General features: G+C 71.8%; 40 protein-coding genes. 26 read left to right on the top strand and 14 right to left on the bottom strand.

Annotated features, from left to right (window positions below):
* From AB0N76_RS26940 to AB0N76_RS26875, 14 genes are all read left to right on the top strand, one after another.
* Positions 1 to 1959 (top strand): penicillin-binding protein 2 (locus AB0N76_RS26940; RefSeq protein WP_363561214.1); only part of this gene is annotated, 1959 nt, incomplete at its 5' end.
* Between the two features lie 93 nt (positions 1960 to 2052).
* Positions 2053 to 3618, top strand: coding sequence for a UDP-N-acetylmuramoyl-L-alanyl-D-glutamate--2,6-diaminopimelate ligase (locus AB0N76_RS26935; RefSeq protein ID WP_363561212.1), 1566 nt, complete (start codon positions 2053 to 2055; stop codon positions 3616 to 3618).
* Positions 3615 to 5015 (top strand): UDP-N-acetylmuramoyl-tripeptide--D-alanyl-D-alanine ligase, encoded by a 1401-nt coding sequence (gene murF / locus AB0N76_RS26930; RefSeq protein ID WP_363561210.1) that lies wholly within the window; start codon positions 3615 to 3617, stop codon positions 5013 to 5015. Before AB0N76_RS26935 ends, murF begins: the two co-directional genes overlap by 4 nt.
* Positions 5015 to 6076, top strand: a complete 1062-nt coding sequence (mraY, locus tag AB0N76_RS26925; protein ID WP_363561208.1) for a phospho-N-acetylmuramoyl-pentapeptide-transferase — start codon at positions 5015 to 5017, stop codon at positions 6074 to 6076. The genes murF and mraY overlap by 1 nt, the downstream gene beginning before the upstream one ends.
* Entirely contained in the window at positions 6073 to 7521 is a 1449-nt protein-coding gene (murD, locus tag AB0N76_RS26920) for a UDP-N-acetylmuramoyl-L-alanine--D-glutamate ligase (protein ID WP_363561206.1), read from the top strand. The genes mraY and murD overlap by 4 nt, the downstream gene beginning before the upstream one ends.
* 149 nt (positions 7522 to 7670) lie before the next feature.
* Entirely contained in the window at positions 7671 to 8936 is a 1266-nt protein-coding gene (gene ftsW / locus AB0N76_RS26915) for a putative lipid II flippase FtsW (RefSeq protein WP_363561220.1), read from the top strand.
* 6 nt (positions 8937 to 8942) lie between these two features.
* Entirely contained in the window at positions 8943 to 10049 is a 1107-nt protein-coding gene (murG, locus tag AB0N76_RS26910) for an undecaprenyldiphospho-muramoylpentapeptide beta-N-acetylglucosaminyltransferase (protein WP_363561204.1), read from the top strand.
* A complete protein-coding gene (locus AB0N76_RS26905) occupies positions 10042 to 10818 on the top strand; it encodes an FtsQ-type POTRA domain-containing protein (protein WP_363561202.1) in 777 nt (258 codons plus the stop codon). The genes murG and AB0N76_RS26905 overlap by 8 nt, the downstream gene beginning before the upstream one ends.
* 364 nt (positions 10819 to 11182) lie before the next feature.
* Positions 11183 to 12415: a cell division protein FtsZ gene (ftsZ, locus tag AB0N76_RS26900; RefSeq protein ID WP_363561200.1), complete on the top strand. Its 1233-nt coding sequence runs from the start codon at positions 11183 to 11185 to the stop codon at positions 12413 to 12415.
* Entirely contained in the window at positions 12412 to 13143 is a 732-nt protein-coding gene (gene pgeF, locus AB0N76_RS26895) for a peptidoglycan editing factor PgeF (protein WP_363561198.1), read from the top strand. The genes ftsZ and pgeF overlap by 4 nt, the downstream gene beginning before the upstream one ends.
* Positions 13143 to 13931, top strand: a complete 789-nt coding sequence (locus tag AB0N76_RS26890) for a YggS family pyridoxal phosphate-dependent enzyme (RefSeq protein WP_363561196.1) — start codon at positions 13143 to 13145, stop codon at positions 13929 to 13931. The genes pgeF and AB0N76_RS26890 overlap by 1 nt, the downstream gene beginning before the upstream one ends.
* 231 nt (positions 13932 to 14162) lie before the next feature.
* The gene (sepF, locus tag AB0N76_RS26885; protein ID WP_030301230.1) at positions 14163 to 14765 is read left to right on the top strand and encodes a cell division protein SepF; all 603 of its coding nucleotides are present in this window, start codon (positions 14163 to 14165) and stop codon (positions 14763 to 14765) included.
* 92 nt (positions 14766 to 14857) lie between these two features.
* Positions 14858 to 15139, top strand: a complete 282-nt coding sequence (locus AB0N76_RS26880) for a YggT family protein (protein ID WP_363561193.1) — start codon at positions 14858 to 14860, stop codon at positions 15137 to 15139.
* Positions 15140 to 15198: 59 nt separating this feature from the next.
* A complete protein-coding gene (locus AB0N76_RS26875; RefSeq protein WP_363561191.1) occupies positions 15199 to 16578 on the top strand; it encodes a DivIVA domain-containing protein in 1380 nt (459 codons plus the stop codon).
* Positions 16579 to 16830: 252 nt separating this feature from the next.
* On the opposite strand, the gene ileS is transcribed toward AB0N76_RS26875, so the two are convergent.
* Positions 16831 to 19959: an isoleucine--tRNA ligase gene (gene ileS / locus AB0N76_RS26870; protein WP_363561190.1), complete on the bottom strand. Its 3129-nt coding sequence runs from the start codon at positions 19957 to 19959 to the stop codon at positions 16831 to 16833.
* A gap of 624 nt (positions 19960 to 20583) precedes the next feature.
* On the opposite strand from ileS, the gene AB0N76_RS26865 reads away from it, so the two are divergent.
* The 5 genes from AB0N76_RS26865 (at position 20584) to AB0N76_RS26845 (ending at position 26731) form a co-directional block, all read left to right on the top strand.
* Positions 20584 to 21099: a TraR/DksA family transcriptional regulator gene (locus AB0N76_RS26865; protein ID WP_363561188.1), complete on the top strand. Its 516-nt coding sequence runs from the start codon at positions 20584 to 20586 to the stop codon at positions 21097 to 21099.
* A gap of 253 nt (positions 21100 to 21352) precedes the next feature.
* Complete coding sequence (lspA, locus tag AB0N76_RS26860; protein ID WP_363561218.1) at positions 21353 to 21937, top strand: signal peptidase II; 585 nt, start codon at positions 21353 to 21355, stop codon at positions 21935 to 21937.
* Positions 21938 to 22018: 81 nt separating this feature from the next.
* Complete coding sequence (locus tag AB0N76_RS26855; RefSeq protein ID WP_363561186.1) at positions 22019 to 22957, top strand: RluA family pseudouridine synthase; 939 nt, start codon at positions 22019 to 22021, stop codon at positions 22955 to 22957.
* A 106-nt stretch (positions 22958 to 23063) separates the two neighbouring features.
* Positions 23064 to 25862, top strand: a complete 2799-nt coding sequence (locus tag AB0N76_RS26850) for an alpha/beta fold hydrolase (protein ID WP_363561184.1) — start codon at positions 23064 to 23066, stop codon at positions 25860 to 25862.
* The gene (locus AB0N76_RS26845) at positions 25859 to 26731 is read left to right on the top strand and encodes an ABC transporter permease (protein ID WP_363561182.1); all 873 of its coding nucleotides are present in this window, start codon (positions 25859 to 25861) and stop codon (positions 26729 to 26731) included. Before AB0N76_RS26850 ends, AB0N76_RS26845 begins: the two co-directional genes overlap by 4 nt.
* Before the next feature lie 74 nt (positions 26732 to 26805).
* On the opposite strand, the gene AB0N76_RS26840 is transcribed toward AB0N76_RS26845, so the two are convergent.
* Positions 26806 to 28440 (bottom strand): alkaline phosphatase D family protein, encoded by a 1635-nt coding sequence (locus AB0N76_RS26840; protein WP_363561216.1) that lies wholly within the window; start codon positions 28438 to 28440, stop codon positions 26806 to 26808.
* 190 nt (positions 28441 to 28630) lie between these two features.
* Here AB0N76_RS26840 and AB0N76_RS26835 point away from each other — a divergent pair, with 190 nt between their 5' ends.
* Positions 28631 to 29212: a dienelactone hydrolase family protein gene (locus tag AB0N76_RS26835; RefSeq protein ID WP_363561180.1), complete on the top strand. Its 582-nt coding sequence runs from the start codon at positions 28631 to 28633 to the stop codon at positions 29210 to 29212.
* 68 nt (positions 29213 to 29280) lie between these two features.
* On the opposite strand, the gene AB0N76_RS26830 is transcribed toward AB0N76_RS26835, so the two are convergent.
* The 10 genes from AB0N76_RS26830 to AB0N76_RS26785 form a co-directional block, all read right to left on the bottom strand.
* A complete protein-coding gene (locus AB0N76_RS26830) occupies positions 29281 to 29505 on the bottom strand; it encodes a hypothetical protein (protein WP_363561178.1) in 225 nt (74 codons plus the stop codon).
* On the bottom strand, positions 29502 to 30284 hold the full coding sequence (locus AB0N76_RS26825; protein WP_363561176.1) for a MerR family transcriptional regulator: 783 nt from the start codon (positions 30282 to 30284) through the stop codon (positions 29502 to 29504). The genes AB0N76_RS26830 and AB0N76_RS26825 overlap by 4 nt, the downstream gene beginning before the upstream one ends.
* 38 nt (positions 30285 to 30322) lie before the next feature.
* Positions 30323 to 30769: a nitroreductase family deazaflavin-dependent oxidoreductase gene (locus AB0N76_RS26820; protein ID WP_363561174.1), complete on the bottom strand. Its 447-nt coding sequence runs from the start codon at positions 30767 to 30769 to the stop codon at positions 30323 to 30325.
* A gap of 220 nt (positions 30770 to 30989) precedes the next feature.
* Positions 30990 to 32165 (bottom strand): methyltransferase domain-containing protein, encoded by a 1176-nt coding sequence (locus AB0N76_RS26815; RefSeq protein ID WP_363561172.1) that lies wholly within the window; start codon positions 32163 to 32165, stop codon positions 30990 to 30992.
* A complete protein-coding gene (locus AB0N76_RS26810) occupies positions 32162 to 32305 on the bottom strand; it encodes a hypothetical protein (protein ID WP_363561170.1) in 144 nt (47 codons plus the stop codon). Before AB0N76_RS26810 ends, AB0N76_RS26815 begins: the two co-directional genes overlap by 4 nt.
* A 244-nt stretch (positions 32306 to 32549) precedes the next feature.
* A complete protein-coding gene (locus AB0N76_RS26805; protein WP_363561168.1) occupies positions 32550 to 33398 on the bottom strand; it encodes a helix-turn-helix transcriptional regulator in 849 nt (282 codons plus the stop codon).
* A gap of 6 nt (positions 33399 to 33404) precedes the next feature.
* Entirely contained in the window at positions 33405 to 33923 is a 519-nt protein-coding gene (locus tag AB0N76_RS26800) for a DUF6879 family protein (protein ID WP_363561166.1), read from the bottom strand.
* Positions 33904 to 34167, bottom strand: a complete 264-nt coding sequence (locus tag AB0N76_RS26795) for a hypothetical protein (RefSeq protein WP_363561164.1) — start codon at positions 34165 to 34167, stop codon at positions 33904 to 33906. Before AB0N76_RS26795 ends, AB0N76_RS26800 begins: the two co-directional genes overlap by 20 nt.
* Before the next feature lie 164 nt (positions 34168 to 34331).
* The gene (locus AB0N76_RS26790; protein ID WP_363561162.1) at positions 34332 to 34559 is read right to left on the bottom strand and encodes a DUF397 domain-containing protein; all 228 of its coding nucleotides are present in this window, start codon (positions 34557 to 34559) and stop codon (positions 34332 to 34334) included.
* Entirely contained in the window at positions 34556 to 35434 is an 879-nt protein-coding gene (locus tag AB0N76_RS26785; RefSeq protein ID WP_363561160.1) for a helix-turn-helix transcriptional regulator, read from the bottom strand. Before AB0N76_RS26785 ends, AB0N76_RS26790 begins: the two co-directional genes overlap by 4 nt.
* A gap of 89 nt (positions 35435 to 35523) precedes the next feature.
* Here AB0N76_RS26785 and AB0N76_RS26780 point away from each other — a divergent pair, with 89 nt between their 5' ends.
* Together AB0N76_RS26780 and AB0N76_RS26775 are read left to right on the top strand one after the other, a co-directional pair.
* Positions 35524 to 35985 carry an ATP-binding protein gene (locus AB0N76_RS26780; RefSeq protein ID WP_363561158.1) on the top strand — a complete coding sequence of 154 codons (462 nt, stop codon included), beginning with the start codon at positions 35524 to 35526 and terminating at the stop codon, positions 35983 to 35985.
* A 132-nt stretch (positions 35986 to 36117) separates the two neighbouring features.
* The gene (locus AB0N76_RS26775) at positions 36118 to 37215 is read left to right on the top strand and encodes a hypothetical protein (RefSeq protein ID WP_363561156.1); all 1098 of its coding nucleotides are present in this window, start codon (positions 36118 to 36120) and stop codon (positions 37213 to 37215) included.
* Positions 37216 to 37217: 2 nt separating this feature from the next.
* Here the strand turns inward: AB0N76_RS26775 and AB0N76_RS26770 are convergent, their stop codons facing one another.
* A complete protein-coding gene (locus AB0N76_RS26770; protein ID WP_363561154.1) occupies positions 37218 to 38546 on the bottom strand; it encodes a DUF2252 domain-containing protein in 1329 nt (442 codons plus the stop codon).
* Positions 38547 to 38727: 181 nt separating this feature from the next.
* On the opposite strand from AB0N76_RS26770, the gene dnaE reads away from it, so the two are divergent.
* Positions 38728 to 42261, top strand: coding sequence for a DNA polymerase III subunit alpha (gene dnaE / locus AB0N76_RS26765; RefSeq protein ID WP_363561152.1), 3534 nt, complete (start codon positions 38728 to 38730; stop codon positions 42259 to 42261).
* Between the two features lie 150 nt (positions 42262 to 42411).
* Here the strand turns inward: dnaE and AB0N76_RS26760 are convergent, their stop codons facing one another.
* The gene (locus AB0N76_RS26760; RefSeq protein ID WP_363561150.1) at positions 42412 to 43299 is read right to left on the bottom strand and encodes a LysR family transcriptional regulator; all 888 of its coding nucleotides are present in this window, start codon (positions 43297 to 43299) and stop codon (positions 42412 to 42414) included.
* A gap of 72 nt (positions 43300 to 43371) precedes the next feature.
* Here AB0N76_RS26760 and AB0N76_RS26755 point away from each other — a divergent pair, with 72 nt between their 5' ends.
* The 3 genes from AB0N76_RS26755 to AB0N76_RS26745 form a co-directional block, all read left to right on the top strand.
* A complete protein-coding gene (locus tag AB0N76_RS26755) occupies positions 43372 to 44274 on the top strand; it encodes a dihydrodipicolinate synthase family protein (RefSeq protein WP_363561148.1) in 903 nt (300 codons plus the stop codon).
* A 123-nt stretch (positions 44275 to 44397) separates the two neighbouring features.
* Positions 44398 to 45426, top strand: a complete 1029-nt coding sequence (locus AB0N76_RS26750; RefSeq protein WP_363561146.1) for an aspartate-semialdehyde dehydrogenase — start codon at positions 44398 to 44400, stop codon at positions 45424 to 45426.
* A 254-nt stretch (positions 45427 to 45680) separates the two neighbouring features.
* A partial coding sequence (locus AB0N76_RS26745; RefSeq protein ID WP_363561144.1) for an NYN domain-containing protein occupies positions 45681 to 46440 on the top strand: 760 nt, incomplete at its 3' end.

Here is a 46440-nt window from a genome sequence, read left to right as displayed (position 1 = left end):
GCCGGGGGGCCGGCGGGCGGCCCTCGGGGCGGCGCTGCTGCGGGGCGCGCGCGGTGCGGGCGCCGTCCGGCCGCCCGGGGGATCCGGCTGGCCGACCCGCGTCGCCGGCTGCGGGTGATCACCATCGTGCTCTCGGTGGTGTTCTCGATCTTCGCCGGCCGACTGGTCCAGCTCCAGCTGCTGGACTCCGACGCGCTGGCCGCCGACGCCAACACCAACCGCTACCTGAACATCCCGATCACCGCCGAACGCGGCTCGATAACGTCCTCCGACGGGGTCTCGCTGGCCACCACCGTCGACGCCTACGACATCACCGCCGACCCGGCGATGTTCACCCCCGAGGCCACCGGCCTCCCCGACGCCCCCGAGCAGGCCGCCGCCCTGCTGGCGCCGATCCTCGGCCTGCCCAAGGAGCGGCTCGCCGCCGACCTGCACACCCCCAAGACCCGCTACAAGCGGCTCGCCGCCCAGCAGACCCCGGACGTCAAGAACCAGATCAGCGACCTCAAATCCAGCCTGGAGAAGCAGGCCGGCTCGCGCGGCTGCCAGGCCCAGAAGCGGCTGCTCAACAAGCCCGCCGAGGAGGGCGGCCGGACCCGGGTCGACAACGAGTGCGTCAACCCGCTGGCCGGCGTCTTCAACCGGGACACCCAGAAGCGGGTCTACCCCTCTGACGGGCTGGCCGCCAACCTGGTCGGCTTCGTCAACGCCGAGGGCGAGGGCGCCGGCGGGCTGGAGCAGCAGTTCCAGAAGCAGCTGGCCGGCAAGGACGGGCGCAGCAGCTACGCCCAGTCCGGCGGCCGGCTGGTGCCCACCGCCGGCGGCTCGCTGGAGCCCGCCGTGCCCGGCACCGACCTGCGGCTGACCCTCAACCGGGACATCCAGTGGGCCGCCCAGCGGGCGATCACCGACCAGGTCGCCAACGCCGGGGCGGAGAAGGGCTACGTGATCGTCCAGGACGTGAAGAACGGGCAGGTGCTGGCGATGGCCACCTCGCCCGGCTTCAACCCGAACGACCTGAGCACCGCGAAGAACTCGCAGCTCGGCAACGCCGCGCTGCAGGACGCCTACGAGCCCGGCTCCACCGCCAAGCTGATGACCATGGCCGCCGTGCTGGACACCGGCAAGGCCACCTGGGACACCAAGGTGACGGTGCCGTACCCGCTGGTCCGCGGCGACGTGGCGTTCAAGGACGACGTCTGGCACGACACCTGGTACCTGACGCTGGCCGGTGTGCTCGCCAAGTCGTCCAACATCGGCACCATCGAGGCCGCCCAGACCCTCGGCGCCACCCAGCCCGAGGCCAACCAGGTGCTGTACGACTACCTGCGCCGCTTCGGCATCGGCCAGCAGACCGGTCTGGGCTTCCCCGGCGAGACCGCCGGCCTGCTCGACAAGCCGGAGGACTGGAAGGCGTCCAAGCAGTACACCATCCCGTTCGGCCAGGGCCTGTCGGTCAACGCGCTGCAGGCGACCTCGGTGTTCTCCACCATCGCCAACGGCGGGGTCCGGGTGGCGCCGAGCGTCGTCCAGGGCACCACCTCGCCGGACGGCAAGTACACCCCGGCCGCGCCGGGCGCGCAGTCCCGGGTGGTCGGCGAGCAGACCGCCAAGACCCTCACCGAGATGCTGGAGTCGGTCGTCTCCGACGAGCAGGGGACCGGCGGCAAGGCCGCGATCCCCGGCTACCGGGTGGCCGGGAAGACCGGCACCGCCAACCGGGTGGACCCGAAGAACGGCGGCTACCGCGGCTACACCGCCTCCTTCATCGGTTTCGCGCCCGCCGACGCGCCCCGGGTCACCGTCTCCTGCGTGATCCAGGACCCGGTCAACGGCCACTTCGGCGGCCAGCTGTGCGGCCCGGTGTTCAAGCAGGTGATGGAGTTCACCCTCAAGACCCTCCAGGTGCCGCCGAGCGGCAGCGAGGCGCCCAACCTGCCCGTCGAGTGGAAGCCGTGAGCAGAGATGAGCAACGACCGGGCGGGTGCGGCCGCCGGTACGGAAAAGGCCCGGTTTGGCCCTGGGCACCCTTCGGCGGATAGCCTCTCCGCCGTGCCGAAACCCGATCAAATCACCGTGAGCCCGCCCCGCCCCGCGCGGACCGGCGCCCGGCCGCTCGCCGAGCTCGCCCGTCTGCTGGGACTCGACCCCGTCGAGGGGCCCGAGGTCACCGGCGTCACCCACAACGCCCGCGAGGTCCGCCCCGGCGACCTCTACGTGGCGTTCCCGGGCGCCAACCACCACGGCGCGTCCTTCGCCGGCCAGGCCGCCGAGGCCGGCGCCGTCGCGGTGCTCACCGACCCGGCCGGCGCCGAGCTGGCGGCCGGCACCGGCCTGCCGCTGCTGGTCGTCGACCGGCCGCGGGCCCGGATGGGCGAGGTGTCCGCCGCGGTCTACGACCGGCCGTCCGAGCGGCTGCTGATGATCGGGCTGACCGGCACCAACGGCAAGACCACCACCTCCTACCTGGTCGAGGGCGGCCTGCGCGGCGCCGGGCGCCACCCGGGTGTGATCGGCACCGTCGAGATGCGGGTCGGCACCGAGCGGATCAAGAGCGAGCGGACCACCCCCGAGGCCACCGACCTGCACGCGATCCTCGCCGTGATGGGCGAGCGGGGCGCGGACGCGGTGACCATGGAGGTCTCCAGCCACGCGCTGGTCTACGGCCGCACCGACGGCGTGGTCTACGACGTCGCGCTGTTCAACAACCTCACCCCCGAGCACCTCGACTTCCACCCGGACATGGAGGACTACTTCCAGGCGAAGGCCCGGCTCTTCCAGCCCGGCAAGTCCCGCGCCGGGGTGGCCAACCTGGACGACCAGTACGGCCGCCGGCTCGCCGCCGAGGCGAAGATCCCGGTCGTCACCTTCTCCGCCACCGGCGCCCCCGAGGCGGACTGGCGCGCGGTGGACGTCCAGCTCGGCCCGGTCGGCTCGACCTTCCGGGTGCTCGGCCCGGACGGCGCCGAGGCGGACGCCTCCGTCCCGCTGCCCGGTCCGTTCAACGTCGCCAACGCGCTGGCCGCGATCGTCCTGCTCGCCACCGCCGGCCTGCCGCTGGACCGGGCCGTGGCCGGCGTCGCGGCCGTCCCCGGCGTGCCCGGCCGGCTGGAGCGGGTGGACGCCGGACAGCCGTTCGTCGCGGTGGTCGACTACGCGCACAAGCCGGACGCCCTGGAGGCCGTCCTCGGCTCGCTGCGCGAGGTCACCAAGGGCCGGCTGCACGTGGTGATCGGCTGCGGCGGCGACCGCGACCCGCACAAGCGCGCCCCGATGGGCGGCATCGCCGCCCGGCTCGCCGACACCGCCCTGCTGACCAGCGACAACCCGCGCAGCGAGGACCCGCTGGCGATCCTCGCCAGCATGCTGACCGGCGCCGCCGCGGTGCCCGAGGCCGGGCGCGGCGCCGTCCTGGTGGTGCCCGACCGCGCCGAGGCGATCCGCCTGGCGGTCGCCCGCGCCCAGGCCGGCGACACCGTGCTGGTGGCCGGCAAGGGCCACGAGCTCGGCCAGTACGTACGAGACGAGATCCGCCCCTTCGACGACCGGGAGGTGCTGCGCGAATCCATCGTGCGGACCACGGCCGCCCGGGGCACCGGAGGAGTAGAGCAGCCGTGATCGCACTGACCCTCGCCGAGGTGGCCGCCGCAGTCGGGGGCACCCTGGCCGACGCCGACCCCGACGCCCTGGTGACCGCCCCGGTCGAGGTCGACTCCCGCAAGGTCCGCCCGGGCGGCCTGTTCGCGGCCTTCGTCGGCGAGCACGTGGACGGCCACGACTACGCGGCCACCGCGGTCGCGGCCGGCGCCGTCGCGGTGCTGGCCTCCCGCCCGGTCGGCGGGCCCACCGTCCTGGTCGACAGCGTGGTGGACGCGCTCGGCAAGCTGGCCCGCGCCGTCGTCGGCCGGGCCGACGCCACCGTGGTCGCGCTCACCGGCTCGGCCGGCAAGACCAGCACCAAGGACCTGATCGCCCAGCTGCTGCAGCGCCTCGGCGACACCGTCTACCCGCCCGGCTCGCTCAACAACGAGATCGGCCACCCGATGACCGCCCTGCGGGTCGAGGACGCCACCCGGCACCTGGTGCTGGAGATGGGCGCCCGGCACAAGGGCGACATCGAGTACCTCACCTCGATCACCCCGCCCCGGATCGGCCTGGTGCTGAACGTCGGCACCGCGCACGTCGGCGAGTTCGGCTCGCAGGAGGCGATCGCCGAGGCCAAGGGCGAGCTCGTCGAGGCGCTGCCGGCCGACGGCGCGGCGATCCTCAACGCCGACGACCGCCTGGTGCGCGCCATGGCCGCGCGGACCAGGGCGAAGGTCGTGCTGTTCGGGGAGTCCCCGGACGCCGAGGTCCGGGCACAGGATGTTCGCCTGGACTCCACCGGACGTCCATCGTTCACGCTGACCACCCCGGCCGGTTCCGCACGGGTGCAGCTGCGCCTGTACGGTGAGCACCACGTCTCGAACGCCCTCGCCGCCGCCGCGGTGGCGATGGAGCTCGGGATGACCGTCGACGACACCGCCGAAGCGCTGAGCGAGGCGGGTGCGCTGTCCCGCTGGCGCATGGAGGTCGTCGACCGGGCCGATGGTGTCACCGTCGTCAACGACGCCTACAACGCGAACCCCGATTCGATGCGGGCCGCGCTGCGGGCGCTGGTCTCGATGGGGGGACGGGGCCCGGAGCGCCGCCGCACCTGGGCGGTGCTCGGCGAGATGCGGGAGCTCGGCGAGGACAGCCTGGCCGAGCACGACGCCATCGGGCGGCTCGCCGTCCGGCTGGACGTCACCAAGCTGGTGGCGGTCGGCGGACGCGAGGCGGCCTGCATGGAACTGGGCGCGAGGAACGAAGGTTCGTGGGGTGAGGAGTCGGTGCTGGTGTCCGACGCGGACGCGGCGGTCGAACTGCTGCGCAGTCAGCTGCGGCCGGGGGATGTGGTGCTGGTGAAGGCCTCCCGCTCGGTGGGGTTGGAGAAGGTGGCCGAGGCCCTCCTCGCGGACGGTGCGGCCGAGTAATGAAGCAGATCCTCTTCTCCGGCATGATCGGCCTGATCCTGTCGCTGGCCGGTACCCCGGCCCTGATCAAGCTGCTCGCCCGACAGGGCTACGGCCAGTACATCCGGGACGACGGCCCGAAGGCGCACCACAGTAAGAAGGGCACGCCCACCATGGGCGGCATCGCCTTCATCCTGGCGACCCTGATCGCCTACTTCGCGACCAAGGCGATAACGGGCGAGAGCCCGACCGCCTCGGGGCTGCTGGTGCTGTTCCTGACGACCGGTCTGGGCCTGGTCGGCTTCCTCGACGACTACATCAAGGTCGTCAAGCGCCGCTCGCTGGGCCTGCGGGCCAAGGCCAAGCTGGCCGGCCAGTCCATCGTCGGCCTGGCCTTCGCCGTGCTGGCCCTGCAGTTCCCGGACAGCGCGAACCGCCGCCCGGCCTCCGAGCACCTGTCCTTCGTCCGGGACTTCGAGTGGGCGATCGGCCCGGTGCTGTTCGTCATCTTCGCGTACTTCCTGATCGCCGCGACCTCGAACGGCGTGAACCTGACGGACGGTCTGGACGGCCTGGCCACCGGTGCCTCGGTGATGGCGTTCGGCGCCTACACCTTCATCGGCGTCTGGGAGTACGGCCAGAGCTGCGCCTACGTCGCCTCGGCGACCGCCAACTGCTACGACGTCCGCGACCCGCTGGACCTCGCGGTCGTCGCGGCCGCCCTGATGGGCTCCTGCTTCGGCTTCCTCTGGTGGAACACCTCGCCCGCCAAGATCTTCATGGGCGACACCGGCTCGCTGGCCCTCGGTGGCGCGCTGGCCGGTCTGGCGATCTGCTCGCGCACCGAGATCCTGCTGGTCCTGCTCGGCGGCCTGTTCGTGATCATCACCCTGTCGGTGATCATCCAGGTCGGCTCGTTCCGGATGACCGGCAAGCGCGTCTTCAAGATGGCACCGCTGCAGCACCACTTCGAACTCAAGGGCTGGAGCGAGGTCCTGGTCGTGGTCCGGTTCTGGATCATCCAGGGGCTCTGCGTGGCCGTCGGCCTCGGCCTCTTCTACGCGGGATGGGTGACCGGATGACCGGCTCCGAAGCGAACACCCCGGACTGGGCCGGGCTCCCGGTCACCGTCGCCGGGCTCGGCGTGTCCGGGATCAGCGCGGCCCGCGTGCTGCACGGCCTCGGCGCCCGGGTCACCGTCGTCGACGGCGGCTCCGGCGAGGGCCTCAAGGCCCGCGCCGCCGAGCTGGAGGCGCAGGGCGTCACCGTCCGCCTCGGCGACGGCGCGACCCTGCCCGAGGGCACCCGGCTGGTCGTCACCTCGCCCGGCTGGCCGCCGAGCAGCCCGCTGTTCGCCGCCGCCGACGCGGCCGGCGTCCCGGTCTGGGGCGACGTCGAACTGGCCTGGCACCTGCGCAAGCCGCTGCCGGCCACCGGCGAGCCCGCCCCCTGGCTGGCCGTCACCGGCACCAACGGCAAGACCACCACCGTGCAGATGCTCGCCTCGATCCTCACCGCCGCCGGCAAGCGCACCGCCGCCGTCGGCAACGTCGGCGTCTCGGTGCTGGACGCGGTGCTCGCCGAGGAGCCGTACGACGTGCTCGCCGTCGAGCTCTCCAGCTACCAGCTGCACTGGGCGCCCTCGCTGCGCCCGTACTCGGCGGCCGTCCTCAACCTGGCGCCCGACCACCTCGACTGGCACGGCTCGATGGAGGCGTACGCCGCCGACAAGGGCCGGATCTACGAGGGCAACGTCGTCGCCTGCGTGTACAACCTGGCCGACCCGGCCACCGAGGCGCTGGTCCGCGAGGCCGACGTCGAGGAGGGCTGCCGGGCGGTCGGCTTCGGCCTCGGCTCGCCCGGCCCGTCGAACTTCGGCGTGGTCGACGGCCTGCTGGTGGACCGCGCGTTCGTCGCCGACCGGGCGAAGAACGCCGCCGAGCTGGGCTCCGTCGAGGACGTCAACCCGCCGGCCCCGCACAACATCACCAACGCGCTGGCCGCCGCCGCGCTGGCCCGCGCGTACGGCGTGGAGCCGAAGGCCGTCCGGGAGGGCCTGCGCGCCTTCCGGCCGGACGCCCACCGGATCGCCGAGGTCGCGGTGGTCGACGGGGTCACCTACGTGGACGACTCCAAGGCCACCAACACGCACGCCGCGGCGGCCTCGCTGGCCGCGTTCCGGCCGATCGTCTGGATCGCCGGCGGCCTGGCCAAGGGCGCGACCTTCGACGACCTGGTCCAGGGCGCGGCCGAGCGGCTGCGCGGCGTCGTGCTGATCGGCGAGGACCGCGCGCTGGTCCGGGAGGCGCTGCTGCGACACGCGCCGGATGTCCCGGTGATCGAGGCGGCCGAGGGCCAGACTGGCGCGGTGGCGATGACCGAGGTGGTCCGCGCGGCCGCCTCCCTCGCCCGAACGGGTGACACGGTGCTGCTGGCCCCGGCCTGCGCCTCGATGGACATGTTCACCAACTACGGCGAGCGCGGCGACCTCTTCGCGGCCTCCGTCCGGGAGCTGGCGGACAAGTAGCAGGGCCCACGGGCCTGGGAGCAGGGAGAGCGGGACGGGTGGGCGGCGGTCAGGGCAGGGTGGGCGGTTCCAACGCGCCGGCGAAGGGGACGGCCGAACCCCTGCGGGTGATCTCGGCCACCACCACCGCCTACAAGTCGGCCGGTCCGGTGGCCCGGGTGCAGGCCTTCCGGGCCCGCGTCCGGTACGCCCTGGACCGGCCGCTCACGCCCTACCTGCTGGTCGCCGGGACGGCGCTGCTGCTGGTGGCGCTCGGACTGATGATGGTCTTCTCGGCCTCGCAGATCCTGGCGCTGGGGCAGCACCGCTCGACCCAGTTCTACTTCTACAAGCAGCTGCTCGCGGTGCTGCTCGGCGGCGCGCTGCTGATCGGCTTCGCGCTGGTCCCGGTGGCCGTGCTGCGGGTGATCGTCTACCCGGTGATGCTCGCGGTGATCGGCGCCCTGGTGCTGGTCGCCATCCCCGGCGTCGGCATGGAGGTCAACGGCAACCGGAACTGGCTGGATTTCGGCGTGTTCCAGTTCCAGCCGTCCGAGTTCGCCAAGCTCGCCCTGGTGCTCTGGGGCGCCGACCTGCTGGCCCGCAAGCAGAAGAACGGCACCCTGGACCAGTGGAAGCACCTGCTGGTCCCGCTGGTGCCGGGCGCGCTGCTGCTGCTCGCGCTGATCATGCTCGGCGGCGACATGGGCACCGCGATGATCCTGGTCGCGATGCTCTTCGGCCTGCTCTGGATGGTCGGCGCGCCGCTGCGGCTGTTCATCGCCACCCTCGGCGTGGCCGTGGTGGTCTGCACCGCCCTGGTGGTCACCGTCCCGCACCGGGCCGAGCGGCTCTCCTGCATCGGCGTCACCAAGCTCGACCCGGCGGGCGCCTGCTTCCAGGCGCTGCACGGGGTCTACTCGTTCGGCCTCGGCGGTCTGTTCGGCTCCGGGCTCGGCGCCGGCGTGGAGAAGTGGGGCCAGCTCCCGGAGGCGCACACCGACTTCATCTTCGCCACGACCGGTGAGGAACTCGGTCTGGTGGGGACGCTGTCGGTGATCGGTCTCTTCGCGGCACTAGGCTACGCGGGTATCCGTGTGGCCATCGGCACGAAGGATCCCTTCGTCAGGTACGCCGCGGGAGCCGCCACCACCTGGCTCATGGCGCAGGCCGTGATCAACCTGGGGTCGGCGCTGGGACTGCTGCCCATCGCGGGCGTCCCGCTCCCGCTGTTCTCCTACGGCGGTTCCGCCATGCTGTCGGCCATGTCCGCGATCGGGGTGCTGCTCTGCCTGGCACGCAGCAGCTCGGGCGCGAAGGCGGCCCTGGCCGCCCGGAGCAAGAACTCCCGGATCAGGAAGCAGCTGGCCCGGGTGCTGCCACGACGACGAACCACAGCGCGCCCGGCCCCCGTGCCGGCACGCAGGGAGCGGTGAATTTCGGTGCATGTCGTACTCGCCGGCGGGGGGACCGCCGGCCACATCGAGCCGGCCATGGCCCTCGCGGACGCCCTCCGCAGGCATGACCCGTCCATCGGGATCACCGCCCTCGGTACCGAGCGCGGCCTGGAGACCCGGCTGGTGCCCGAGCGCGGCTACCAGCTGGAGCTGATCCCGGCCGTCCCGCTGCCCCGCAAGCCCACCCCCGAGCTGATCACCGTCCCGGGCCGGCTGCGCGGCACGGTCCGGGCCGCCCAGGAGATCATCGAGCGGGTCAACGCGGACGCCGTGGTCGGCTTCGGCGGCTACGTCGCGATGCCCGCCTACCTGGCCGCCAAGCGCGCCGGGGTGCCGATCGTGGTGCACGAGGCCAACGCCCGGCCCGGCCTGGCCAACAAGATCGGCGCCCGGTACAGCGACTTCGTCGCCGTCTCCACGCCGGACAGCAAGCTGCGCGACTCCCGGTACATCGGCATCCCGCTGCGCCGGACCATCGCGACCCTGGACCGGAACGCGGCCCGCCCGGAGGCGCGGCACTACTTCGGCCTCGACCAGCGGCTGCCCACCCTGCTGGTGACCGGCGGCTCGCAGGGCGCCCGCCGGCTCAACGAGACGATCACCGCGATCGCCCCCCGGCTCCAGCAGTACGGGGTGCAGATCCTGCACGCGGTCGGCCCGAAGAACGAGCTGCCCCAGGTGGACGACATCCCCGGGATGCCGCCGTACCGCGCGGTGTCGTACCTGGACCGGATGGATCTCGCGTACGCGGCCGCCGACCTCATGCTCTGCCGGGCCGGTGCCATGACGGTGGCCGAGCTGGCCGCGGTCGGCCTGCCCGCCGCGTTCGTCCCGCTGCCGATCGGCAACGGCGAGCAGCGGCTGAACGCCCAGCCGATGGTCAAGGCCGGCGGCGGCCTGCTGGTCGACGACGCCGAGCTGACCCCGGACTGGGTGCTGCAGAACGTGCTGCCGGTGCTCACCGACCCGCAGAAGCTGTGGGACATGAGCCGGGCCGCCGCCGAGTTCGGCCGCCGGGACGCCGACGAGCTCCTGGTCGGCATGGTCTACGAGGCCATCGAGGCCGCTCGGGGCGGCCGCCGTCGTGGCTGACGCCCGGCTCGCCGATCCCCTCGACGAGGAGTTCGAAGCCGAGGAGCACGCTCCTCGGCTTCGGCTCTCCCGGCGCGGGGTGCTGGTGCTGGGCGTGTTGGTCACCGTGCTGCTCGGCGCGCTGTCCTGGCTGGTCTTCCTCTCCTCGGTGCTGGACGTGCGCAGCGTCGCGGTGCAGGGGGCGCAGGACGAGAAGCTGACGGCCGACGAGGTGCGGGCGGCGATCGGTACGGTCGGGTCGGGCCCGCTGGCCCGGGTGGACCTGGACGAGGCCCGGCAGCGGGTGGAGGCGATCCCCCGGGTGGCCGGGGCCGAGGTCTGGCGGGGGTGGCCGCACACCCTGCGGGTGAAGGTCACCCAGCGCACGGCGGTCGCCGCCGTCAAGGGCGAGGACGGCCGGTTCACCCAGGTCGACGCGGGCGGCGTGAGCTTCGCCACCGAGCCGGCCGCCCCGGCCGGGGTGCCGGTGGTGGAGCTGAGGCTCAGCCAGCAGGCCCGGGACGCCGAGTCGGTGATCGGCCGGGCGCAGCTGGTGCAGGGCGCGGTGGCGGTGGCCGCGGCGCTGCCGGCCGAGGTCCAGCAGCGGGCCGGGGCGGTGCTCGTGCATTCGTACGACGACATCCAGCTACAGCTCAGCGGGGGCGCCACGGTGCGTTGGGGGAGCCCGGAGCAGACGGACCGAAAGGCCCGGGTGCTGGTGGCGCTGCTGAATCAGAAGGGTACGAACTTCGATGTGAGTGCGCCGGAGGCGCCGGCGGTGTCCGGATGATCCGGTAGGTTCTGTACCCGAGGGCGGGCTTGACGCGGTTTCGCGTCGGGCCGACCCTTGGTGGTCACCCCGGTTTCATCAGCCGGACGATGATCACATAGGCTCAAAAGAAAAAGGGAAGCTCGGCGTGTTCGTTGAAACGCGTGGCCGGAGCCACCTAGTGTCCTGTGTCACCAGACTGTGTTCCCTGGTGATGTGACAGAGGCACAGCACTAACCCTAAAGGTCAAGTTTAGGGTTGGGGTCGGCGGTCGGCATTTCGGACATTGCGTCAGAAACCAGGCTCCCTACCCATCGACATCCGTCGGTCCGTCCCATGCCGGGCATCGGGCCGACCCGGAAATTCGAGGCGAGAGGCCTTCGACGTGGCAGCACCGCAGAACTACCTCGCAGTCATCAAGGTCGTCGGTATCGGCGGCGGTGGTGTCAACGCCATCAACCGGATGATCGAGGTCGGTCTCAAGGGCGTCGAGTTCATCGCGATCAACACCGATGCGCAGGCCCTCCTCATGAGCGACGCCGACGTCAAGCTCGATGTGGGCCGTGAACTCACCCGGGGCCTCGGCGCCGGCGCCAACCCCGAGGTCGGCCGCAAGGCCGCCGAGGACCACCGCGAGGAGATCGAGGAGGTCCTCAAGGGGGCCGACATGGTCTTCGTCACCGCCGGCGAGGGCGGCGGCACCGGCACGGGCGGCGCGCCGGTGGTCGCCAACATCGCCCGCTCGCTGGGCGCGCTCACCATCGGCGTGGTCACCCGCCCCTTCACCTTCGAGGGCCGGCGGCGCGCCAACCAGGCCGAGGACGGCATCGCGTCCCTGCGCGAAGAGGTCGACACCCTCATCGTCATCCCGAACGACCGGCTGCTGTCCATCTCGGACCGCCAGGTCAGCGTGCTGGACGCGTTCCGCTCCGCCGACCAGGTGCTGCTCTCCGGTGTCCAGGGCATCACCGATCTGATCACCACCCCGGGTCTGATCAACCTCGACTTCGCCGACGTCAAGTCCGTCATGTCGGACGCCGGCTCGGCGCTCATGGGCATCGGCTCGGCCCGCGGCGAGGACCGCGCCAAGGCCGCCGCGGTGATGGCGATCTCCTCGCCGCTGCTGGAGGCCTCGATCGACGGCGCCCGCGGCGTGCTGCTCTCCATCTCCGGCGGCTCCGACCTCGGCCTGTTCGAGATCAACGAGTCCGCCCAGCTGGTCAGCGAGGCGGCGCACCCCGAGGCCAACATCATCTTCGGTGCCGTCATCGACGACGCCCTCGGCGACGAGGTCCGGGTCACCGTCATCGCGGCCGGCTTCGACGGCGGTCAGCCGCCGGCGATCGTCCGCGACCCGGTGGTCAAGGCCAGCGCCTCCCCGGCCACCCCGCCGGCCTCCTCGGCGAGCACCCCGGAGCGTCCGTCCGGCCGGCCCGCGTACGGCGGCATCGGCTCGGTGACCTCCCGCCCGGACGCCGAGACCACCTCGCCGTCCCGCCCGGCCGAGGCCCCGGCCACCGCGACCGCGGCCCCGGTGCCGCCGCAGGTGCAGCCGGTCCGCCAGCCGTTCGTGGAGAGCCCGGCCGAGGAACTCGACGTCCCGGACTTCCTTAAGTGATCGATCGCTCGGTACGCGATGGTGCTCACTTCGCCTTCACCACCCGGTGGGGCGGGGTGAGCACTTCGCCGTACGGGGAGCTGAACCTCGGCGGCGCGGTCGGGGACGACCCGGCGGCGGTCCGGGAGAACCGGGCGATCGCCGCCCGCACGCTCGGCCTCGACCCGGCCGACGTGGTCTGGATGAACCAGGTGCACGGCGCCGACGTCGCCGTGGTGACCGAGCGCCAGCCCGCCGGGCAGGCCCCGACCGTGGACGCGGTGGTCACCGACCGCCCGCTCGCGCTCGCGGTGCTCACCGCCGACTGCACCCCGGTCCTGCTGGCCGACCCGGTGGCGGGGGTGGTCGGCGCCGCCCACGCGGGCCGGCCCGGCCTCGCGGCCGGGGTGGTCCCGGCGGTGGTCGAGGCGATGGTGCGACTGGGCGCCGAGCCCGGCCGGATCACCGCCGCCACCGGCCCCGCCGTCTGCGGCCGCTGCTACGAGGTGCCCGCGCCGCTGCGCGCCGAGGTCGCCGAGCGGGTGCCCGCCGCCTACGCGCAGACCTCCTGGGGGACCCCCGCCCTGGACGTACCGGAGGGAGTGGCGGCCCAGTTGGCCGCTGTCGGAGTCACCGAGTTGGTGCGATCATCTGTCTGCACCCTCGAATCCGCCGATCACTACTCCTACCGCCGCGAGCAGCGCACGGGCCGGCTCGCGAGCTACGTCTGGTTGGGCTCTGAACTGTGATGACGAACGACATCTACGGACCGTTCCCGGGGAGCGTCCGGTTCCTGGACGGACTGACCGAGGGGCAGCGGGCCCGGTACGAGGAACTGGGCACCAACCTGGAGGTCGTCGAGCGGCGCATCGCCGACGCGTGCGCCGCCGCCGGGCGGGCGCGCGCCGAGGTGAAGCTGGTCGTGGTCACCAAGACCTACCCCGCCGAGGACACCGCGCTGCTGGCCGCGCTGGGCGTGACCGACGTCGCGGAGAACCGCGACCAGGACGCCGCCCCCAAGGCGGAGCAGTGCAGAAACCTTCCGCTGGACTGGCACTTCGTCGGCCAGCTGCAGACCAACAAGGTCCGCTCGGTGGTCCGCTACGCCAACCACGTCCACTCGGTGGACCGGCCGCGGCTGGCCCAGTCGCTCGGCGCGGCGGTGCTCAAGGCCGAACGCCCCGAGCTGGGCTGTCTGGTGCAGGTCGCGCTGGACAAGGAGCACGGCGAGGGCGAGCACCGGGCCGGCGTCGCCCCGGCGGACGTCGCCGCGCTGGCCGACGCCATCGCCGACACGCCCGGGCTGCGCCTGGACGGTGTGATGACGGTCGCTCCGCTCGCCGGGCCGCTGGCCGGCGACCCGGTACGCGCCTTCGATCGGCTGGCGGAAATCGCAACCGCCGTACGGGCGGCCCATCCGGCTGCCACCATGGTCTCCGCAGGGATGAGTGGTGATCTGGAGCAGGCCGTTGCCGCCGGGGCGACACACGTGCGCGTCGGAACGGCGGTACTCGGAGTGCGGTCACCCCTCGGGTAACGTCACCAGGTAGTAGATCAGACTGCAGGACAAAATAGGACAGAAGCTAGCAGCTTATCTGAGCGCTAGCCAACCGTGGATCGCAGCTCCGCGGCCCTCATCCACGATTGCTGATCGGCCGTCGGCCTGACGGCTCGTCGTGGGCGGACCGCGGAAATCCGCAAGGCGGGGCCGTGCGGCCCGGCCGCCGGGACGGAGCGCCGGTCCACCACAAGCGGAGGAGACAGGAGCATGGCCGGCGCAATGCGCAAGATGGCGGTCTACCTCGGCCTCGTGGAGGACGAGACGTACGACGGCCAGGGGTACGACCCCGACGACGACTACGACGCGGACCCCGAGCCGATCCGCACCGGACGGACCGAGGACATCCCGCGCCCGGCCGCCCCGACGCCCGCGCCGGTCTCCTCGATCACGCCGCAGCCGGTGCCGGCCGCGGTCCCGATCCGCCAGGAGACCCCGAGGATGGCCCCAGTGTCGTCCATCACACCCGAACGCCGCCACAACCTGGAGAAGAGCGCCCCGGTGATCATGCCCAAGGTAGTGAACGAACGAGAGCCCTACCGCATCACCACGCTGCACCCGAGGACCTACAACGAGGCCCGTACCATCGGGGAACAGTTCCGTGGCGGGACTCCGGTGATCATGAATCTCACGGAGATGGACGACACCGATGCCAAGCGACTCGTAGACTTCGCCGCTGGACTCGTCTTCGGTCTGCACGGCAGTATCGAGCGCGTGACGCAGAAGGTGTTCCTCCTGTCTCCTGCTAACGTCGATGTCACGGCGGAGGACAAGGCTCGGATCGCCGAGGGTGGGTTCTTCAACCAGAGCTGACCCGGCCACGACTTTACGTGTGGATCTGATCGACAGTGAGTTAGTGACAGGCGAGCGGCCCCAGGGTCGAGAGCAGGGGAGAGGGAAGCGCGATGGAGATCGTGTGGGCAGTGCTCTATTACGCACTGACCGTCTTCCTGGTGTTCCTGCTCGTGCGGTTGGTGATGGACTGGGTGCTCCAGTTCGCGCGTTCGTGGCGGCCCGGCAAGGCCATGGTCCTGGTCCTGGAGGCCACGTACACTGTCACGGATCCGCCGCTCAAGCTTCTGCGGCGGTTCATTCCGCCGTTGCGTCTCGGGGGCGTGGCGCTCGACCTGTCCTTCTTCGTACTGATGATCATTGTGTATGTCCTGATCTCGCTTGTGCGGCCCTAGTCGTAGGTGAGCGATGCGACAGGATGCCGGTGTGCCGACGATCACGTTGAGGTGAAGAGATGCCATTGACCCCCGAGGACGTTCGGAACAAGCAGTTCACGACCGTCCGCCTGCGCGAAGGCTATGACGAGGACGAGGTCGATGCCTTCCTCGACGAGGTCGAGGCGGAGCTGACCCGTCTCCTCCGCGAGAACGAGGACCTGCGCGCCAAGCTGGCCGCCGCGACCCGGGCCGCCGCGCAGAACCAGGCCAACATGCGCAAGGAGCCGCCGCAGGACGCCCGCCCCGGCGCCCCGGTGCCGGCGGCCATATCCGGCCCGCCGGTCCCCGGCCAGCAGGGCGGCCCCGGTGGCCCGCAGCAGCAGATGGGCCCGGGCGGTCCGCAGCAGCTGGGCGGCCCGCAGCAGCAGATGGGCCCCGGTGGTCCGCAGCAGCTCGGTGGCCCGCAGCAGCAGATGGGCAACCAGCCGCTCGGCCTGCCGTCCGGCGCCCCGCAGCTCCCCGCCGTCCAGGGCGGCCCGATGGGCGGCCCCGGCCAGCAGCAGCAGATGGGCCAGACCATGGGCGGCCAGCAGCAGCTGGTCCAGCCGATGGGCGGTCAGATGCTCCAGCCGATGGGCGGCCCCGGCGGCCCGCAGGGCATGGGCAACCCCATGGGCCAGGGCATGGGCCAGCAGCAGATGCAGCAGATGGGCGGCCCCATGGGCGGCCCGCAGCAGCAGATGGGCGGCCCGCTCGGCGCCCCGATGCAGCAGCAGGGTCCCGGTGGCGACAGCGCCGCCCGCGTTCTCGCGCTCGCCCAGCAGACCGCCGACCAGGCGATCTCCGAGGCGCGCTCCGAGGCCAACAAGATCGTCGGCGAGGCGCGCAGCCGGGCCGAGGGTCTGGAGCGGGACGCCCGCGCCAAGGCCGACGCGCTGGAGCGGGACGCCCAGGAGAAGCACCGCGTCGCGATGGGCTCGCTGGAGTCCGCCCGCGCCACGCTGGAGCGCAAGGTCGAGGACCTGCGGGCGTTCGAGCGTGAGTACCGGACGCGCCTGAAGTCCTACCTGGAGACCCAGCTGCGCCAGCTGGAGTCGCAGGCGGACGACTCGCTCGCCCCGCCGCGGATCCCGGCTACCGCGTCGCTGCCGCCGGCCACGTCGTCGATGGCGCCGGCCGGTGCCAGCGCGATGAGCAGCCCGGCGCCGAGCTTCGGCGGCAGCCAGCCGTCGTTCGGCGGGAACCAGCCGGCCTTCGGCGGGCAGAGCTCCTTCGGCGGGAACTCGGGTGCGCCGAGCTTTGGCGGGCCGGCCTCGGGTGGCTCGGGTGCGCCGCAGATGCAGCCGGCCGGGATGACCCAGCCGATGGCGGCGGTCCGTCCGCAGCCGCCGCAGCCGATGCAGCAGGCGCCGGCGCCGATGCGGGGCTTCCTGATCGACGAGGACGGCGACAACTAGCCGTTCGCTGGAAGCGCCCCTGCTTCGACCTTCGGGTCGGGGTGGGGGCGCTTTTTGTTGTGCGGGTGCGGGAGGGGGCCTTCCGCTGCGCGCAGTTCCCCGCGCCCCTGGCGGGGCGCGGGGGTGAGGGAGGGGCAGAGGAAGGGGAAGGGGCGCGCGGGGGTGAGGGAGGGTGAGGGGGAAGGGGAGGCGCGGGGGCGGGGTATGGCGAAGCCGCCGCTACCGGGTGGGTAGCGGCGGCTTCGGGGGTGGTCAGGCCTTGCGGAGCTGGAAGGCGAGGCCGAGGGAGTCGTCGGAGAAGGTGTCGGACTGCCAGTCGGCGGCGCCGGCGGCGAAGTCGGTGGCGAGGACCTCCTCGGCGACCAGGGCACCGTGCTCGGCGATGGCCTCGGCGGTCTCGTCGTTGCTGGCGCGCCAGCGCAGGACGATGCGGTCGGCGACGTCCAGGCCGGAGTTCTTGCGGGCCTCCTGGATCTGGCGGATCGCGTCCCGGGCGACGCCGAGGCGCTTCAGCTCGGGGGTGATCGCCAGGTCGAGGGCGACGGTGGCGCCGGACTCGTTGGCGACGGCCCAGCCCTCGCGCGGGGTCTCGGTGATGATCACCTCGTCGGCGGAGAGCGCGACCGGCTCGCCGTCCAGCTCGACGGAGGTGGTGCCCCCGGCGCGCAGTTCGGCGGCCAGCTTGGCGGCGTCCGCGGCGGCGACCGCCTTGGCGACGTCCTGCACGCCCTTGCCGAAGCGCTTGCCCAGCGCGCGGAAGTTGGCCTTCGCCGTGGTGTCGACCAGCGAGCCGCCGACCTCCGCCAGCGACTCCAGGGTGGAGACGTTGAGCTCCTCGGCGATCTGCGCGCGCAGGTCGGCGGGAAGCTCCTCCCAGCCCTGGGCGGCGACCAGCGCGCGGGACAGCGGCTGGCGGGTCTTCACGCCGGACTCGGCGCGGGTGGCCCGGCCCAGCTCCACCAGGCGGCGGACCAGCGCCATGTGCCGGGAGAGGTCGGCGTCGATCAGCGTCTCGTCCGCCTCCGGCCAGGTGGCCAGGTGGACCGAGGCCGGCGCGTCCGGGACGACCGGGACGACCAGGTCCTGCCAGACCCGCTCGGTGATGAACGGGGTCAGCGGGGCCATCAGCCGGGTGACCGTCTCCAGCGCCTCGTGCAGGGTGGCGAGCGCGGCGGCGTCGCCCTGCCAGAAGCGGCGGCGGCCGCGGCGGACGTACCAGTTGGAGAGGTCGTCGACGAAGCCGGAGAGCAGCTTGCCGGCGCGCTGGGTGTCGTACGCCTCCAGGGCCGCGTCGACCTCGCGGACCAGGGTGTTCAGCTCGGAGAGCACCCAGCGGTCCAGCTGCGGGCGGTCGGCCGGGGCCGGGTCGCTCGCGGACGGGGCCCAGCCGGAGGTGCGGGCGTACAGGGCCTGGAAGGCGACGGTGTTCCAGTAGGTGAGGAGGGTCTTGCGGACCACCTCCTGGATCGTGCCGTGGCCGACCCGGCGGGCCGACCAGGGCGAGCCGCCGGCGGCCATGAACCAGCGGACCGCGTCGGCGCCGTGCTGGTCCATCAGCGGGATCGGCTGCAGGATGTTGCCCAGGTGCTTGGACATCTTGCGGCCGTCCTCGGCCAGGATGTGGCCCAGGCAGACGACGTTCTCGTACGAGCTCTTGTCGAACACCAGGGTGCCGACGGCCATCAGCGTGTAGAACCAGCCGCGGGTCTGGTCGATCGCCTCGGAGATGAACTGCGCCGGGTAGCGCTTCTCGAACAGCTCCTTGTTCTGGTACGGGTAGCCGTACTGGGCGAACGGCATCGAGCCCGAGTCGTACCAGGCGTCGATCACCTCGGGCACCCGGGTCGCGGTGCCGGAGCACTCGCGGCAGGCGAAGGTGACGTCGTCGATGTACGGGCGGTGCGGGTCGAGCCCGCTCTGGTCGGTGCCGGTCAGCTCGGAGAGCTCGGCCAGCGAGCCGACGCAGGTGAGGTGGTTCTCCTCGCAGCGCCAGATCGGCAGCGGGGTGCCCCAGTAGCGGTTGCGGCTGAGCGCCCAGTCGATGTTGTTGCTCAGCCAGTCACCGAAGCGGCCGTGCTTGACGTTCTCCGGGTACCAGTTGGTGGCCTCGTTCTCCCGGACCATGGCGTCCTTGACCGCCGTGGTGCGGATGTACCAGGACGGCTGCGCGTAGTAGAGCAGCGCGGTGTGGCAGCGCCAGCAGTGCGGGTAGCTGTGCTCGTACGGCAGGTGGCGGAAGAGCAGGTCGCGGGCCTGGAGGTCCTTGACCAGGGCCTCGTCGGCCTTCTTGAAGAACTGGCCGCCGACCAGCGGGACCTCGGGGGCGAAGGTGCCGTCGGCGAGCACCGGGTTGACCACCGGCAGGCCGTACTTGCGGCAGGTCGCGAGGTCGTCCGCGCCGAAGGCGGGCGACTGGTGGACGATGCCGGTGCCGTCCTCGGTGGTGACGTACTCGGCGTTCAGGACGTAGTGCGCGTCCTCGATCTCGACCAGGTCGAACGGGCGGCGGTAGGCCCAGCGCTCCATCTCGGCGCCGGTGAAGGACTGCCCGGTGGCCTCCCAGCCCTCGCCGAGCGCCTTGGCGAGCAGCGGCTCGGCGACGACCAGCTGCTCGGTGCCGTCGGTGGCCACCACGTAGGTGACGTCCGGGTGGACGGCGGCGGCGGTGTTGGAGACCAGGGTCCACGGGGTGGTGGTCCAGACCAGCAGGGCGGCCTGGCCGGCCAGCGGGCCGCTGGTCAGCGGGAAGCGGACGAAGACCGAGGGGTCCACGACCGTCTCGTAGCCCTGGGCCAGCTCGTGGTCGGAGAGGCCGGTGCCGCAGCGCGGGCACCAGGGGGCGACCCGGTGGTCCTCGACCAGCAGGCCCTTGTCGAAGATCTGCTTGAGCGACCACCAGACCGACTGCACGTAGGACGGGTCCATGGTGCGGTAGGCCTCGTCGAGGTCGACCCAGTAGCCCATCCGGGTGGTGAGCTCGGTGAACGCGTCGGTGTGGCGGGTCACCGACTCGCGGCACTTGGCGTTGAACTCGGCGATGCCGTACGCCTCGATGTCCTGCTTGCCGGAGAAGCCCAGCTCCTTCTCGACGGCGAGCTCGACCGGGAGGCCGTGACAGTCCCAGCCGGCCTTGCGGGCGACGTGGTAGCCCTTCATCGTCCGGTAGCGGGGGAAGACGTCCTTGAAGACGCGGGCCTCGATGTGGTGGGCCCCGGGCATGCCGTTGGCGGTCGGCGGGCCCTCGTAGAAGACCCACTCGGGGCGGCCCTCGGACTGCTCCAGGCTGCGCCGGAACACCTTGTTGTCCTGCCAGAAGGAGAGGATCTGGTGTTCCAGGGCGGGCAGGTCGACCTGCGCGGGGACGGGGTTGTAGGTACTCATCGCGGGCGTTTACCTCCGACGGATGCGTGGGCTGGATCCGACGGAGGGACGAGACGGCAAGCCGCCCCGCGGTACCACCCTCCTTGGCCGCGGTGCTGCGTGCGGCCCTCTTGTTTGGGCTTGCTGCCGGGTCTACTGGGCGGCGAGGTGTCTCGCGGACCGTTCTTCCGGCGGCTCCGGGGTGATCTTCGCGCCGTGCACACCCCCGGGCTCGCACCGTCCCCGGGTCGCTGGTGGCTGCGTACTGCGGTACTCGTCCCCATCTGCGCCTTGCAGGCCCAGTGTATCGGCCGTCGCAAGTCGGTTTCGGCCGCGTGTGGCGGGGTCGCGCCGGTATGGGGGTTCGGGGCGGTTAGGAGGGGGTTCACGGGGCACAACTCTGGTCGGCGCGTTGGGCGTGGCGCCTGTGACGGCTGCCTGGGTGGGATCATTGTGAGGCGTCGGTATGTCATGTTGTGACCGTTTTTGATCGGGATTATCGTTCCGGCACTGGAGGCCGCCGGGAACCGGCGGCTCGATTCGTTCGTAGATGGGGTCGAAGCCATGGCTGAGAAGGCAACCGGCGCGGGTACCGCCACCAAGCGGACCCGCAAGGCCGTGGCAGGCGATCCAGGGGAGGGGACCGTGACCACTACCGCACGGCGCAAGAACACCACCGACACCGCCCTCGTGGCCCCCGGCCGCACCCGCACTCCGGCCCAGTCCGGGGCCGTCGCGCGCAGCGGCGGCGCCGAGTCGGTCGACCCGGCCACGCTGCCGGTCCGGACCGGCGAGGACCCGTGGACCTCGGAGGAGGTGCACGAGCTGCACGCCGAGCTGATCAGCGACATGGAGCGGCTGCAGAACGAGATCGACGCCGCCGAGGCCGCCATCACCGGTCTGATGCGTGACTCCAACGACGGAGCCGGCGACGACCAGGTGGACGCCGGTACGAAGAACATCTCGCGGGAGAGCGAGCTGGCCCTCGCCAACAACGCCCGCGACAGCCTCGCCCAGGCCGAGCGCGCGCTGGCCCGGCTGGAGGGCGTCGGCTTCGGCGTCTGCGAGTCCTGCGGCCAGGCCATCGGCAAGGCGCGGATGCAGGCCTTCCCGCGGGCGACGCTCTGCGTCCAGTGCAAGGCCAAGCAGGAACGCCGCTGACCGACCGGTCGGGGCGGTCCACCGGGGCGACGCGGGGGGTCGGGCTTGCCGTAGGCTCGACCCCGTAACGTCGCCCGATCTGTCGGAGATCGGGCGTTCCCATCGGCCCATCGGCCCATCGGCCGACCACGTCACGGCAGCGGAGCGGATCATCAGTACGCAAGGTTCCCCCCAGACGCGGGACGAGTCCGTCCCGACGCCCGCCGGCGACGTGGCGCAGCCCGCGCCGGAGACCGTGGCCGAGCCCGCTGCCGTGGCCGAGTCCGCCGCCGTGACCGGTGGGAGTGCCCAGGCGGCCGGGGAGCCGGAGGCGCCGAAGGGGCGCCGCCGGATCGGCGTGCTGCTGGTGGTCGCCCTGCTCGCCTTCCTCGTCGACTTCGGCAGCAAGCTGCTGGTCGTCGCCCGGCTGGAGAACCACGCGGCGATCAAGGTGATCGGCGACGTGGTCACCTTCCAGGTGATCCGCAACTCCGGTGCCGCCTTCGGCATGGGGCAGGCGCTGACCGTCGTCTTCACCATGATCGCCTCGGCCGTCATCGTGGTGATCTGGCGGATCGCCCGCCGGCTGTACAGCCTGCCCTGGGCGATCGCGCTGGGCCTGCTGCTCGGCGGGGCGCTCGGCAACCTCACCGACCGCCTGTTCCGCTCGCCCGGCGTCTTCCGCGGGCACGTGGTGGACTTCATCTCCGTCCAGCACTTCGCGGTCTTCAACCTGGCCGACTCGGCCATCGTCTGCGGCGGCATCCTGGTCGTCCTGCTCTCCTTCCGGGGCAGCAACCCGGACGGCACCGTGCACCAGCAGGTCGAGAAGGGCGCCAAGGGGGAGAAGGCGGAGTAGCGCCCCCGGGGGCTCGCTCCGCGGAGTGCGCGCCGGGCCGGTAGGAGTCGGGCGGGTCGCGCGTCCGGCATACTCGTACGGGTGAGTACCGCAGCGCAGATCCGCAGCCTCCCCGTTCCCGACGGCCTGGAGGGCGAGCGCCTCGACGCCGCCCTCGCCCGGATGTTCGGCTTCAGCCGGACCAAGGCCGCCGAACTGGCCGCCGACGGCAAGGTGACGCTCGACGGCGCCGTGGCCGGCAAGTCGGACCGGGTGACCGCAGGTTCCTGGCTGGAGGTCGAGATCCCCGCCCCCGCCGCACCGGTGCAGATCATCGCCGAGCCGGTCGACGGCATGCGCATCGTCCACGACGACGAGGACATCGTGCTCGTCGACAAGCCGGTCGGCGTCGCCGCCCACCCCAGCCCCGGCTGGACCGGTCCCACCGTGATCGGCGGCCTCGCCGCCGCCGGCTACCGGATCTCCACCTCTGGGGCCGCCGAGCGCCAGGGCATCGTGCACCGGCTTGACGTCGGCACCTCCGGGCTGATGGTGGTGGCCAAGTCGGAGCGCGCCTACACCGACCTCAAGCGGCAGTTCCACGACCGGATCACCGAGAAGAAGTACCACACGCTGGTCCAGGGCCACCCGGACCCGATGAGCGGCACCGTCGACGCGCCGATCGGGCGGCACCCGAGCTCCGACTGGAAGTGGGCGGTCACCCGCGAGGGCAAGCCGTCGGTCACGCACTACGACCTCATCGAGGCGTACCGGGCCGCGTCGCTGCTGGACATCAAGCTGGAGACCGGCCGCACCCACCAGATCCGCGTCCACATGTCCGCGCTGCGGCACCCGTGCGTCGGCGACCTCACCTACGGCGCCGACCCGACGCTGGCCAAGCGGCTCGGGCTGACCCGGCAGTGGCTGCACGCCGTCTCGCTCGGCTTCGAGCACCCGGCGGACGGCGAGTGGGTGCAGTTCTCCAGCGAGTACCCCGCGGACCTGCGGAAGGCGCTGGACATCATCGCCTCGGAGAGCTGAGAGCGGTAGTCGAGGGCCGAGCGGGGCGGGCGGGCGCTTGTAGCCCCCGCCCCGGCGGGTGGGTTCTTATCGGACGCCTACCCGAGGGGCGGATACGATCACGCCCATGGAGCTCGGTGGGGCGTGGCGCCGGTGGCGCGGCCGTGGCACGACGGCCGGACGGAGACTGGTGGCCGGCGCGGTCGCCCTGGTGGCGGTGGTCGGCGTCGGGACGGCGGTGGCCGTCGCGGCGGGCGGGGAGCAGGCGGTCCGGCAGGAGGATCGTTTCCTCGCGATGCCCGAGACGCCCGGCAGCGCGCAGGTCGTCCAGCTCGACACCTCCTTCTTCAGCACCGGCGACGGCCCGCGCCCGGCCGTCCTGCTCGGCCACGGCTTCGGCGGCTCCAAGGAGGGCGAGCGCGAGCGCGCCCGGCAGCTCGCTCGGCAGGGGTACGCGGTGCTCACCTGGTCGGCGCGCGGCTTCGGGCGCTCCGGCGGGAAGATCGGGCTCAACGCGCCGGACCGCGAGGTCGAGGACGTCAAGCACCTGGTGGACTGGCTGGCCCAGCGCCCGGAGGTCCGGCTGGACGGGCCCGGCGACCCCCGGGTGGGCATCACCGGCGCCTCGTACGGCGGGGCGGTCGCCCTGCTCGGCTCCGCGTACGACCCCCGGATCGACGCCGTGGCCAGCCAGATCACCTGGTGGAACCTGGCCGACGCGCTGTTCCCGCAGGGGGTGCGCGGCTCGGGCGCGGTCGACGGGGTGTTCAAGAAGCTGTGGGCCGGGATCTTCTTCACCACCGGCTCGGCCGGCGAGCTCGGCCCGTCCGGCGGCGCGGCGCGTCCGGCGGTGGCGCCCGAGCAGGCGGCCGGGCAGGTCGGCTGCGGGCGGTTCCTGGAGGAGCTGTGCCGGATGTACGACCGGGTGGCGACCGCCGGGCACGCCGACCCGGAGGCCGTCGCCCTGCTCGACCGGTCCAGCCCCTCCTCGGTGGCGGCGCGGCTGAAGGCGCCCACCCTGGTCGTCCAGGGACAGCAGGACTCGCTGTTCCCGCTCGACCAGGGCGACGCGATCGCCCGCGCGGTGGCCGCCAACGGCGCCCCGGTGGCGGTGGACTGGTTCGCGGGCGGGCACGACGGCGCCACCGACACCAGCGCGCGGGTGGACGACCGGGTGACCGCCTGGTTCGACCGCTACTTGAAGGGGAGCGGCGGTGACACCGGCGCGGCGTTCCGGGTGACCCGGACCGGCGGGGTCGACTCCACCGGCTTCCAGGCCGTCCTGCGCGGAGCGAGCGCCGAGACCTACCCCGGACTGGGCGGCACCGGCACCCGGCAGGTCGAGCTGAAGGGCCTGACCGGCGAGCCCGAGCAGGCCTTCGCCAACCCGCCCGGCGGTGCGCCGCCCAACATCTCCGCGCTGCCGGGCATCGGCGCGCTCAGCCAGGCGGCCTCGCTCGGCGCCTCGGTCTCGCTGGACTTCCCCGGGCAGTTCGCCGCCTTCGAATCGGCGCCGCTGGACTCCTCGGTGCACCTGACCGGGCAGCCGACCGTGCCGGTCCGGGTCCGCGCGGACAAGCCGGAGGCGGTGCTCTTCGCCAAGCTGTACGACGTCGCGCCGGACGGCAAGCAGAGCCTGCCGCAGCAGCTGTCCGCCCCGCTGCGGGTGACCGGCGCGGACGCCTCCGAGGGCCGGTCCGTCACGGTGGCGCTGCCGACCGTCGACCACACCTTCGACACCGGGCACCGGCTGCGGCTGGTGCTCGCCTCGACCGACCTGGCGTACGCCTCGCCCGCCGCGCCGGCCACCTACCGGGCGGCCGTCACCGGACCGGTGACCCTGCCGACGGTGGACGGGCTGGTCACCGAGGCCGCGCCGCTGCCGGCCCGGACCTGGGTGCTGCCGCTGGTCGCCGTCGCGGTGGCCGCCGCGCTGCTCCTGCTGCCCCGGTTGCGCAGGCGGCGGTCGCACGCCCCCGCGTACGATCCGGAGCTCGCCGACGTGCCGCTGCGGATCAGCGGCCTGAGCAAGCGCTACAAGGGCGCCGCCGACCGGTACGCGGTGCGGGAGCTGGGCTTCCGGGTCGAACAGGGCCAGGTGCTCGGTCTGCTCGGCCCCAACGGCGCCGGCAAGACCACCACGCTGCGGATGCTGATGGGCCTGATCCGGCCCGACGCCGGCGAGATCAGGATCTTCGGCCACCTGGTGCGGCCCGGCGCGCCGGTGCTCTCCCGGGTCGGCGCGTTCGTCGAGGGCGCGGGCTTCCTGCCGCACCTCACCGGGCGGGCCAACCTGCGGCTGTACTGGCAGGCCACCGGCCGCCCGGAGGCGGACGCCCACCTGGAGGAGGCGCTGGCCATCGCCGGGCTCGGCGAGGCGCTCGACCGGGCGGTGCGCACCTACTCGCAGGGCATGCGGCAGCGGCTCGCCATCGCCCAGGCCATGCTCGGCCTGCCGGACCTGCTGATCCTCGACGAGCCGACCAACGGGCTGGACCCGCCGCAGATCCGCGAGATGCGCGAGGTGATGATCCGGTACGCGGCCGCCGGGCGGAGCGTCATCGTCTCCAGCCACCTGCTGGCCGAGGTCGAGCAGAGCTGCACCGACCTGGTGGTGATGGACCGGGGACGGCTGGTCACCACCGGCGCGGTCGCGGAGATCGTCGGCGCGGGCGAGCAGCTGCTGATCGGCGTCGACGCCTCCTGTGGAGCGGCGGAGCTGGCGGTGGCGGCCGAGAAGGTCGCCGCGCTGGCCGGGATCGGCTCGGTGGAGGCGGTCGAGGGCGGGCTGCTGGTCCGGCTGGACGGCATGACGGCCGGGCGGCTGCTGGCCGAGCTGGTGCGGCTGGGTGTGCCGGTGGAGTCGGCCGGTCCGCAGCGCCGGCTGGAGGACGCGTTCCTGTCGTTGATCGGAGGTGCGGCGTGAGCGCCGTCGGTGTTTCCCCCGGTGTTTCGCCCGACCACGCCGCCGGGTACCGGGCCGGGCGGACGCTGCCGTTCCGGGTGGAGATCGTCCGCCAGCTGCGGCGTCGGCGGACGATGGTGATCGGCGGGGTGCTCGCCGCGATGCCGCTGATCGTGCTGGCGGCGTTCGCGGTGGCCGGCACGCCCGGCCGGACCGACCGGACCACGTTCATCGAGCTCGCCACCTCGTCCGGCCCGAACTTCGCGGCCACCATGCTCTTCATGGGCACCGGCTTCATGCTGGTGATCCCGGTCGCGCTGTTCTGCGGGGACACGGTGGCCTCGGAGGCCAGCTGGTCCTCGCTGCGGTACCTGCTGGCCGCGCCGGTGCCGCGGGCCCGGCTGCTGGCGCGCAAGTTCCTGGTCGGGCTGCTGTTCTCGGCGGCCGCGGTGACGCTGCTGCCGCTGGTCGGCCTGGCGGTCGGCACCGCCGCGTACGGCTGGGGGGACCTCAAGCTGCCCGCCGGGGCGAGCCTGACCGCCGGGGAGGCGCTGCCCCGGCTGGCGGTCGCGGTGGCGTTCGTCCTCCTGAGCGAAGTGGTGATCGCGGCGCTGGCGTTCTGGCTCTCCACCGCCACCGACGCGCCGCTGGGCGCGGTGGGCGGGGCGGTGTTCGCCTCGATCATCACCGGCGTGCTGGACGCCATCACCGCGCTCGGCGACCTCCGCGGCTGGCTGCCCGCCCACTGGCAGTACGCCTGGGCGGACGCCCTGCAGCCGCACCTGGAGTGGGGCGGCATGCTGCAGGGCGTCTCGCTCTCGCTGTCCTACGCGGTGGTCCTGCTGGCCCTCGCGTTCCGCGGCTTCGCCCGCAAGGACGTGGTGTCGTAGCCCGTCGCCTGCCCGGAGGAAGCGCGAACCCGCCCGCCGTTGACCGGCGGGCGGGTTCCTTCGTGCTCGGGGGGTTACTTGATCGGGGAGTAGACCCGCTCGATCTGCTGGCTGCCGGACTTGGTGCGGTAGGAGCGCGTCCACTTGCTGGTCGCGTCCTTGCGGGTCCGGTCCGAGAGGACGAAGTAGTCCATCTGCGTCTGGCCCGGCGTGACCTCCAGGACGCCGTAGCCGTGCGAGTCGAGGTCGACCCACTTGATGTGCCGGTTCGAGGCCTTGAGCGCGGCGGCCGCGGCCAGCGAGACGGTCTGCGGGGCGACCTTGAGGATGTCGTCGATGTTGTCCGAGGTGACCGAGGTGACCACGAACTCGGTGGCGACGCTGCCCGACAGCGGGTAGGTGGCGGCCTCCTCCGGGACGTCCGCGGCCCAGGCCGAGTGGATGTCGCCGGTCAGGAAGACGGTGTTGGTGATGCCGTTCGACTGGAGGTGGCCGAGCAGCTCGCGGCGGTCGTGGGTGTAGCCGTCCCACTGGTCGGTGTTGAGCGCCAGGCCCTCGCCGGGCAGGCCGAGCAGCTTGGCCAGCGGGCGCAGGATGTAGTCCGGCAGCGCGAACAGGGCGACCGGGGAGATCATCACCTCGTTGCCGATCAGGCGCCAGGCGGTGTCCGAGGCGGACAGGCCGGCCTTCAGCCAGTCCATCTGCGCGCGGCCGGTGATCGTGCGGTCGGGCGAGTCGACGTCGCCGTTGCCGATCTTGACCTGCTGGGAGCGGAACGAGCGCTGGTCCATCAGGTGCAGGTCGGCGAGCTTGCCGTAGCGCAGCCGGCGGTAGGTGGTGCCGGCTATCGACGGGCGGACCGGCATCCACTCGAAGTACGCCTGCTTGGCGGCGGCGACCCGGACCGCCCAGTCGCCCTCGGTGCCCGGGGTGTGGTTCTCGGCGCCGCCGGACCAGGCGTCGTTGGCGAACTCGTGGTCGTCCCAGATCGCGATGGTCGGGACCTGGGCGTGCAGCGCCTGGAGGTCCTCGTCCGTCTTGTAGCGGCCGTGCCGGGTCCGGTAGTCGGCGAGGGTGAGGATCTCGTGCGCCGGGGCGTGCGGGCGGACCACCGAGCCGCGGGCGCAGAACTCGCCGCTCTTGTACTCGTAGATGTAGTCGCCGAGGAAGAGGAAGGCGTCCAGGTCGCCGCGGGCCGCCAGGTGGCGGTAGGCGGAGAAGTAGCCGGCCTCCCAGTTGGCGCAGGACGCCACGCCGAAGCGGAGTCTGTCGAGCGCGGCGTCGGCGGCCGGGGTGGTGCGGGTGCGGGCGACCGGGGACAGCACGGTGCCGGCGGTGAAGCGGTACCAGTACGGGGTGTCGGGCGTCAGGCTGCGGACGTCCACCTTGACGGTGTGGTCGGTGGCGGCGGAGGTGGTCACCGTGCCGCTCGCCGCGATCCGGGTGAAGCCCTTGTCGGTGGCGAGCTCCCAACGGACCTCGGTGTCGGCGCCCAGACCGGAACCGGGGACGGCCTCGGGCGCCGGGGTCACCCGGGTCCAGAGCAGGATGCCGTCGGGCAGCGGGTCGCCGGAGGCGACGCCGTGCAGGAACTGCGGCGCGGTGGCGGCCTGGGCCGCGGTGCCGAGGGTGAGCGGCAGGGTGGCGGCGCCCGCCACGATGGCGGTGGCCTTGAGCACCTGGCGGCGGTGCGGGCGGGCGGAGGTCATGTCATCGACAAGGTCAGTCACGGTCGGAAAGGCTACCGGGCGGTAATGATGTGTTCCATACGCCGAACTGACTGTTCGTTGCCGATTCACCGCGGCGTGACGTCCCGCCACCGCGGCGGGCGTGCGCCGTCACCTGGCGGACATGCGCGATGATGGGGACTGTTCCCCTCCGCTGCAAGGAAGTTCTTTCGTGGCCCAGATCCTGCTCCTGCACTCTGTGTACGGCCTGCGCCCCGCCGTCCACGCCGCCGCCGACCGGCTGCGCGCCGCCGGGCACACCGTGCACACCCCCGACCTCTTCGAAGGGCGCACCTTCGAGGACATCGAGGCGGCCATGGCGTACAAGGAGGAGGTCGGCAGCGACGAACTGCTCCGGCGCGCCGTCGGTGTCGCCGCCCCGCTGCTGGGGTCGGGCACCGCCCTCGTCTACGCCGGCCTCTCGCTCGGCGGCTCGCTGGCCCAGAACCTCGCCCTCGCGGACGAGAAGGCCCTCGGCCTGCTGCTCCTGCACGGGACGTCGGACATCCGCGAGGACGCGGCCACGTCCATCCCGGTCCAGCTGCACGTCGCCGATCCGGACCCGTTCGAGTCGGAGGACTGGCTGAACGCCTGGTACCTGAACATGCGCAGGATCGGCGCCGACGTCGAGGTCCACCGCTACCGGGGCGCCGGCCACGTCTTCACCGACCCGGACCTGCCCGACTACGACGCCGAGGCCGCCGAGCGCGCCTGGGCGGTGGCCCTGGAGTTCCTGGCGGAGCTGGACGACTGATCCTGCCTTTGATCCCGCCTCGCGCAGGAAGTCGGCCGGTCCGACTTCCTGCGCGAGGCGGTGCCGCCTCAGTGGGCGTGCGTCCCGTTCTCCTGCCTTTCCGCGGCGGCCGGGAGACGTCCGAGCCGGACGAAGGTGACGAACGCCTGGACGGCCAGGGCGAGCAGGACGGAGGGGAGCACGGTCCACGACACCACCCCGCCGATCGTCAGGGCCGTGAGGACGACCAGGGCGGCGAGCAGGGTCGGCAGGGCGGCGGACACCGAGATGCCGATGCGCAGGTGGCGGGTCATGAGCGCTCCTCGGAGGGCGACTGGCGGCGGGCGTGGTCGAGGTAGGTGGTCAGGTCGTGCCAGGCGTCGGCCGGGGCCGTCGGGTCGCCGGACAGCGCGGCCGGCTCGTGCCGCCAGGCCGACCGCACCGCGGTCGAGAGGCCGTCGTCACCGCCGGTGAACAGCGAGCTCAGCTCGTCCATCCGGGCCACCAGCTTCCGCACCCGGGGCGACGTCGGCGCGACCCCCTCGGCCCGCATCGCCTCGGCCCGGCGGTACAGCTCGGGCCACTCGACCTCCAGCAGGTAGTGGGCGGCCGGCCCCAGCCCGGCCGCCCGGTCCGCCAGAGCCCGCAGCTGGTCGCCGTCCAGGTGGCGCCCCAGAGCCCGCGCGCTCTCCGGGCCCGCGCCGCCCATCGTCCGGAGCGCGCCGATCAGCGCGGACACCTCGGGCGCGCGGTCGGCGGCCAGCTCGCCGTGGATGTGGGCCAGCCGCTGCCGCAGCGACTCCAGGGCCGCGAGCGAGGCCTCGACGGTGGCCAGGTGCTCGCTCACCAGCCGGACCGGGTCGACGCCGACGTCCAGGCAGGTGGCGATGGACTCCAGCCCCAGCCCGAGGCGTCGCAGCGCGAGCACCTGGTAGAGCCGGATCACGTCCTGCTCGGTGTACTCGCGGTGCCCGGCCGCTGTTCGCCGGGACGGACTGAGAAGCCCGATCTGGTCCCAGTGGTGCAAGGTGCGGACGGTCAGCCCACTCGCGTCAGCGAGCGTTCCGACCTTCCACGTCTGGTCGATGCTCATGCCTCAACGATGCGCCCTGACGTCGCGTGAGGTGCAAATCAGCCGGCCATGGGCTCCAGGACGAGGACGGGGATCACCCGGTCGGTCTTCTGCTGGTACTCGGTGTACGGCGGGTACGCGGCCACCGCGCGCGCCCACCACGCGGCCTTCTCGTCCCCGGTGACCTCGCGGGCCGTCATGTCCCGGCGCACGGATCCGTCCTGGAGCTCGACGTGCGGCTCGGCCTTGACGTTGCGGTACCAGAGCGGGTGGCCCGGCGAGCCGCCGTTCGAGGCCACGGCCGCGTACCGCCCCTCGTGCTCCACCCGCATCAACGGGATCTTGCGGAGCTTGCCGCTGCGCACGCCGCGCGTGGTGAGGATGACGACGGGCAGCCCGGTGTCCCAGAGCGTCGCCCCCAACACCCCGCCCGAGCTCTCGTACAGCTCGGCCTGCTCCCGCACCCACCGCACCGGATGCGGCTCGTACTCACCCTCAAGCGGCATCGCAGCCACCCCGTCCTCACGTCGTGGACTGCCAGTCTGCGCCACCGCCCGGTCGAGGCGCAGTACCGGGCACCCCCCACGCGCGCCCGTGTCGGGTATTCCGGCCAAGACGGCGGTCCGGGGCTTGTGGGCAGCAGGTTTTGGCCCTGGCGGCGGGTTACCCGCTGCCAGGGCCGACGGTGGCTTTCAGGGGGTGCGAGGCGGCCGGGCCGGTCTTGGGTCACGCTCGGAGGGGTACCGGGTTGTCCGGGCTTTCCAGCCACACCGTGTGGCCGTTCGGGGTGATGGTGAGGCCGAACCGGTCGTAGCCCGGGCGGCCCTGGTCGTCCCACCAGTGCCAGGCGGTTTCCACCTCGTCCCACAGCTTGCGCGGCCCGGACTGGTACACCTCGAACTCCGTGCGGTCCCGCTCGTAGTCGACCGATGCCCACGAGAGGGTGTCCCGGCTGTAGAGCCACAGCGTGTACGCGCCGTCCTCGTACCGTTCGGCCCGCCAGAACGCGGCAGGCACGCTGATCCCGATGACGAACTGCCGGAACCACTCGCCCGTGTCGGGAGGGGCCAGCGTGGTGGTGCTCCCCACCCCATCCGCAGGCCACGCCCGCCCGTGCAGGTAGTCCTCGAAGGGCGGTCGGTCCGTGCGCTGTTGGCGCAGCCGCATGAATGCCGAGCCTCCGGTGAACCTGCCGCTCGCGCTGGCCCCGTCGTCGACGGTCAGGCGGACGATCTGCTCTCCGCCGTACTCGGTGCCGAACGGAGCGACGATGATCCCGCCGGGGGCCGTCTGCTCCAGCCAGGCCGGAGGGATCTCCAGCAGGGAGCAGGTGGCGATGAGCCGATCGTAGGGTGCGCCCTGGTCCCATCCGAACCGCCCGTCCCCCTCGACGACGGTCGGCGAGAGTCCGGCCCGGTCCAGGTTCTCCCGAGCGCCGCGAGCGACAGCCGGGTCGTACTCGACGGTGACCACGTTGGGGTTCCCCAGGCGGTGAGCCAGCAGGCCCGCGTTCCACCCCGTGCCGGCTCCGATCTCCAACACCCGGTCGCCGGGTCGGACGTCGAGGTCACGAAGCATCGAGAACACCATGGTCGGCATGGAGTTGGACGAAGTCGGGGTCGTGCCGAGGCCGTCCCCCCGGTGCTCTCCGTCGTCCCACTGCGTGGTGAGCGGGATGTCCGAGTAGACCGCCCGCCGCCACGCTTCGGGGTCCTGCGACCGGTGCACCACTGGGCTCTGCCGGGTGCCGTCCGCGATGCCCGGCCAGATGCGATCCGGGACGAACAGTTCACGGGGTACGGCTTTGAAGGAGGGGAGCCAGTCCGAGGAGAGTGCGCCACCAGCCACCAGCGCGGAGGCGAGCCCTCGGGGGCCCGCCTCCTGGTGCGTCTCGCCGGTCACTTGCCGCTCGCCGGGCCCGAACCGTCCGAGGTGTTGCCGCCCTCGTCGGACCCGCCGCCGCCGTGCCCAGCGCCCTTGTTGCTGTCGTCCTGCTGCTTGCCGCCCTTGCCGTCCCCGGAGCCGCCTCCGCGCTTACCCATCCTTGGTCCCCTCTCGATGTGGTGGTGCCGGTTCTTTGGTCGTGCCTTGCGGGGTGCGATCAGCTCCGCGTGGTGTGCCGGAAGGCCGGGGCCGCCGGGGTGTCCGGCGGCGTCGGACCGGGCGGGCGCTCGGGTGGCGTGCTCCTCATGCTGGGTCACTCCCTCGGTGTTGCCGGAACCGATGGCAACACGCTAGGAAATCGGGCGAGTTGGAAGCCACGGGATTCTACGAGATTGCACGCCATCACCCGAGAGCATCAATGGCAGCTGTGATCAGCGCTCGTGCCTTCACGCCGTAGGCCGCCATATCGGCCAGCGTGGCGAAGGTGTCGGCGTACATCGCCACCTCGCTGGGCTGCGTCAGGGTGAGATGCCCGGAGACGAGCTCGACGTTCACCTGGGCCGTATCGAAGATCCAGAACCCTTCGACCGGCATCCGCGTACGGTGCAGTCGGGCGGGGATGATCCCAATGCTGATATTCGGAAGCGTGCTCACAGTGATCAGCCGTTCAAGCTGTTCGGCCTGGGTGTCGGCGTCACCCAGCCCGTTGCGAAGCACGGACTCCTCAAGTAGGAACGCGAAGCGCCGTTGCCCCTCGCGGAGCACACGTTGCCGTTCCATCCGTACGGCCACGGCATCGGCCACATCGTCGACCGTTACGCGCCTCTGCTGGACGGCGCGCAACACGTCCTCGGTGTAGCCGTGCGTCTGGAGGAGTCCGGGTACAAGCCACGACGAATAGGCCCGGAACCAGTGGGTCCGTTCGAACAGAGGCAGAACGGCCTGCTGCGCCCTTCGAAGCCCTGCACGTTCCATGCGGCGCCATTCAACCCACATGCCTTCCACGGCCCGGAGGGAGGCGATCAGATCCGCCGCTTCGTCATCCCTGCCGCATGCACTGCACCACGCGCGAAGGTCATCGGCGGATGGCGAGGTCTTGCCGGTGGAGATCCGGGAGACCTTGGACGGATGCCAGCCGCACAGCACCGCCAGTTGCTTGCCGTCCAACCCGGCGTCCTTGCACATCTCCCGCAGGCGATCTGCAAGGACTTTCCGGGCAGCTTGGACGTGAGACGATCCAGAAGCGGGCATGGTGCGTCAGGTCAGCTTGAATCCCTCGTGCGGGGTAGCCCGCTCCCACACCGCCTCAAAGGCGGAACTGACCAGGCTCACGACGGCCGGCTCGGATCGCCACTCCCGGTCCACAACCTCCCCGGCCCCGGAGAAGTACGTGAACAGTACGGTCGACTCATCGAACATCCACAGGTCCGTGCCCGGCAGCGCAAGGTCCGCAGCCTTCCGCCGGGGCAACCAGCGGACCAACTCGCCCGCTGTGACGTTGGCGAACGTGAGGTCGTGCTCGTACCGGATGTAGTCCGTCACAGGCTCCGAGATGATCCGGGCCCGCCGCATGACCACACCGCGCCCGATGGTCTCGGCTGCCAGGTCGGCCCAAGATGCCCACCAATCAGGCAAGTTCGCCGGATCACTCTCGTACCGATGGCCGGCACGCCAGCGCGCGAACTCCGGATCATCCGGCGTGTAGCTGTCGCGCATCTCCAGGTGCACTGCGGAGCGTTGTGCCTTGGCCAAGCCCTCACGAACGGGATGGTTCACGGTCTTGGCCTTCCGGTCGCGGGATGTACTTCAGCATCACGGCAGGAAGCCTGATGATCGCCTCGTGGGCGGGAACGTCCGTGCTGTGACCGGGAATCGATCCGATCTGCTGACATGCCTTCACTTCGGCTTCCGTGGCCTTGTAGGACTGGATCAGGAGGTCGCCCGTGTCCTCGTCCAGCCAGATCGTCGGCGAGTCGTCGATGGGGGTGTTCGGAATGATCCCGAGGAAACGCAACCTCATGGCATCTCCCTGCGTCGGGCCGATTGCAGCCGGTTGCACGACTATCGCCCCGTCGGTTGATCAGCGCAAGAGGGCGTCAGAGTGCGAGGCGGCCAGGTCGCCGCCTGTGCGAGGGAGTTCGGCCGCCTTCGTCGTGTGCGGCGAAGGCGGCCGGGGTGGTGCGTTTAGCGGAGGTGGTCGAAGGCGCCGGACTTCGCGCCGTCGAGGAGGGCGGCGATTTCGGTGCGGGTGTAGACCAGCGGGGTTTGGGTGGGGTTCTTGGAGTCGCGGATGGCGACGTGCTGGCCGATCACGCCGAACTCGACGCAGTTGTCGCCCCCGCCGCTGAATGGGGACTTCTCCCAGGAGACGCCGGAGAAGTCGAGTCCGGCGGGGTCGGGCTTGTTGGTCACTTTCGCTTCTCCCTGAGCAGCCTGTGCAGGTGGGCGGTGGTCTCGGGCGGCCCGAGGGCGCGCGCTCGGAGGTGATCGAAGACGTCGCTGTAGAGCTTCACATCCGGAGAGTCTTCGAAGTAGACCGAGTGGGGGCCATTTTCCACCCACACCACATCCGGGTTGGGTTCGGGGAAGCTCATGATGACGAAGGGGCCGTCCAGGCCGGGGTGGAGGCCTGTGCTGAACGGCAGGAGTTGCACAGTGATGTTGGTGTGCGCGGCCATTTCCAGCAGGTGCTCCAGCTGTCCCTGCAGGACCTCGGGTGCCCCTTCAAGGCGGCGGATGGCTGCTTCGTCGATCACGGCCCACAGCTTGACCGCGTTCTCGCCTGCGAGGAGTTCACGACGCCTCATCCTCACCTTGACCAGCGCTTCGATCTGGGGCACCGCCAGATCGAAGCGCATGGCAGTGAGAACCTGACGGGCGTACTCCTCGGTCTGGAGGAGCCCGGGGATCAGCTCGGTCTCGTAGGTGAGCAAGGAACTCGCGCTCGACTCCAGGGTGAGGTAGCCGCCGTACCGCGTGGTGTTGATGACGGCGGAGTACTTCTTCCACCACGGTTGCCGCTGCGCGGCGTCGGCGCGGACGAGGTCGAGGACGTCCTCGCGGGCGGCGGGGTCCGTTATGCCGTAGCAGTCCAGAAGGGCCTTGGCGAGCACGGGGGTTGTGCCACGGTCCCCGTTCTCGATGCGGCTCAGCGAGCCTTGGCTCACCTCCACTATGGCGGACACCTCGGTCAGCGTGAGGCCGGCGTCGGCTCTCAACTCCTTGAAGCGAGCCGAGAGCTGGCGTCGGTACACCGATGGTGGTGCCGGGGTCCTCTTCCATGCCATGGGCAGCAGTGTGCCACCTGGAGAGCCTGGGGCAACTCGAAAGGGGGAAACAAGGTTGGGAATATTGCCCAGTTGAGGAGTGGCGAGGCATGCTGCTAGCAGTGGCGAAGCGTGACGGGATCGTTGCGGCACGTGTTGGCGTGAGTTCTCGCAGGAGGCATCCGATGCCGTTCATCAGGACCGAATCCCGGCAGGTCTCATGGGCCGTCCCTGCCCGCGATGAAGCTGTCGGCTATGTGCGGCACAGAGTGGTGGCGGAGGTCAGAGCTTGGGGTGTCGAGCTTGACGACTTGCTGGGGGTAGAGCTGGTCGTCACCGAGCTGGTGACCAATGCGGTCGTGCATGCGGGTGGGAGTGCTGTCGGGGTCTCGCTTCGGATGGTGGAGATGGGAGTGGTGATCCGGGTCAGTGATTCCTGCCCGGGGTTCTTTGGCGGTCGGGTGCCGCGAGATGTCGACGAGCGCGGGCGGGGGCTCGTCATGGTGAGGCGGTTGGCGCCGGGCTGGTGGTGGGAGCCGTTGGGGGAGGCAAGGTGGTGTGCGCCGTGGTGAAAGTCGGCGGGGGAGGATGGGGGTGTGACGAGGATGAGTGATGGGCGGTATGCGCCGGCGGGGTCGTTGATCGGGATGGTGCAGCGGGGGCGGGGGCTCGGTGCGCGGATGGCTGGGGAGGATCCGGCGGGGGTGGCGGAGTTTGTGTATGGGTGTGTGCGGTGGGACTGGCGGTGGGACTCGCAGGATGAGCGGGGGGTGTATCTGGCTCGGCTGGTGAGGGATCTCGGGTTGCCGTTGGGGCCGGTGGTGGAGGGGTTGGCGGGGGACGAGGAGCGGTGTGAGCGGGCGGTGCGGGTGTTGGCGTTGCTCGCGGTGAGTGGGTTCGGGGAGGCGCGGGAGGCGTTGCGGGGGTATGTGGGGGAGGGGGAGCACTGGGCGATGGCCATGGAGGAGATGGCACGCCGGTGGCCCGTGGAGTGGTGGGAGGACTTGGAGGAGGTCGCGCGGAAGCGGGCGGTGGGGGAGCGGGTGGGAGAACCGTGGGAGCGGTGGGGGATGGTCGAGGTGAGGCCGGCGAAGGGGGCGAGGGCGCCGAAGCCGTTGGCGGGGGAGACGAACGCGCGGCTGCTGGAGCTGTTGGCCGATCCGGCGGAGTCGGAGGAGCGCAGGATTGCCGCGCTCGATGAGCTGGACGACCGGGGGCCGGAGCCGGGGGTGATTCCGCTGGTGCCGTCGTTGGGGACGGCGGACGGCGAGTACGTGCTGTGGCCGCTGATCGGGGTCGTGGAGAAGCTGGGGGCGGCGGCGGTTCCGGCGGCGCGGGAGTGGGTCGGGGCGGAGCAGGCCTGGTTGCGGGGGTTGGGCTACCGGGTGCTGGTCGAGCACGGGGAGGTCGAGGACGTCCCGGTGCTGGTGGAGCGGCTGGAGCGGGACTGGGTGGAGAAGCGGTGGTGTGGGCCGGTGCGGACGGCGCGAGGGTTGGCGCGGTTTGGGGCGGAGGCGCGGGGAGCCGTGTCGTTGCTCAGGCGGTTCTGGTTGTGGACGCCGCATTCGTATGAGCGGGTGGGGTATCTGGAGGCGTTGCGGGAGATCGAGCCGGCGGGGTTGGAGTCGGTGTATGTGGAGTGTCTTTGGGATTGTGAGGAGGACGCCCGGTTGTTGGGGGCGAGGAATGTGAGGGATGGGGTGGGGGTGTGGGAGAGGTTGGCGTATCTCAGGGATGACGTGATGGAGGCGGAGGTGGTCAGGGCCGCCGCCGGGGCGCGGCTGGCGGCCCTGGCCGGGTAGGGCTACAGGCCCGGGATGCGGTTGTTGCGGTAGAGGTCGACGAAGAGCTGGTGGTCGGCGCGGGCCTGGGCGCCGTAGGCGTGGGCGAAGTCGACGAGCATCGCCGTGAAGCCGGCCTCGTCGCGGCTGATGGCCTCGTGGATGGCGTGCTCGGTGGAGAACGGGACCAGGGTGTGGCCGCTGGACGACTCGTCCGCGGCCGCGTGCATGGTGGCGGTGGCCCGGCCCAGGTACTGGGTGACGGCGAGCAGGTCGGGGAGCTCGTTGAGGTCCCGCCAGTCGAGGTCGGTGGCGTACGGCGACACCTCGGCCACCAGCTGGCCGCGGCCGCGCAGGGTGGTGTAGCCGAGCCACGGGTCGCTGTGGGCCTGGAGCGCCCGCTGGGAGATCACCGTGCGGTGGCCCTCGTGCTCGAAGTAGCCGGCGATCGCGGGGTCGGTGACGTGGCGCGACACGGCGGGCGTCTGGCCCTGCTTCATGTAGATGATCACGTCGTTTTCGAGGGCGTCGGTGTGGCCTTCGAGCAGGACGTTGTAGGAGGGGAGGCCCGCCGAGCCGATGCCGATGCCGCGCCGGCCGACCACGTCCTTGACCTTCAGGGCGGTGGGGCTGACCCGGGAGGACGGGGGGAGGGTGGCGAGGTACCCCTCGAAGGCGGCCAGCACCTCGGCCTTCGTCGGCTCGTCCAGCTCGATCGCCCCGCCGCCGAGGCGGAACCGGCGGTCGTAGCCCTCGATCACGGTGTCCCCATCGAGCAGCGACACCCGGGTCTGCAGACGGGCCTGCCGGAGGGTGTCGAGGACCGGTCCGGTGGCGGTGTCCAGGGTGTACGGGACGGCGTCGCCGGTGGTGACGTGGGCGGCGATCCGGGCCCGGTAGGCGTCGGCGAAGGCGGTGACCAGCTCGGTGATCGTCGCGTCGGACAGCGCCTTGGCGTAGCCGATCAGCGCGAGCGAGGCGGCCAGCCGTTGGACGTCCCAGGTGAAGGCGCCGACGTAGGCCTCGTCGAAGTCGTTGACGTTGAAGACCAGCCGCCCCTCGGCGTTCAGGTAGGTGCCGAAGTTCTCCGCGTGCAGGTCGCCGTGGATCCAGACCCGGCTGGTCCGCTCGTCCAGGAACGGCGCCCCGTAGGAATCGAACGGAGCACTCGTGAGGTCCGCGTAGTAGAGGGCGGCGGTGCCCCGGTAGAAGGCGAAGGCGGACGCGGCCATCTTGCGGAACTTCACCCGGAACGCCGCCGGGTCCTGGGCGAGCAGGTCGCCGAAGGCCGTCTCGAAGACTCCGAGGACGGTCTCGGCGCGGGAGGTGGCGGCGGGGTGTGGATGTGACATTCGGGGTCCTCTGAGGCGGAGTCGTCGGCCGGGAGCGAGTGCGATTGAAGGCTAGAGTAGGGCCGTGAACGTGTGAGTGCCGGTCCGGGCCGCGGGCCGCAAATGTTCTCGGCACACCCTCTGTGACCTGCGCGTTCGCCGGCTCCCCACCTGCCAGCACCGAGCCTACGGAGGCCCCGCCTTGAGCGATCAGCCGTTCGCGCATCTGCACGTCCACACCGAGTACTCGATGCTGGACGGTGCCGCCCGGCTGAAGCAGATGTTCAAGGAGGTCGAGCGGCTGGGGCAGTCCCATGTCGCGATGACCGACCACGGCAACATGTACGGCGCGGCCGAGTTCCACAAGCAGGCCACCGCCGCCGGCATCACCCCGGTGATCGGGATCGAGGCGTACGTCGCCCCCGAGTCGCGTTCGAACACCAAGCGCGTCCTGTGGGGCCAGCCGCACCAGAAGAAGGACGACGTCTCGGCGTCCGGCGCCTACACCCACAAGACCATCTGGGCCCGGAACAAGGAGGGCCTGCACAACCTCTTCAAGCTGACCTCGCGCTCGTACTCCGAGGGCTGGCTGGTGAAGTGGCCCCGGATGGACAAGGAGCTGATCGCCGAGCTGTCGGGCGGCCTGATGGCGACCACCGGCTGTCCGTCCGGCGAGTTGCAGACCAGGCTGCGGCTCGGCCAGTTCGACGAGGCGCTGCGCTCGGCCGGCGAGTACCAGGAGATCTTCGGCAAGGAGAACTACTTCCTGGAGCTGATGGACCACGGTCTCGACATCGAGAAGCGGGTCCGCGACGGGCTGATCGAGATCGGCCGCAAGCTGAACATCCCGCCGGTGGTCACCAACGACTCGCACTACACCACCGAGGCCGACGCCGGCGCCCACGACCTGCTGCTCTGCGTGCAGACCGGCAAGAACCTCTCCGACCCGGACCGATTCCGGTTCGACGGCACCGGCTACTACATCAAGTCGGCCGCCGAGATGTACGCGCTCGACCAGTCGGACGCCTGGCAGGAGGGCTGCCGCAACAGCCAGCTCCTCGTCGCCTCGCGGGTCGACACCGAGGGCATGTTCCAGTTCCGCAACCTGATGCCGCGCTTCCCGATCCCGGAGGGCTTCGAGTCCGAGGCGGACTTCTTCAAGGCCAAGGTCTGGGAGGGGATGGACTGGCGCTTCCCGGGCGGGTACGACGAGGAGCACAAGAAGCTCGCCGAGTACGAGATGGACACCATCATCCAGATGGGGTTCCCGGCGTACTTCCTCGTGGTCGCCGACTTCATCATGTGGGCGAAGAGCCAGGGCATCGCGGTGGGCCCGGGCCGTGGTTCGGCGGCCGGTTCGCTGGTCGCCTACGCGATGGGCATCACCGACCTCGACCCGATCCCGCACGGTCTGATCTTCGAGCGCTTCCTCAACCCCGAGCGCATCTCGATGCCCGATGTCGACATCGACTTCGACGAGCGCCGGCGCGGTGACGTGATCCGGTACGTGACGGAGAAGTGGGGGTCCGACAAGGTCGCCATGATCGTCACGTACGGCACCATCAAGGCGAAGGCCGCCATCAAGGACTCCTCGCGGGTCCTCGGCTACCCGTACGCGATGGGCGACCGGATCACCAAGGCGATGCCGCCGGACGTGATGGGCAAGGGCATCCCGCTGTCGGGCATCACGGATTCGAGTCACCCGCGGTACGGCGAGGCCGGTGAGATCCGCGGGCTGTACGAGAACGACCCGGACGTCCGCAAGGTGATCGACACCGCGCGCGGCATCGAGGGCCTGATCCGCCAGCCCGGTGTGCACGCCGCCGGCGTCATCATGTCCGCCGAGCCGCTGACCGACCACATCCCGGTCTGGACCCGGCACACCGACGGCGTCACCATCACGCAGTTCGACTACCCCACCTGTGAGGGCCTCGGCCTTCTCAAGATGGACTTCCTCGGCCTGCGCAACCTGACGATCATGGACGACGCCGTCAAGGCGATCGAGAAGAACAAGGGCGTCAAGATCAACCTGCTTGATCTGCCCCTGGACGACAAGCCGACCTACGAGCTGCTGGCGCGCGGCGACACGCTCGGCGTCTTCCAGCTCGACGGCGGCCCGATGCGCTCGCTGCTGCGGCTGATGAAGCCCGACAACTTCGAGGACATCTCGGCCGTGCTGGCGCTCTACCGCCCGGGACCGATGGGCGTCAATTCACATACGAACTACGCGCTGCGCAAGAACGGGCAGCAGGAGATCACCCCGATCCACCCGGAGCTGGAGAAGCCCCTGGAGGAGGTGCTCCGGCCCACCTACGGCCTGATCGTCTACCAGGAGCAGGTGCAGAAGGCGGCCCAGATCCTGGCCGGCTACTCGCTCGGCCAGGCCGACCTGCTGCGCCGCGCGATGGGCAAGAAGAAGAAGGAGATCCTGGAGGCGGAGTTCGTCCCGTTCCAGAAGGGCTGCCGGGAGCGCGGCTACTCCGACGCGGCGATCCAGGCGGTCTGGGACGTCCTGGTGCCGTTCTCCGGCTACGCGTTCAACAAGGCGCACACCGCCGGGTACGGGCTGGTCTCGTACTGGACGGCCTACCTCAAGGCCAACTACCCGGCCGAGTACATGTCCGGTCTGCTGACCTCGGTGAAGGACGACAAGGACAAGTCGGCGGTCTACCTCAACGAGTGCCGGAAGATGGGCATCCAGGTGCTCCCGCCGGACGTCAACGAGTCGGACTCGGACTTCACCCCGCACGGGGACACCCTGGTGCGGTTCGGCCTGACCGCCATCCGCAACGTCGGCGGGCCGGTCGTCGAGTCGATGATCCGGACCCGGAAGGCGAAGGGGAAGTTCGTCTCCTTCCCGGACTTCCTGGACAAGGTGGAGTCGGTGGTCTGCAACAAGCGGACCGTCGAATCGCTGATCAAGGCGGGCTCGTTCGACTCGCTCGGGCACACCCGCAAGGGGCTGACCGCGCAGTTCGAGCCGATGATCGACAACGTCGTCGGGGTGAAGCGCAAGGAGGCCGAGGGGCAGTTCGACCTCTTCGGCGGCGACGCGGAGGCGGACGAGCCGAGCTTCGGGCTGGACGTGGTCTTCTCCGAGGAGGAGTGGGAGAAGTCCTTCCTGCTCACCCAGGAGCGGGAGATGCTCGGCCTGTACGTCTCCTCGCACCCGCTGCACGGCATCGAGCACGTGCTCGCCGACAAGGCGGACTGCGCGGTCGCGGACCTGGCGGAGCGGCCGGACGGCACCATCGTCACCATCGGCGGCATCATCTCGGGCCTCCAGCGGAAGATGACCAAGCAGGGCAACGCCTGGGCGATCGCGACCGTCGAGGACCTCGCCGGCTCGATCGACTGCATGTTCTTCCCGGCCAGCTACCAGCTGGTGAACTCGCAGCTGGTCGAGGACGCGGTGGTGTTCGTCCGCGGCAAGCTGGACAAGCGGGAGGACGTGCCGCGGCTGATGGGGATGGAGCTGTCGATCCCGGACCTGTCGAACGCGCACGCCGATCCGCCGATCGTCATCATCATCCCGGACGGCAAGGTGACGCCGCCGCTGGTGGCCCGGCTCGGCGAGGTGCTGAGCAGCCACCGGGGGACGACGGAGGTGCGGGTCCGGCTGGAGGAGCGGAACAAGACGACGGTGCTGCGGCTGGACCGGCACCGGGTGAAGTCGGATCCGGCGCTGTTCGGGGACCTGAAGCAGTTGCTCGGGCCGAGCTGCCTGGCGGGGTAGGGCTTCGGAGGGCGGAGCGAGGGTGCGGGGAGCTGTGCGTCGGCCGGTGCGGGAGGTGCCTGGCCGGTCGCGCAGTTCCCCGCGCCCCTTTCGGGGCCCGGGGTGGATGGGGGGCGGGAAACGGGGCCCGGGACGGGGGAGGCGACGGCCTCAGGCGGAGTTGCGCAGGGGGGTCGGGACGGCGGTGTGGAGGGCGGAGACGAAGGCGGAGATCGCCGGGTGGGAGCCGGCCCCGGCGCGGAAGGCGGTGCGGGTGCGGCGGTACATCGGCAGCCGGGTGAGGACGACGCCCGGCGGCGTCCGGTCGGTGCCCAGGTGCGGGACCAGCGCCACCCCCTGACCGGCCGCCACCAGGGCGAGCACGGTGGTGAAGTCGTCGATCTGGTGGCGGATCCGGGGCGTGAAGCCGGCCGCCTCGCAGGCGCGTACGGCCATGCTGTGGCAGAGCGTGCCGGGCGGGGCCAGGATCCACGGTTCGGCGCGCTGGTCGGCGACCGCGCCGGGGACCCGGGCCGCGAGGTACATCGGCTCGGTGAAGATCGGCCGGGTCAGCGCCAGGCCGGGCTCCGGCTCGGCCGGGACCAGGTCGTACTCGTGCACCAGGGCCACGTCCAGCTCGCCCGCGCGCAGCGCCGCCGCCACCGCGGCCGGGTCGACCTCGGTGACCATCGGCTCCAGCCCCGGGTGCCAGCCGGCCAGCTCGGCCAGGACGGCGGGGATGATCGCGCGGGCCGCCGACGGGTAGGTGCCGATCCGCAGCGGTCCGGCCAGCCCCTCGCGGGCGTGCGCGAGCTCCGAGTCGGCCTGTTCCAGCCGTTCGAGCACCGCCTCGGCGTGCCGGACCAGGTTGCGCCCGGCCGGGGTGAGGGTGACCCGGCGGCCGGTGCGTTCGAGCAGCGGGACGCCGGCCTCCTTCTCCAGGACGGACAGCTGCTGGGACACCGCCGAAGGACTGAAGCTGAGCGCCTCGGCGACGGCGGCGATGGTGCCGAGGTGGGCGAGTTCGCGCAGCAGGCGCAGGCGTCGGACGTCGAGCATCGGCTCAGCTTACGAGAAGCGTCGGAAACGTGAACTGGACCTGCGGGTTCGGCGGGCCGCAGGATCGTGGGCATGGAACTCAAGGGCATTCACGTCCCCCTGGTCACCCCGTTCGCCGCCGACGGCTCGGTCGCGCTGGACGCGCTGGAGAAGCTGGCCGGCTCGCTGCTGGACGACGGCGCGGCCGGGCTGGTCGCGCTCGGCACCACCGGCGAGCCGGCCGCGCTGAGCGCCGAGGAGCGGCGCCGGGTGATCGAGGTCTGCGCGGCGGTCTGCGCCGACCGCGGGGCGCCGCTGCTGGTCGGCGCGGGCGTTCCGGGCACCGCGGCGGCCGCCGAGGAGCTGGCCGGGCTGGCCGACCGGGTGCCGGGGGTGGCGGGTGCGCTGGTCACCACACCGTCCTTCGTCCGGGCGGGCGAGGCCGGGACGGTCGCGCACTTCCGGGCGCTGGCCGAGGCGAGTTCGGTGCCGCTGGTCGTCTACCACATCCCGTACCGGACCGGGCAGGCGCTGTCGGCCGGCGCGCTGCTGGAACTGGCCGCGCTGCCGGGCGTGGTGGGCGTCAAGTACGCGACCGGCGGGCTGGACGAGGCGGCGGTGCAGCTGCTCGCGGCGGCGCCGGCCGGGTTCGCGGTGCTGAGCGGGGAGGACGCCTTCCTGGCGCCGATGCTGGCGCTGGGCGCGGCGGGCGGCATCCTGGCCTCCGCGCACCTGGCCACCGCGCGGTACGTCGAGCTGGTCGAGGCCTGGGAGGCCGGGGACGTGGCCCGGGCCCGGGCGCTGGGGCACCGGCTGACCGGGCTGGCGCTGGCCGCGTTCGCCGCGCCGAACCCGACGGTGATCAAGGGCGTGCTGCACGCGCAGGGGCGGATCCCGACCCCGGACGTCCGGCTGCCGCTGCTGCCGGCCGGTGCGGCGGAGGTCTCGGCGGCGGTCGCGCTGACCGCGGAACTGCTGAGTGGTCTGGACCATTGAGTGAAAGGGTGCTCGCGTGGACGGGCGCTCTCACACCGTGGAATACCAGGTCGTCCCACGTCCACGACAAGGCATGATGGGCGGAGTGCGGCTGTGAACGGCACTATCAAGAGGAGTAGTCGGATGAAGATCGGCATCGTCGGGGCCACCGGACAGGTCGGCGGCGTGGTCCGCGAGATCCTGGCGGAGCGAAACTTTCCGGTGGAGCAGCTGCGGCTGTTCGCCTCGGCGCGCTCGGCCGGGCGCACCCTGCCGTGGCAGGGCACCGAGGTCACCGTCGAGGACGCGGCCACGGCCGACTACACCGGTCTGGACATCGTGATCTTCTCGGCCGGCGGCAGCACCTCCAAGGCGCTCGCCCCCAAGGCCGCCGCCGCCGGTGCCGTCGTGATCGACAACTCCTCCGCCTGGCGCCGCGACCCCGAGGTCCCGCTGGTCGTCTCCGAGGTCAACCCGGAGGCCATCGCGGACCGCCCCAAGGGCATCATCGCCAACCCGAACTGCACCACGATGGCCGCCATGCCCGTGCTGCGCCCGCTGCACGAGGAGGCCGGCCTCGCCGCCCTCGTCGTCGCCACCTACCAGGCCGTCTCCGGCAGCGGCGTGGCCGGCGTGGCCGAGCTGCAGGGCCAGGTGGCCGAGGTCGTGGACGGCGCCGCCGCCCTCGCCCACGACGGCTCGGCGGTCGAGTTCCCCGAGCCCAAGGTGTACCAGCGCCCGATCGCCTTCAACGTCGTCCCGCTGGCCGGCTCGATCGTCGAGGACGGCTCCAACGAGACCGACGAGGAGCAGAAGCTCCGCCACGAGAGCCGCAAGATCCTCGGCATTCCCGAGCTGAAGGTGGCCGGCACCTGCGTGCGCGTCCCGGTCTTCTCCGGCCACTCGCTGCAGATCAACGCCCGCTTCGAGCGTCCGATCAGCCCCGAGCGCGCGGTCGAGCTGCTCGCCGGCGCCCCCGGCGTCGAGCTGAGCGACATCCCCACCCCGCTCCAGGCGGCCGGCCAGGACCCGAGCTACGTCGGCCGGATCCGCGTCGACGAGACGGTCGAGCACGGTCTGTCGCTGTTCGTCTCCAACGACAACCTGCGCAAGGGCGCCGCGCTCAACGCCGTCCAGCTGGCCGAGCTGGTCGCCGCCGAGCTCAAGGGCTGACCAGCGGATTTCCCGCCGAGGGCCGTCGTCCGATCGTGGACGGCGGCCCTCGGGCCGTTGCGGTCCCGTTGCGCGACCGCGACAACCGGCGAGGTTCGGCGGCGGAACCAGGGGGAAAAGGTGACCCAACGTTCCGGCGGCTGCGGGCTCCCCCTCACCCCCACCCGCCCGGGCGCCGGGCGGACCGCGCCCACCCCCGGCACCGTCGGCTCCGGCGGCGCCCCACCCCGAGGGCGAGCGGAAAGAGGTGCGCGATGGACCGCTGTGTCGTCCTGGTGGACGCCGGATACCTGCTGGGCGCCGCCGCGAGCCTGCTCGCCGGCGACCCGTCCCGCTCCAAGGTCACCGTCGACCACATCGCGCTGATCGCCGCCCTGCGCGAGCGCGCCGAGGCCGAGACCGGCCTCCCGCTGCTGCGGATCTACTGGTTCGACGCCGCCCCCGACCGGCGGCCGATGCCCGAGCACCGGCGGCTGCGGGTGCTGCCCCGGGTCACCGTCCGGCTCGGCGCGCTCACCCGCGCCGAGGGCCGCTGGGTGCAGAAGGGCGTCGACGCCGCGATGCACGCCGAGCTCTCCGAACTCGCCCGCAACCGGGCCTGCGCCGACGTGGTGCTGATCACCGGCGACGGCGACCTGCTGCCCGGCATGATGTCCGCCAAGGAGCACGGCGTCGTCGTCCACCTGTGGGCGCTGCAGGCCGCCGACGGCGACTTCAACCAGTCCGAGGACCTGGTCGGCGAGGCCGACGAGCGGCGGGTGCTGGACCGCGAGTGGATCGAGGGCTCGTTCAGCCTCCGCGACACCTCCGCCGTCTTCCCCGCCCCCGGCCCCCGGCACGAGATCGCCAAGATCCTCGCCGCCCCGCCCGCCGCGCACCCGACCGGGCTGCCCGGCACCCTCCCCGGCACCCTCCCCGGTGCGCTGCCCGCCGCGGCTGCCGTCCGCCCGGCCGCCGGGGCGCCCTGCTGCCCGCCTTCGCCCTGCGCGACCTGGAGCTGTCGCCCGGCCGGCT

It is taken from the genome of Kitasatospora sp. NPDC093806 (genome assembly GCF_040683335.1).
Taxonomy (GTDB): Bacteria; Actinomycetota; Actinomycetes; order Streptomycetales; family Streptomycetaceae; genus Kitasatospora.
This window is presented reverse-complemented; position numbering and strand designations above follow the sequence as displayed.

Excerpts from the sequence above, each read along its gene's own strand:
- mraY (WP_363561208.1), top strand. The coding sequence starts at position 5,015 with ATGAAGCAGATCCTCTTCTCCGGCATGATCGGCCTGATCCTGTCGCTG.
- murD (WP_363561206.1), top strand. The coding sequence starts at position 6,073 with ATGACCGGCTCCGAAGCGAACACCCCGGACTGGGCCGGGCTCCCGGTC.
- AB0N76_RS26890 (WP_363561196.1), top strand. The coding sequence starts at position 13,143 with ATGACGAACGACATCTACGGACCGTTCCCGGGGAGCGTCCGGTTCCTG.
- sepF (WP_030301230.1), top strand. The coding sequence starts at position 14,163 with ATGGCCGGCGCAATGCGCAAGATGGCGGTCTACCTCGGCCTCGTGGAG.
- AB0N76_RS26880 (WP_363561193.1), top strand. The coding sequence starts at position 14,858 with ATGGAGATCGTGTGGGCAGTGCTCTATTACGCACTGACCGTCTTCCTG.
- AB0N76_RS26875 (WP_363561191.1), top strand. The coding sequence starts at position 15,199 with ATGCCATTGACCCCCGAGGACGTTCGGAACAAGCAGTTCACGACCGTC.
- ileS (WP_363561190.1), bottom strand. The coding sequence starts at position 19,959 with ATGAGTACCTACAACCCCGTCCCCGCGCAGGTCGACCTGCCCGCCCTG.
- AB0N76_RS26850 (WP_363561184.1), top strand. The coding sequence starts at position 23,064 with ATGGAGCTCGGTGGGGCGTGGCGCCGGTGGCGCGGCCGTGGCACGACG.
- AB0N76_RS26840 (WP_363561216.1), bottom strand. The coding sequence starts at position 28,440 with ATGACCTCCGCCCGCCCGCACCGCCGCCAGGTGCTCAAGGCCACCGCC.
- AB0N76_RS26830 (WP_363561178.1), bottom strand. The coding sequence starts at position 29,505 with ATGACCCGCCACCTGCGCATCGGCATCTCGGTGTCCGCCGCCCTGCCG.
- AB0N76_RS26825 (WP_363561176.1), bottom strand. The coding sequence starts at position 30,284 with ATGAGCATCGACCAGACGTGGAAGGTCGGAACGCTCGCTGACGCGAGT.
- AB0N76_RS26820 (WP_363561174.1), bottom strand. The coding sequence starts at position 30,769 with ATGCCGCTTGAGGGTGAGTACGAGCCGCATCCGGTGCGGTGGGTGCGG.
- AB0N76_RS26810 (WP_363561170.1), bottom strand. The coding sequence starts at position 32,305 with ATGGGTAAGCGCGGAGGCGGCTCCGGGGACGGCAAGGGCGGCAAGCAG.
- AB0N76_RS26805 (WP_363561168.1), bottom strand. The coding sequence starts at position 33,398 with ATGCCCGCTTCTGGATCGTCTCACGTCCAAGCTGCCCGGAAAGTCCTT.
- AB0N76_RS26795 (WP_363561164.1), bottom strand. The coding sequence starts at position 34,167 with ATGAGGTTGCGTTTCCTCGGGATCATTCCGAACACCCCCATCGACGAC.
- AB0N76_RS26785 (WP_363561160.1), bottom strand. The coding sequence starts at position 35,434 with ATGGCATGGAAGAGGACCCCGGCACCACCATCGGTGTACCGACGCCAG.
- AB0N76_RS26780 (WP_363561158.1), top strand. The coding sequence starts at position 35,524 with ATGCTGCTAGCAGTGGCGAAGCGTGACGGGATCGTTGCGGCACGTGTT.
- AB0N76_RS26770 (WP_363561154.1), bottom strand. The coding sequence starts at position 38,546 with ATGTCACATCCACACCCCGCCGCCACCTCCCGCGCCGAGACCGTCCTC.
- AB0N76_RS26760 (WP_363561150.1), bottom strand. The coding sequence starts at position 43,299 with ATGCTCGACGTCCGACGCCTGCGCCTGCTGCGCGAACTCGCCCACCTC.
- AB0N76_RS26755 (WP_363561148.1), top strand. The coding sequence starts at position 43,372 with ATGGAACTCAAGGGCATTCACGTCCCCCTGGTCACCCCGTTCGCCGCC.
- AB0N76_RS26750 (WP_363561146.1), top strand. The coding sequence starts at position 44,398 with ATGAAGATCGGCATCGTCGGGGCCACCGGACAGGTCGGCGGCGTGGTC.